Consider the following 56915-nt stretch of genomic DNA (forward strand, 5'->3'; position numbering starts at 1 on the left):
GTCCGCGACTTCGCCGCCGCGGCCCTCGCCGCCGACTGAGGCGCGCTCCCGCTGCGCTGCGCGTCAGCGCGCCGACCCGGGCTCGGGTCGCTCCCGGGCGTCGGCCCCGCCGCAGACGCGCCCACCGACGGGACGGGAGGCGCGGTGCCAGCCCGCACCGCGCCTCCCGTACGCCGCCCCCTGCGCCGTGACCCGCCACCGCGGGCCGCCCCTGTCGCCCGAGTCCGTGACCCACCTGTGCGATCGCACGTCGCGGTCGACTGTCGGTCCCGACCCCGTAGGATCGAGGCATGGCTTCGACGACCGCGCGCGGGCGAGCGAGGCGGACCGGGCGTCCGACGAAGGACGCCGAAGGCCGCATGTCGCTCGGGCAGCACCTCATCGAGCTGCGCAACCGACTGTTCCGCGCCGTGATCGCGATCGTCGTCGCCGCGGTCGGCGGGTGGTTCCTCACCCCGTTCGTGCTCGACGCGCTGCGGTCCCCGGTCTCCCAGCTCGCCAAGGTCGGCGGGCACACGGCCGAACTGAACTTCCCGATGATCACGGGCGCCTTCGACCTGAAGCTGCAGATCGCGATCACCATCGGCATCGTCATCGCGAGCCCGGTGTGGCTGTACCAGATCTGGGCGTTCATCGTCCCGGCGTTGGTCCGCCGCGAGAAGCAGTACGTCTGGGGCTTCCTCGGCACCGCGATCCCGCTGTTCTTCGCCGGCTGCTGGTTCGGGTGGTACATCCTGCCGCACGTGGTCGGCATCCTCGGCAGCTTCGTGTCGAGCCAGGACACCTCGATCGTGGACGCCAAGGCCTACTACGACTTCGTCATCAAGCTCATCGTCGCCGTCGGCATCGCGTTCGTCCTGCCGGTCTTCCTGGTGCTGCTGAACTTCGTCGGCGTACTGTCCGCGGCGTCGATCATGAAGTCGTGGCGCGTCGCGATCCTCTGCATCCTGGTCTTCTGCGCCATCGTGACGCCGAGCGCCGACGTCATCTCGATGTTCCTGCTCGCCGTGCCGATGATCGTGCTGTACGTCGCCGCGTGCGCCGTGGCCTGGGTCCACGACCGCCGGGTGGCCAAGCGCCAGGCGAAGCTCGACGAAGAGTACGGACTGTGAGCACGACGGAACCCAGCGCTGCCGAACGGTTCCGGGCGGCGAAGGTCCGGAACCGGTCCCGCAACCTCGAACTGTTCCGCACCGACCTCCGGTTCGACCTCGACCCGTTCCAGTTCGCCGCGTGCGACGCGCTCGACCAGGGGCGCAGCGTCCTCGTGGCGGCGCCGACCGGTGCCGGCAAGACCGTCGTGGCCGAGTTCGCGATCTGGCTGGCGATGCGGCAGCCCTCGGCGAAGGTCTTCTACACGACGCCGATGAAGGCGCTGAGCAACCAGAAGTACGCCGAGCTCGTGGACGTCTACGGCGAGTCCGAGGTCGGGCTGCTCACCGGCGACACGAACGTCAATCCGCGGGCGCGCGTCGTCGTGATGACGACCGAGGTCCTGCGGAACATGATCTACGCGGACTCCGACCTGCTTGACGACCTCGCGTGGGTCGTCCTCGACGAGGTGCACTACCTCGCCGACCGGTTCCGCGGTGCCGTGTGGGAAGAGGTGATCCTCCACCTCCCGACCGAGGTCCGTCTCGTCTCGCTGAGCGCCACGGTGTCCAACGCCGAGGAGTTCGGCGACTGGTTGCAGACCGTCCGCGGCGACACCGACGTCATCGTCTCCGAGGACCGGCCGGTCCCGCTCGAGCAGCACGTGCTCGTCGGTTCGAAGATGGTCGACCTGTTCGACTCGAGCGGTGCCGCGGCGACGAACCGGGTCAACCCGGAGCTCCTGCGCCTCGTCGGCGGAGCCTCCCGCAGCGAGCGACACGGCGGTGGACACCGCGGTGGCCGCGGGCGTGGCGGCTACCACGACCGTCGCGGGCCCCGTACCGAGAAGCTCCACCGCGAGCGCATCGCGCACATGCTCGACGAGCGGATGCTGCTGCCGGCGATCTTCTTCGTCTTCAGTCGCAACGGGTGCGACCAGGGCGTCCGCAACGTCCTGCGCTCCGGCCTGTCGCTGACGACGGCCCAGGAACGCAACGAGATCCGCGAGACGGCGGAGTACCACTGCCGCACGCTCCTCGACGAGGACCTCGCCGTCCTCGGCTACTGGGAGTGGCTCGAGGGGCTCGAGCGCGGGGTCGCCGCACACCACGCCGGCCTGCTGCCCGCCTTCAAGGAGGTGGTCGAGGACCTCTTCCAGCGCAAGCTCCTCAAGGTCGTCTTCGCGACCGAGACCCTGGCGCTCGGGGTGAACATGCCGGCCCGCACGGTGGTCCTCGAGAAGCTCGAGAAGTTCAACGGCGAGGCCCGTGTGCCGATCACGCCGGGGGAGTACACGCAGCTGACCGGTCGTGCCGGCCGCCGCGGCATCGACGTCGAGGGGCACTCGGTCATCCAGTGGTCGGACGGCCTCGACCCGCAGGGCGTCGCCTCACTCGCCAGTCGGCGGACCTACCCGCTCAACTCCTCGTTCAAGCCGACGTACAACATGGCCGTCAACCTGATCGACCAGTTCGGACGGCAGCGCACGCGCGAGGTCCTCGAGACCTCGTTCGCCCAGTTCCAGGCCGACCGGTCCGTCGTCGACCTGGCCCGCAAGGTGCGGTCGCAGCAGGAGTCGCTCGACGGCTACCAGCAGGCGATGCAGTGCCACCTCGGGGACTTCACCGAGTACGCGGCCCTGCGCAGGGAGCGCTCCGACCTCGAGCGGACGAACGTCCCCGGCGGTCGCGAGGCCTCGCACGGCGCCCGGGCCGAGCGCCAGGCGGCCATCACCGACGTCCGGCGACGGATGCAGCGGCACCCGTGCCACGCGTGCCCCGACCGTGAGGCGCACGCGCGCTGGTCCGAGCGCTGGTACAAGCTCAAGCGCGCCAACGACAAGCTCGTGCAGCAGATCCGGTCCCGCACCGGTGCGGTCGCGACCACCTTCGACCGGGTCACGAACGTGCTGCTCCAGCTCGGCTACCTGGTCGACACCGGCAACGGCGAGGCCACGGTCGCCGCGGGCGGGCGACGCCTGCAGCGGATCTACGGGGAGCGCGACCTGCTCGTCGCCGAGTGCCTCGAAGCCGGTGTCTGGAAGGACCTCACCCCGGCGCAGCTCGCCGCCATGGCCGCCACGATCGTCTACCAGCCCCGCCGCGAGGACGCTCCCGGCACCGAGCACGCCCTGCCCCGCGGTGCGTTCCGGCCCGCGCTCGACGAGACCCTGACGATCTGGTCGCGCCTCGACGACATCGAGCGGGACGCCCGCCTCGCCGGGTCGCAGCCGCCGACCCCGGCCGCCGCGGTCGGCATGTTCCGCTGGGCGTCGGGCTCCGCGCTCGACGACGTGCTCCGCACGCTCGACCTGCCGGCCGGTGACTTCGTGCGCTGGTCGAAGCAGGTCATCGACCTGCTCGACCAGATCCGGAACGCCGGCGACGACGACCTCGCCCAGACCGCGCGGCGGGCGACGGACGCGGTGCGCCGCGGCATCGTCGCCTACGCGGCGGTCTGACAGGAGGCACGGTGCCGGTTCCCGAGTCCGACGTGCGCCCGCAGGGCGACGGGTCCACTGCCCCCGGTGGCACGTCCGGTGGCGCGTCCGCGACCGCCGGTGGCGCGTCCGCCGGGGTCGGTCGCGGCGCTGCAGCGCTCCCTCCGGCGGGCCGTCGGCCGGACTTCGCCGCCCTCCCGCTCGCGCAGGCGTTCCCGCTCGCCGTGATCGGCGGCGTGCTCTTCGCACTCGCGTTCCCCTCGCCGGGCTGGTGGTTCCTCGCCTACCCGGCACTCGCGTGCATGCTGCTCGCCGCGATGGGCCAGCGCGCCCGGCGTGCGGCGTGGCTCGGCTACGTTGCCGGAGCGGCCTTCTGGATCCCCGCGATCTCGTGGGCCGGCCGCTACCTAGGGCCGGTGCCGTGGTTCGCGCTCGCGCTGTTCGAAGCCGCCTTCTTCGCACTCGGCAGCGTCGCGATCGCCCTCGCGTACCGCTGGGTCGCGCGCGTCCTGCCGTCGACCGCCGGACGCGTGTGGGGCCTCCCGGCCGTCGTCGCCGCACTCTGGACCGGACGCGAGTGGTTCTCGGGGAGCTGGCCCTACGGCGGCTTCGCCTGGGGACGCGTCGGCCTCTCGCAGTCGGAGGGCCCGTTCACGCACCTGGCCGCCTACGTCGGCGTCCTCGGCGTGACGTTCGTCGTCGTGTACTGCGTCGCCGTCGTCCTGTCGCTCGCGCTCGTCACGCCCAGGGGCCCGGGTCGCCCGGTCCGCGTCCCGTTCAGGGTGGCGACCGCCGGGCTGCTCGTCGCGGCGGTGCTCGCCGTGCCCGCGTGGACGACCGCGACCGACGGCACGATCCGGATCGAGTCCGTGCAGGGGAACGGTCCGGCCGGGTACTTCGACCGGGCGGCTCCGGGCGCGGTGCTGAGCGCGCAGGTCGCGGCGACCGACGTCGACGCGAAGGGCGTCGACCTGGTGGTGTGGCCCGAGGGCTCCGCCGAGTTCGACCCGCGGCAGCAGCCCGTGATCGCGTCCGCGCTCGACCAGGTCGTCGACGGCGTCGGTGCGCCGATCGTCGCCGGCGCGATCACGCAGACGTCCTCCGGGGTCCTGCACAACACCTCGTTCGTGTGGACGAAGGACGGCTGGCAGTCGTCCTACGACAAGAAGCGTCCGGTGCCCTTCGGTGAGTACGTGCCCGACCGGTGGTTCTTCTCGAAGCTCGCGCCGTCGCTCATCGGGCTGCTGCAGCGTGACTACACCCCGGGGACGAAGCCGAACGTCCTGTCCGTCGCCGGGATCAAGGCCGGGATCGCGATCTGCTTCGACATCGTCGACGACGGTCTCGCCACGGACATGGCGCGCGGGGGAGCGCAGGTCATCCTCGCGCAGACGAACAACGCGGACTTCGACGGCACCGACGAGAACCTGCAGCAGCTCGAGATCGCCCGGATGCGGGCGATCGAGACGGGGCGGTCGCTCGTGAACATCTCGACCGTCGGGGCGTCGCAGGTCATCGACCCGACCGGTCGCACGATCGACCGGGTGCCCGCCTACACCGCGACGTCCATGGTGACGGACGTGCCGCTCGGGACCTCGACGACGCCGGCGACCCTCGCATCGGGGTCGATCGCGCTCGTGCTCTCGCTCGGCGGGCTGCTCGTCCTGCTCGCCTGCGCCCCGTGGAGTCGGCGCCGGGCTACGCGTCGCGCCTGAGCCGACCAGTCGCGGGGGCACGCCGTGGCGGTCCCGACCCGCCGCGGGGGCTCGCCGCGTCTGAGCCGACCAGTCGCGGGGCACGCCGTGGCCGTGGCGAGCTGCAGCAGCGGCTCGCTGGCTGTCCGGTGGGAATCCGGTTGCCGAGCCCCGGCACTGGGAGAGGACTGTGAATGCGCCGGTCCGGGAGTGCAGGCGCGTGGGACAGTGTTGTGCAGGGCAGACGAGCGAGAGGAGCACACACATGGCTGATCGGAGTCTCCGCGGCATGCGGCTCGGGAGTCAGAGTCTCCAGAGCGAAGAGGGCGTCGAGCTCTCGGACCGCAAGCGAGCGGTCTACCAGACGGAATCGGGGGAGACGTTCGACATCGTCTTCTCGGCGGATGCGGACGTGCCCCAGACGTGGTCGGAGCCCCGCTCCGGACGTGAAGGACGACTCCTCGGTGACGACGGCATCCCCGTCGAGGTCGCCGAAGAGGACGTCAAGGCCCCCAGGACCCACTGGGACATGCTGCTCGAACGCCGTTCGCGCGAGGAACTCGAGGAGCTCCTGCAGGAGCGCCTGCAGTTCCTGCGTGCTCGACGCGGCGCCTGACACCGCACTCGGACACGACGACGCCCGCCCCGGTCTGCCGGGGCGGGCGTCGTCGTGTTCGGTGATCGCGTCGTCAGCGGCGGCCGGAGCCGTCGCTCGTGCGGTGTCCGGAGGCGTCCGGACCGGCGTCCGTCGGTGCGGCCTGGTGCTCGTCCGCCGCTGCGTGCGTCGGAGCGGCGTGGTGCTCGTCGGCCGCGGCGTCACGAAGCTCGTCCGCCGCTGCCTCGTCGGAGGCCGCGAGGTGCGCGTCGACGCTGCGGTTCGACTCGGCCAGGCGCTGGTCGAGCTCGGACTCGGGGACGATGTCCGCCGCGGTGGCGTCCGGGCGGGGCACCGACGCCGCAGCCGCGTCGGCTGCGGCGGTGTTCGCGAGGCTCTCGTTGGCGAGCTTCGAGATGCGCGACAGGAAGTCGCCGCCGGCGGCGCCGCCCGCGACGGGTCCGCTGCCGGTGCGGCCGGTCGTGAAGCCCTTGGCGATGCCGGACAGCGCCTCGGTGAACTCGCTCGGGATCATCCAGAGCTTGTTCGCGCTGCCCTCGGCGATCTTCGGCAGCGTCTGCAGGTACTGGTACGACAGGAGCTTGTCGTCCGGGTCGCCGGTGTGGATGGCGTCGAACACCGTGGCGATGGCCTGTGCCTCACCCTCGGCGCGGAGGACCTGGGCCTTCGCGTCACCCTCGGCCGCGAGGATGGCGGCTTGCCGCTGCCCCTCGGCCTCGAGGATCTGGGACTGCTTCGTGCCCTCGGCCTGCAGGATCGCCGCACGACGGCTCCGTTCGGCGCGCAGCTGCTGTTCCATCGCGTCCTGGATCGACACGGGCGGCTCGATGGCCTTGAGCTCGACGCGGCCGACGCGGATGCCCCACTTGCCGGTCGCCTCGTCGAGCACGACGCGGAGCTGGCCGTTGATGTTGTCGCGGCTGGTCAGCGCCTCTTCGAGGTTGAGGCCACCGACGACGTTGCGGAGCGTGGTGGTCGTGAGCTGCTCGACCGCACCGAGGTAGTTCGCGATCTCGTACGTCGCCGCACGGGCGTCGGTGACCTGGAAGTAGACGACCGTGTCGATCGAGACGACCAGGTTGTCCTCGGTGATCACGGGCTGCGGCGGGAACGACACGACCTGCTCACGCATGTCGAGCAGCGGCCGGAGCCGGTCGATGAACGGCACCAGAAGGTTCAACCCAGGGTTGAGGGTCTTGTGGTACTTCCCGAGGCGTTCGACGATGCCCGCGGTCGCCTGCGGCACGATCCGGATCGCGCGGGACAGGACGACGATCACGAAGATGACGACGACCAGGATGAGGACGAGCAGAGCGATCGTCCCGGCTGAGATGGTCACGAGGTGGCCCTTTCTCCGAGGCGGACGACAGCCGTCGACCCCTCGATGGACTCGACGACCACGGGGGTCCCGAGCGGCGGTGTTCGGTCTGTGGAGCCGGCGGCGATGCGGGCGCTCCAGGTCTCGCCGTTGGCGAGGCGGACCTGTCCGGGCGACGACGCGGTGAACGCGACGGCGACGGTGCCGGGCAACCCGATGAGGCCCTCGACGTTGGTGCGGTGCGGGTCGGCGTTCCGGCCGAGCGCGGTCAGCAGGCGCGGGCGCACCAGCAACAGCAGCAGCAGGGCGACGCCGGCAGCGACGATGGCGGACAGCCACCACGGGGCGCCGAGCAGGGCGGCGACGAGGCCCCCGGCGGCGCCGGCCGCGAGCATGATGAAGATGAAGTCGAGCGTGAAGATCTCGACCACACCCAGCAGGAGCACCAGTCCGATCCAGACGACGGTCTGGATCCAATCGATCCCGTTCACGCGATCTCCCTCCCTCGGTCGCGCGCGGCTGCTCGCTGCGTCGCGACGGCCGGTCCAACTCCGTTCAACATATCACCTCAGTGCTGCGGCTGCCCGGTGGTTGGTAGGCTCGTCGGCGGCCGAACCGCCGAACCAGACCTGGAGAACACGACTGTGAGCAACCCCCTCGCCCCCGGATCCCTCGCCGACAAGCGCGCCCTCGTCACGGGGTCGTCCCGCGGCATCGGAGCCGACACCGTCGGGTACCTGGCCGAGGCCGGCGCCAAGGTCGTCGTGAACTACCGGAACAAGGCCAAGCGTGCCGAGCAGATCGCCGAGAAGATCGTCGCGGCAGGCGGATCGGCCCTGGCGGTCGGCGCGGACCTCACCGACCACGACTCCGTCCAGGCCATGGTCGACACGGTCGTGGGGGAGTGGGGCGGCATCGACCTGCTCGTGCTCAACGCCTCGGGCGGCATGGAGTCCGGCCTCGGCGAGGACTACGCCCTCCGACTGAACCGCGACGCACAGGTCGACATGCTGCAGACCGCCGTCCCGCACATGCCCGCCGGCTCACGGGTCGTGTTCGTCACGAGCCACCAGGCGCACTTCGTCGAGACGGCCGAGACGATGGACGAGTACGTCCCGGTCGCCAAGAGCAAGCGTGCCGGCGAGCTCGCCCTGCGCGAGCTCGTGCCGCAGCTCGACGCCGCGGGCATCGAGTTCGTGGTGGTGTCCGGCGACATGATCGAGGGCACGATCACCGCGACCCTCCTCAACCGCCTCAACCCGGGAGCGATCGAGGGGCGCCGTGCCGAGGTCGGCAAGCTCTACAGCGTCTCCGAGTTCGCCGCCGAGATCGCTGCGGCGGCCGTCGAGCCGATCCCCGCCGACCACACCAAGCTCGTCGGCGACGTCAGCGGCTTCGTCGGCTAACGTCGGACGGGTGACTGCGAAGCCCGGCCTGCGCCGCACCTCCCGGATCATCCTGCTCGACCCCGACGGTCGCGTGTTCCTCATGGACACCAACTCACCGTCGTCGGACGGCGCCCACCGCTGGATCACGCCGGGCGGTGGCGTCGACCCGGGCGAGGACCACCGCGACGCGGCGATCCGCGAGCTGCGCGAGGAGACCGGCATCGTCATCGACGAGCCGGGGGAGCCGGTGTGGTCCTGGGACTTCACCGTCGAGTGGGACCTGGCCGACCACGACCGCGGCCACGCGGAGTTCTACGTCGTCCGGACGCCCGGCTTCACGCTCTCGGACGCCGAGTGGACCGACGACGAGCGCGTGGACATCCTGCGCGCCCGGTGGTGGACGGCGGACGAACTCGACGCGACGGACGAGCCGTTCGAGCCGGCGGAGCTCCCCGAGCTGGTCCGTCGCTACACGACGACCTGATCCCCGCTCGTTCCGGACCGGAACCACCCTCTGGAGCGTCCGTTCCGCTCCGGAACCGTCCTGTGGAACGTGACACGTCACCGCTACGCTGTGGTCATGGAACCGAGCGCCGAGCACGCCGCCGACAGCCACGACCGCATCAGAGTCCGGGGTGCGCGTGAGAACACGCTCCGGGACGTCGACGTCGACCTGCCGAAGCGACGACTGACGGTCTTCACCGGCGTCTCCGGTTCGGGCAAGAGCTCCCTGGTCTTCGCGACGATCGCGGCCGAGTCGCAGCGCATGATCAACGAGACGTACAGCGCCTTCGTGCAGGGGTTCATGCCGTCGCTGGCGCGTCCGGACGTCGACGTACTGGACGGGCTCACCACGGCGATCGTCGTCGACCAGGAACGCATCGGTGCCGACCCACGGTCCACCGTCGGCACCGTGACGGACGCGAACGCCATGCTCCGCGTCCTCTTCAGCCGGCTGGGCACGCCGCACGTCGGGGGACCGAACGCCTTCTCGTTCAACCTCGCGACCGTGACCGCGGGTGGCGCGATCACGGTGCAGAAGGGCAAGGACGCCAAGGCCGAGAAGGTCTCGTTCTCGCGCCTCGGCGGCATGTGCGCCGACTGCGAGGGTCGCGGGACGGTGACCGACATCGACCTCACCCAGCTGTTCGACGACACGAAGGCGCTGTCCGACGGTGCGATCACGGTCCCGGGCTACGGCACCGACGGCTGGAACGTCAGGATGTTCGCCGAGTCCGGGTACTTCGACAAGGACACCCCGATCCGGGACTTCACCGACGCCGAGCGAGCGGACTTCCTGTACCGCGAGCCGACGAAGCGGAAGATCGCCGGCATCAACATGACGTACGAGGGACTCGTTCCGCGCGTGCGCCGCTCGCTCCTGCAGAAGGACCGCGAAGCGATGCAGCCCCACATCCGGGCGTTCGTGGACCGCGCAGTCACCTTCACCACCTGTCCGGCGTGCGGGGGCACCCGGCTGAACGACGTCGCCCGCTCGTCGACGATCGCCGGCAAGAGCATCGCGGACGTCTGCGCCATGCAGATCACCGACCTGGCCACCTGGCTGCACGGACTCGACGAGCCGACCGTCGGGCCGTTGCTGGACGGCCTCCGCGACGCCGTCGACTCCTTCGTGGAGATCGGTCTCGGCTACCTCTCGCTCGACCGTCCCACCGGGACGCTGTCCGGGGGAGAGGGGCAGCGCGTCAAGATGGTGAAGCACCTCGGCTCGTCGCTGAGCGACGTCACGTACGTGTTCGACGAGCCGAGCACCGGCCTGCACCCGCACGACATCGAGCGGATGAACGCGCTGCTGCTCCGGCTCCGTGACAAGGGCAACACGGTGCTCGTCGTCGAGCACAAGCCCGAGGTCATCGCGATCGCGGACCACGTCGTCGACCTCGGACCCGGTGCGGGCAAGGACGGTGGCACGCTCTGCTACGAGGGGCCGGTCGACGGCCTGCGCTCGAGCGACACGGTGACCGGTCGGCACCTGGACGACCGGGTGCGCGTGAAGGACGTCGTGCGCGAGCGGACCGGCGTGCTCGCGATCCGCGGTGCCGACGCCCACAACCTGCAGGGGATCGACGTCGACGTCCCGACCGGGGTGCTCACCGTCGTGACGGGTGTCGCGGGCTCCGGCAAGAGCACGCTGATCCACGGATCACTGGCACCCCGCGACGGTGTCGTCGCGGTCGACCAGGGTGCGATCCGGGGGTCGCGTCGGAGCAACCCGGCGACGTACACCGGACTGCTCGAACCCATCCGCAAGGCGTTCGCCAAGGCCAACGGTGTGAAACCCGCCCTGTTCAGCGCCAACTCCGAGGGCGCCTGCCCCGCGTGCAACGGTGCCGGTGTCGTCTACACCGACCTCGGCATGATGGCGGGGATCGCGACCCCGTGCGTCGAGTGCGACGGCAAGCGGTTCGACCAGTCGGTGCTCGAGTACCGGCTCGCCGGCAAGGACATCAGCGAGGTCCTCGCCATGCCCGTGGCCGAGGCGGCGGCGTTCTTCGCAGCAGGGGAGTCGCGGATCCCCGCGGCGCACGCGATCCTCGCCCGACTCGTCGACGTCGGTCTCGGGTACCTCACCATCGGCCAGCCGCTCACGACCCTGTCCGGCGGCGAGCGGCAGCGACTCAAGCTCGCGATGCACCTCGGTGACCCCGGCGGCGTCATCGTGCTCGACGAGCCGACCACCGGGCTGCACCTGGCGGACGTCGAACAGCTGCTCGGGCTGCTGGACCGGATGGTCGAGGCCGGCCGGACCGTCGTCGTCATCGAGCACCACCAGGCCGTGATGGCGCACGCCGACTGGCTCATCGACCTCGGCCCCGGCGCGGGTCACGACGGTGGTCGTGTGGTCTTCGAAGGCACCCCGGCCGCACTCGTCGCGGCGCGGTCGACGATCACGGGGGAGCACCTCGCCGCCTACGTCGGAACCTGAAACGGGGTACGGCGGACCACGAGGAACCTGAGCGCCAGCTGGCCGAGCGGTCTAGCGTCCGGGCTGACGCTCACGTCCTCTGGCCCGCGGCTGCCCGGCCGTCGAGAGCGTCCCTGACCGAAGGAGCTCTTCATGTCCACGAATGGATACCCGCCCGCACGGAACGGTGCTGCGCCGGCCGCGAGCGGTGGCAACGGCATCGCGATCGGTTCACTCGTCCTCGGCATCGTCGGGGTCGTCTTCTCGTTCCTGTTCGTCTGGATCGGTCTCATCGCGGGGATCGTCGGCCTCGTGCTCGGGATCATCGCCCGTCGTCGTGCGGTCGGCAGCCGTGGGATGGTCCTCGCCGGCATCGTCCTGAGCGCCATCGCGATCGTGCTGTCCATCATCCTGATCATCGTCGCGCTGGCGGTCGTCGTGCCAGCGGTCACCAACAACTGACACGACGAGCGCCGGTGACCGACGAGGGGAACGACGACAGCTCCTGACGGGTCACCGACCTCGTGACCGAACGCCCCGACGGCCCGTGCCGGCGGGGCGTTCGGTCGTGCACAGCCAGCGAGAGCACGACTCATGGTCGGCCGGGTGCGCGTTCCGGACCGGCGGATGCCCGCCCAGGCGTGCCCGCGTACGGTCCGACACATGAGCTACAGCCAGCCTGACCCCGCCGAAGAGACCACGCACGCCGAGGAGCCGGAGCAGCCGGACACAGACCGGTCGAACCTCGAGGAACACGGCGAGGAGCACGCCTCGCTTGAGATCGACGCGGACGACGTCCCGACGAGCGGTGACGACCAGTCCTGAGACCCTTCCTGGCTTCTGTGCAGCGCGCCGATAATGCATATTATGTCAACTCGGAGATCGACCGCGCACTGATCGTGCGCTTCCCCACCCGTTGCTCGACCGCACGATCGGCTCCGTGACGACCACCCCCCGGCCGCGCGGCACTGCTCCGATCGAACCCTGGTCTCGCTACGTGTCGGACGAAAACCCGCGCCTCCGCGGAGAGCCACTCGACTCCAGCGGGCCCTCGTTCTCGATCTGACGTGCGGACCGGTGAGTCAGCAGGATGACCACCTCGAGAGATCAGCTCTGCAGGAACCGTCGGAGCCGGGCCGTCCGAGAGAGGTTCCCCGGCCGAGAGAGTCAGAACACCGCGACCGTCATGCCGGCGGACGTCGCCGGCCGGTCCATCGCGAGGATCGCCTCGGGGAGCTCGTCGAACCCGATCGTCCGACCGATCGACTCCGCCGGGCGGAGACGACCCGCGACGACGTCGTCGAGCATCGCGGCGTACTCCCCCACGGAGATGCCGTGACTGCCGAGCAGCTCGAGCTCGTCGCCGATCACGCGGCCCATCGGGATCGCCGGCACGGCCTCGTCGTCGAGCAGCAGCCCGACCTGGACGTGCCGACCGCGCGGCCGGAGTGAGTCCACCGCAGCGACGGAGGTGGCACGGCTGCCGAACGCGTCCACGGAGACGTGCGCACCACCACCGGTGACGGTCCGGACGGCGTCCGGGACCGCGTCGTCCATCGGCACTGCGATCGCGCCGAGGGCTTCCGCACGTGCGAGCGCTGCGGGCGAGACGTCCACCGCGACGACGTGCGCTCCGGCGGCGACCGCGACGATGACGGCCGACAGCCCGACTCCCCCGCAGCCGAAGACGGCCACCCACTCTCCCGCGGCGACCCGTCCCCGGGCGTGCAGGGCGTGGTACGCGGTGCCGAAGCGGCAGCCGAGCCCAGCGGCCTCGGCGAACCCGACGGCCTCCGGCAGCGCGACGAGGTTCACGTCCGCGTGCGGGACCACCACTGCCTCGGCGTACGAGCCCGGGAGCGTGAAGCCCGGCTGCTGCTGCCGGGTGCACACCTGCGTCGCGCCGTCCAGGCACTGCTCGCACTCGCCGCACGCGAAGACGAACGGCGCGGTGACCCGGTCCCCCACGGCGAACCCCCGGACGTCCGGTCCGACCGACGACACCACGCCGGCGAACTCGTGCCCCGGGACGTGCGGCAGGTGTACCGAGTCGTCGTGCCCCTTCCACGCGTGCCAGTCGCTCCGACAGACACCGGTCGCGGCGACCCGGACGACCACGCCGTCGCTGGGGGCGGTCGGGTCCGGGACCTCGACGACCGCGGGGACGGAACCGAACTCGTCGTACTGGACTGCGCGCATCGGGCAATCCTGACAGACGGAGCCCGACGCGCGTACTGTCCACAGATCGCGGATCGGCCGTTGCGGGCGGGACACGGCCGCCGCTTCACTGGCTGCATGAACGGACTGCGCTTCTCCGCCGACCCCGACGACCTCGACGTCGCCCGCGTGCACCGCTGGTTGAGCGAGGAGTCCTACTGGGCCCGCGGCCGTGATCGTGCGACGCAGGACGCGATCATCGCGGGCTCCCGGAACTTCGGGGTGTACGACGACGACTCGGGGCAGCAGCTCGGGTACGCGCGTGTGATCACCGACGGCGTGACGTTCGGCTGGCTCGCCGACGTCTTCGTCGACCCGGGATCGCGGGGCCGCGGGGTCGGCGTCGCCCTCGTGCGGGGTGTCACCGAGGCGATCGAGCCGCTCGGGCTGAAGCGGTTCGCGCTCTTCACCGCCGACGCCCACGGGTTGTACGAGCGGTTCGGGTTCCGCCCGCTCCCCGACGCCGCGGGCTGGATGATGCGTCCCGGCCCCGGGTTCGGTGCCGACGTGCACGACTGAACCGGGCGCTCTGCGACCCGGCCACGGGACGGGGCGAGCTCGCCCCGTCCCACGCGCGCCGTGCCTCCAGGCCGTCCCGCCCGCGGTGGGGACGTACTCGGTGAGCAGAAGGTGTCGGGTCCGTCCGTCGGACCGGACTTCTCCTGCTCACGAAGCGGCCGCGGGGCGCGCGGCGTGCCCCGTGGCGCGCCTCCGCCTCGCTCCTCAGTACGCGATGCGCCCGTCCCGGTCGTGGAACTCCCCCGTCGGCCCGTCCGAGCCGATCGTCGCCAGCGCCACCGTGGCGTCCGTCCCCTCGGTGACGGTCTGGTGCCCGCCGAACCCGTTGAACTCCGTCGCCGTGTACCCGGGGTCGCTCGCGTTCACCCGGAACCCGGGCAGGTTCTTCGCGTACTGCACCGTGAGGGCGATGAGCGCCGCCTTCGACGCCGCGTACGGCACCGCCGGTACCGGGAACTCGTCCCGACCCGGGGTCGTCAGCCACCGCGGGAAGCCCACACCCGAGGCCACGTTGACGATGACCGGGTTCGCCGACTCCCGCAGCAGCGGCAGCGCAGCCTGCGTGACCCGGACGACGCCGGTCACGTTCGTGTCGAGCACCGCCGTGATCGCGTCGGCGTCCAGGTCGTCGACCCCGAACGACGTCCCGAGGATGCCGGCGTTGTTGACGAGCACGTCGAGTCCGGGCAGTTCGCCGACCGCGCGCTCGACCGAGGCCTGGTCGGTGACGTCCAGCTGGACGACGTGCGCGCCGAGGGCCCGCGCTTCGTCCCCGGTGTCGGGGTCGCGCATGCCGGCGTACACGGTGTGCCCGGCCTCGACGAGGCGACGGACGGTCTCGAGCCCCAGGCTGCGGTTGGCTCCGGTGATGAGTGTCGTTGTCATGCCCCCAGCCTCCGCCCCCGTGGCCGGGTCCCCCAGGCACCGCTCGACAGTGGGACCACCAGTACCAGGCAGGCCGGGAGGCGCGGGTCGAGGATGGTGGGCATGAGCGAGTTCGCGAGTGTGCTGCGTTCCTGGCGCGACCGGGTCCGTCCCGAAGCGGTCGGCCTGCCGGCCGGGTCCGGCCGACGGACGCCCGGTCTCCGTCGCGAGGAGCTCGCTGCGCTCGCCGGGGTGAGCGTCGACTACATCGTCCGGTTGGAACAGGGGCGGGCGACGAACCCGTCCCCGCAACTGCTCGGCGCACTCGCCACCGCACTCCGGCTGTCCGATGCGGAGCGTGAGCACCTCCACCGGGTCGCGGGGACCGCGCTGCCGTCCCGCCGGATGGTCCCGCGGCACGTGACGCCGGGCGTGCAGCGGATCATCGACCGCCTCGGCGACGTCCCGCTCGCCGTCTTCACCGCCGCGCACGACATCATCCTGTGGAACGCCCTCTGGGCCGCGATGACCGGTGACCCGTCGCGGTACACGGGCATGGACCGGAACCTCGTGTGGCGGCACTTCATGCACGGGCACGACGAGGTCGAGTTCGACGACGAGCACCAGGAGGAGTTCTCGAGCGATCTCGCGGCCGACCTCCGTGCCGCGGTGGGCCGGTACCCGGCGGATCGCGACCTCGCGGAGCTCGTCGCCCGCCTGCGTCGCGAGTCACCCGAGTTCGAGCGCCGCTGGGACACCGGCCGGGTCGCCGAGCACCGCGCGAGCCGCAAGCGCGTGCACACCTCGGTCGGCCCGATCGAGATCGACTGCGACGTGCTGAGCGTGCCGGGTGGGGACCTCCGCATCGTCGTCTACACCGCCGTGCCGGGCACCGAGGACGCCGCAAAGCTCGACCTCCTGCGCGTCACCGGTCTGCAGGAACTCACGCCGAGCTGAGCACGACCCCACCGAACGCCGCCGGCAACCTCCGCTCCGACGTGTCAGCGCGCCTCGGCGAGCAGCGCGTCGACGGCGGCGAGGACCTCGGCGACCTCGGTGCGGGTCGTGTAGTCGACGTGGACGTCCGCGAAGCGCACGACGCCGCCGGCGTCGATGACGAACACCGACGGGAACGGGATCGCGGCGGTCGCGTCCGCGTTGCTGTCCGCGACGTCGAACCCGAGCGCCGTGTGCGCACCACGCGCCGCGGCACTCGGCTCCGTCACGATGCCGAACCGTCCGGCGAGCTCGTTCTCCGGGTCGGTGAGGACCGGGAAGGCGAGTTCGCCGTTCGCGATGGACTGCTCCGCGGCCTCCGGTGTCTGGGGCGACACGGCCACGAGCCGGGTGCCGCGACCCTCGAGCGCGGGCAACAGCTCATGCTGGTACGTGCGCAGGGTGATGTTGCAGTAGGGGCACCAGGCGCCGCGGTAGAAGACGAGCACGGTCGGCGCATCGCCACGGACGGCGGAGAGCGAGGTCCGTTCTCCGGTCGGCGTCACGAGCGGGGCGTCCGGGGTCGTGTCGCCGACGCCGACGACGTCCCCTGGCACGCCCGCGGCACGGAGGTCCCGCTGCTCACCGTCGAACACCGCGGACAGGTCCGGGCCGATCTGGGCGGTGAAGCCCTCGTTGAATTCGTGCACCTGGCGGGCGATGGTCTGTTCGGTCACGGTCGGGCTCCTCGATGACGGGTTGTGCTGGCCACGGTGCCAGTGGATGGAGCGTAGGCAGGCGCGTCCGCTCCTGGCGCGATCGGCGTCACAGAGCGTCATGCCGCGGTGAACACCAGCGACGCGTTCTGCCCACCGAACCCGAACGAGTTGTTCAGCGCCGTTCGGATCGGCACCTCTCGCGCGGCCCCCGCGACCACGTCGAGCTCGACGGACGGGTCGAGGTGCTCGAGGTTCAGGGTCGCGGGGACGACCCCGGTCTCGATCGCGCGCAGGGCGAGGATCGCCTCGACGGCGCCCGCCGCACCGAACAGGTGGCCGATCGCTCCCTTCGGTGCGGTCACGACGGCGCCCGTGCCGACGGCGCGGGCGATGGCCGCGGCCTCGCCGACGTCGCCGACGGGGGTGCTCGTCGCGTGTGCGTTGACGTGGTCGATGTCGGCGCCGGTCAGCCCGGCCATCCGGATCGCCGCCGTCATCGCGCGCTCCTGCTCGGAGCCGTCGGCGAGCGGCGCGGTGATGTGGAAGGCGTCCGACGTGATGCCCCAGCCGGCGAGGGTCCCGTGGGACGGCCGACGACGGGCTGCGGCGTGGTCGGCCCGCTCGAGCACGACGAACCCGGCGCCCTCCCCGAGCACGAACCCGCGGCGGGATGCGTCGAACGGGCGGGAGAGCGTCGTCGGGTCGTCGTCGCCGGGCTTCGCGAGCGCCTGCGACTGGGCGAACGACGCCATCGTCACGGGCGTCACGGCCGCCTCGGTCCCGCCGGCGATGACCACGTCAGCTTCCCCGGTGACGATGAGTCGCGCGGCCGCCGCGATCGCCTCGGCGCCGGACGCGCAGGCCGACACCGTGGTGTAGGCACCGGCGCGTGCACCGAACGCGATGCTGATCTGCGCGGCGGCGGCGTTCGCCATGAGCATCGGCACCGTGCGCGGCGACACCCGACGTGCCCCTGACGTCCCGAGCACGTCGTGCGCGTCGAGGAGGGTCTCCACTCCCCCGATCCCGGTGCCGACGACGACGGCGAGGCGGTCCCCCGCCACCTCGGGTGCGCCGGCGTCCGCCCATGCCTCCTCCGCGGCGACGAGGGCGAGCTGCTGGCTGCGGTCGAGCCGGTTCGCGCGGACCCGTCCGAGCGCGGCGTCGGCGTCGAGTGCGGCGGCGGCCCCCACCTGGATCGGCACCTGGTCCCAGTGCGCTCCGGTCCAGTCGAGGACGCGCACGCCCGAGCGACCGGCGACGAGGGCGTCCCAGAGCGTGTCGACGCCGTGGCCGAACGGCGAGACCGCCCCGTAGCCGGTGATGGAGATGTGCACGGGTGACTCCTTCTTGTACGTTGAACAAGTTGAGTTGTACCACGTACAATTCCGGCATGGCAACCACAAGCGACGCTCCCGGGACCCCGCGGGGTGCGGCCACGCGGGCACGGATCCTCGCCGCGACCGCCGGGCTGCTGGGCGCCAGCGAGGGCGGTCGGCCCACGCGGCGGTCGATCACCGTCAGCGAGATCGCGCGGGCCGCGGGCGTGTACCCGAACCAGATCACGCACCACTACGGCTCGAAGGACCGCCTGGTGCTCGACGCCGCGTTCGCGCTCTTCCTTCGCGACACCACGCGCCTGCAGGCTGCCGGGCGTCGAGCCGGCAGCGCCGAGGCCTTCCGTCGGGTGCTCGCACGGACCGCCCTCGCGATGCCGTCGACCCCGCTCGTCGTCCGGGCCCTCGCTGCGGCGGGCGACGACGCCGCGCAACGCGACCGCGTCCGGCTGCTCCTGCAGGTGTTGTTCCGCCAGTCGGAACGCTACCTCGAGCGGGTCGTCACCGAGCACGGGTGGACGAGCGGGAGCGGCGTCGGTCGTGACGCACGGACGTTCTGGAGCGCGGTGTTCGGCGCCACGCTCCTCGCCGACGCCGGGGTCACCGGCGGCCCGTCCGACCTCGACCTCGCCGGGACCGTCTCGATCCGCGAGATCCGCGAGATCCGCTAGATCCGGCGCCTCGCTGGAACCCGGACGGGTCCGGTCACTCGCCGAAGCCGGAACGGACGAGCGCCACCAGGGCGTCGACTGCTTCGGCGGCGTCCTGCCCGGTGCCCTCGATCGTGACGGTGGCCCCCTTCGGCAGCGCGAGCGCCATGATCGCGAGCAGGCTCTTGGCGTCCACCCCGTTCACCCGCACGGCGGCCGCGAACTTCGCGGCCGTCTTCACGAACTCCGCGGCGGGCCGGGCGTGCAGCCCGCTCTCGTTCACGAGTTCCACCGTCTCGGACGCGGCCGCCTCGTCGACGGGCGGCGTCCCGGAGACCGGTGCCGCGCCTCCAGGACCGTCGTCGGACGCACTGGAGGCACGGCTCGCGTCCGTCTCGGAGGCTGCGGCAGACGCGGCAGCGGCCAGGACCGCGTCGACGTCGCCGCCGGTCTGCGCGGCGACCGCCGCGGCGACGGTCCCCTCGACCAGCGGAGCCGGCGAGACGTGCACGCGCGCCCGGGCGTCGTCGTCGAGGAAGTCGAGCGCGGTGTCGGTCGTGAGGTAGGCGGACCCGAGGTCGCACAGCACGACCACGGCGTCGGCCGCACCCAGTTCCTCGATACCGGCCGTGATCGCCTCGAACGAGGTCCCGATCCCGCCGTCGTCCGTGCCACCCGCGGCCACCATCGGGACGTCGGCGGCCATCTGCCGGGCGAGCTCGACGGTGCCGGTCGCGATCGACGCGCTGTGCGAGACGACCAGGATGCCGACGCTCACGCGGCGTCCACGGCCGCACGGAGGATGTAGACCGTCGACTGCGCACCCGGGTCACGGTGCCCGATGGCGCGCTCCCCGAGGTAGCTGGCCCGACCCTTGTGGGCGACCAGCGGGTCGGTCGACTCGGCGCCGGTGGCGGCGGCGTCCGCCGCGGCCGCCAGCACCCGCTCCGGTGCGTCGCCGGCTGCTGCGGCGGCGGGCGCGGCGTCGACGGCGGGCGACCAGGCGTCCACCATCGTCTTGTCGCCGACGGCGGCCTTGCCCCGCGACACGATGCCGTCCCGCGCGGCGGTCAGGACCTGGACGAGCGTGTCGGCGTCGAGCTCCGTCTTGTCGCCCGCAGCCTGTGCTGCCTTGAGGTACGCGGTCCCGAAGAGCGGCCCGGCGGCCCCGCCGACCGTCGAGATGAGCTTCGTCGCGACGACCTTGAGCACGGCTCCGGGGGTGTCGAAGGAACCGGCGTCCACGGCCTCGAGCACGGCGCGGAAGCCCCGGTCGAGGTTCTCGCCGTGGTCGCCGTCACCGATCTCGCGGTCGAGCGTGACGAGCTCGGCCCGGTGGTCGTCGATCGTGGCGGCGGTGCGTCGGACCCAGTCGATGGCCCATGCGGTGTCGAGCGCCAATTCGGTGTTCCTTCCTGGAGGGTGGGCGGTGGGTCAACGTCCCCAGCGCAGTGCCGGGGTCTCCACCGGTGCGTCCCAGAGGGCGGTGAGTTCGTCGTCGAGCACCGTGACGGTGAGCGAGAACCCCTGCATCTCGAGGGATGTCACGTAGTCGCCGACCAGGCTACGCGCGACGTCGTGGCCGCGGTCGGTGAGGACCTCGGCGGCGCGTCGGTACACGATGTACAGCTCGGACAGCGGTGTGCCGCCCATGCCGTTCACGAGGAGCAGCAGCTTCGACCCGGCGGGAGCGGCGAGGTCGGTGAGGATCGGTTCGAGCACCCGGTCGACGAGCTCGTCGGCCGCCGCCATCGGGATGCGTTCGCGGCCGGGCTCGCCGTGGATGCCGATGCCGAGTTCGACCTCGTCGTCGGCGAGGGTGAACGACGGCTCGCCGGCGTGCGGGACCGTGCCGGAGGCGAGCGCGAGCCCCATCGAGCGGGTGACGTCGTTGACGTGCCGCGCCACGGCGGCGACGGCGTCGAGGTCGTCGCCGCGCTCGGCTGCGGCGCCGGCGCACTTCTCGACGACGACGGTCCCGGCGACTCCGCGCCGGCCGGCCGTGTAGAGCGAGTCCTGCACGGCGACGTCGTCGTCCACCACGACCGACTCGACCCGGATGTCGTCCATACCGGCGAGTTCGGCTGCGGTCTCGAAGTTGAGGACGTCCCCGGTGTAGTTCTTGACGATGTGGAGCACGCCGGCTCCCCCGTCGACGGCCTTCGTCGCGGCGACGATCGGGTCCGGGGTGGGGCTCGTGAAGACCGGCCCGGGCACCGCGGCGTCGAGCATGCCGTGTCCGACGAACCCGGCGTGGAGGGGCTCGTGCCCGCTGCCGCCGCCGCTGACGATGCCGACCTTGCCCGACACCGGGGCGTCCGCGCGGTGGATGTGGATCGGGTCCTCGACGAGGACGACGTGTCCGGCGTGCGCGCGGGCGAACCCGCGGACGGTTTCGTCGACCACGGCCTGCGGATCGTTGATGAGCTTCTTCATGCTGACCTCCACGGGGTGCGGGCGATCGCGAGGCAGCACCGCCGTCGTCGACCGGAGTGCCCTCAATCTACATCGCCACCCCGGGCGACCGTTCCTGCCGTGTGCACGTTCGTGCACGCCGCCGAGGGGTGCCCACCGACCTGGGATGCGCGAGCGCACACGGTCCGTGCACGTTCGTGCACAATCGCGCACTTCCCTCACCGATGCGTCGCGATCCGCCGATGCCCGTCAGTATGCTCGGCCCCAATCACTCAACGGGGAGTGCCGGCGCTGTACCACCGGACCCCCACCCTCACGCACTGGAGGTCACCGATGGACGGCATCGGCGTCAATTTCCTGTCCGAGCTCGTCGGCACGGCGATGCTCATCATCCTGGGTGGCGGCGTCGTCGCCGCCGTCTCGCTGACGAAGTCCAAGGGCTTCGGAGCCGGCTTCCTCATGGTCACGATCGGCTGGGGCTTCGCGGTCTTCGCCGGTGTCACCGTGTCCTACAGCTCCGGCGGCCAGCTCAACCCCGCGGTCAGCCTCGCGCTCGCCATCCTCGGCAAGATCACCGTCGGGGAGATGTTCCTGTACTGGATCGCCCAGCTCATCGGCGCGATCATCGGTGCGGTCATCGTCTGGCTTGCCTACAAGCAGCACTTCGACGAGGAGCCCGACGCGGCCGCCAAGCTCGGCGTGTTCTCGACCGGCCCGGCCATCCGCTCGTACGGGTGGAACGTCGTCACCGAGATCATCGGCACCTTCGTGCTCGTCTTCGTCGTGCTCGCCTTCACCAACGGCAAGACCCCGGCCGAGCTCGGCGCCGTCCCAGTCGCCTTCCTCGTGATCGCGATCGGTGTCAGCCTCGGTGGCCCGACCGGCTACGCCATCAACCCGGCACGTGACCTCGGTCCGCGCATCGCCCACGCCTTCCTGCCGATCAAGGGCAAGGGCTCGAGCGACTGGGCGTACGCCTGGGTCCCGGTCGTCGGACCGCTCGTCGGCGGCGCCCTCGCGGCCGGCCTCTCGACCTTCCTGCTGCCGATCGCTTCCTGATCGTCTTCACCCCACCAACCCGAGCACCAGCGTAAGGAGCACCAATGGCCGACTACATCGTCGCCATCGACCAGGGCACCACCTCCACCCGAGCCATCGTCTTCGACCACTCCGGCTCGATCGTCTCCGTCGGACAGAAGGAGCACGAGCAGATCTTCCCGCGTGCCGGGTGGGTCGAGCACGACCCGTCGGAGATCTGGGACAACACCCGTGAGGTCATCGGCCAGGCACTGTCCCGCGCCGACATCACCCGCCACGACGTCGCGGCGGTCGGCATCACGAACCAGCGCGAGACCGCGGTGGTCTGGGACAAGAACACCGGCAAGCCGGTCTACAACGCCATCGTCTGGCAGGACACCCGCACGCAGTCGATCGTCGACAAGCTCGCCGACGGCGACACCGACCGCTACAAGTCGGTCGTCGGCCTGCCCCTGGCGACGTACTTCGCCGGGACGAAGATCGTCTGGATCCTCGAGAACGTCGAGGGTGCACGCGAGAAGGCCGAGGCGGGCGACCTGCTCTTCGGCACCACCGACACCTGGGTCCTCTGGAACCTGACCGGTGGCGTGGACGGCGGCGTCCACAAGACCGACGTCACGAACGCGTCCCGCACGCTGTTCATGGACCTCGAGACGCTCCAGTGGCGCGACGACATCCTCGCCGACTTCGGCGTGCCGAAGTCGATGCTCCCCGAGATCGTCAGCTCCTCCGAGGTCTACGGCCACGTCGAGTCGTCGAACCTCCTCCGCGAGGTCCCGATCGCCGGCATCCTCGGCGACCAGCAGGCCGCGACGTTCGGCCAGGCCGCGTTCGACCAGGGCGAGTCGAAGAACACCTACGGCACGGGCAACTTCCTCATCTTCAACACGGGCACGGAGATCGTCCGCTCGGAGAACGGGCTGCTCACCACCGTCGGCTACAAGCTCGGCGACCAGGAGACCCACTACGCGCTCGAAGGGTCGATCGCCGTCACCGGTTCGCTCATCCAGTGGCTCCGCGACAACCTCGGCCTGATCGGCAGCGCGCCCGAGGTCGAGGCCCTCGCCAAGACCGTCGAGGACAACGGCGGCGTGTACTTCGTCCCGGCGTTCTCGGGCCTGTTCGCGCCGTACTGGCGTCCGGACGCCCGCGGCGCGATCGTCGGCCTCACCCGCTACGTCAACAAGGGGCACATCGCCCGTGCCGCCCTCGAGGCGACGGCGCTGCAGACCCGCGAGGTCCTCGACGCCGTCAACGCGGACTCGGGCGTGGACCTGACGGAGCTCAAGGTCGACGGCGGCATGACCGCCAACGACGCGCTCATGCAGTTCCAGGCGGACATCCTCAACGTGCCGGTGGTCCGTCCGGTGGTCGCCGAGACCACGGCGCTCGGTGCGGCCTACGCGGCCGGCCTGGCCGTCGGGTTCTGGGCGAACCTCGACGAGCTCCGTGCCAACTGGCAGGAGGACAAGCGTTGGGTGCCCCAGCTCGACGAGGCCGAGCGCGAGCGCACGCTGCGCCTCTGGAAGAAGGCCGTCACGAAGACGTTCGACTGGGTGGACGAGGACGTCCAGTAGTCCGCTTCTGCGGTGACCGCCAGGAGGCGCGGTGCGGGTCCGACGGACCAGCACCGCGCCTCCTGGCGTTGCGCGGGCGCGCGGGGGCGCGGGGGCGCGGGGTGGGCGCGGTGGGGTGTGGGGTGCGCTCGGTCGGGTGTGGGGTGCGCTGGGGTCGGGCGCGGCGCGGCGCGGGTGCGGTGAGGCGCGGGCGCTCGCGCACGGTGCGGCGTCCGTGGTTCGGTGCGAGGTTGCCCGCACGGTGCGGCGCGCGGCGGCAGCGGGTGCCGCAGCCAACGACCTCGCACGGTGCAGGTCAGGCGGTAGGGGCACCGGATGAAGCGGCGCGCACGGTGCGGCGTCCGTGGCCCGGTGCGGGATTGATGGCACGGTGCGCGCCTGCAGCGCCGCACCATGCGCGTAACCGCGCACCAGGTGACGAGGTACGCACGGTGCGGTGCGCGGCGGCAGCGGGTGCCGCAGCCAACGACCTCGCACGGTGCAGGTCAGGCGGTAGGGGCACCGGATGACGCGGCGCGCACGGTGCGGCGTCCGTGGTTCGGTGCGAGGTTGCCCGCGGGGTGCGCGCTTGCAGCGCCGCACCACGCGCGTAACCGCGCACCAGGTGACGAAGTACGCACGGTGCGGCGCGCGGCGGCAGCGGGTGCCGCAGCCAACGACCTCGCACGGTACAGGTCAGGCGGTAGGGGCAGCGGGTGCAGCGGTCAGCAACCTCGCACGGTGCAGGTCAGGCGGCGGGGGCGACGCCGATCCAATCAGCCAGTTTGCGCGCTGCGGCGCCGGAGTCGATCGCGTCCGCGGCGACCACCAGCTGCTCGCGGAACCGCTGCAGGATCGGCCGGTCGACCTCGGTCGGGTCCTCGGCGAGTCGGAACGACACGAGACCGGCCGCGGCGTTGAGCAGCACGATGTCGCGCACCGAACCGGTCTCCCCCGCGAGGACGCGGTGCACCACGGCGGCGTTGTGCCCCGGGTCGCCCCCGAGGAGGTCCTCGATGCGCGCACGGGCGATGCCGAGGTCACGCGGGTCGAGGTCGTGCTCGGTGACGCGCCCGCCCGTGACCTCCCAGATGTGGCTGTGGCCGGTCGTCGTCAGCTCGTCGAGGCCGTCGTCGCCGCGGAACACGAGCGCCGTGGCCCCGCGGGTCTGGAACACGCCGGTGATGATCGGCACGAGTTCGAGCTGCGCCACGCCCACGGCGTTCGCTTCGCACCGTGCGGGGTTGACCAGCGGCCCGAGGAAGTTGAACACGGTCGGCACGCCGATCTCCCGCCGCACCGGGCCTGCGTGCGCGAAACCGGGGTGGAACGCGCTCGCGAACGCGAAGGTCAGACCGACACGCCGGAAGGTGTCGGCGACACGCGCGGCGTCCATCGTGAGGTCGAGTCCGAGTGCGGCGAGCACGTCGCTCGACCCGGACTTCGACGAGCTCGCCTTGTTGCCGTGCTTGACGACCGGCACGCCCGCTGCCGCGATGACGATCGCGCTCATCGTCGAGACGTTCACGGTCCCGACGACGTCACCACCGGTCCCGACGATGTCGAGCGCCATCGGGTCGACGTCGAGCGGAACGGCGGCGTCGAGGATCGCGTCGCGGAAACCGACGACCTCGTCGACCGTCTCCCCCTTGGCGCGCAGGGCCACGACGAAGGCCGCGATCTGTGCCGGCGTGGCGCGGCCTGCCACGATCTCCTGCATGGCCCATGTGGACTGGCTGATCGTCAGGTCTTCGCGCGCCATGAGCGCACTGATCACGGCAGGCCAGGTGAGAGCGTCGAGCATGCTCCGATCGTAGTGAATTCGAGCAACCCGCCAGTTGGCTAGGAAAACACTGTCCGTGGTTTCGGCCATAATGGAGTCTGTGACTAGCACCCCTCTCTCCAGATCCGCCAGCGGTCCGGTCCTGAACAGGCCGAACGCCGTTGCCGTGGGGACGATCGTGTGGCTGGGCAGCGAGGTCATGTTCTTCGCCGGCCTGTTCGCGATCTACTTCACGTTGCGCAGCACCTCGCCCGAACTCTGGGCGACCGAGACCGCCAAGCTCGAGGTGCCCTTCGCCTCGGTGAACACGATCATCCTGGTGCTGTCCAGCTTCGCCTGCCAGTTCGCGGTCTTCGCCGCCGAGCGCTTCCAGGTGCACCGGACGAGCTGGAACCCCAAGGACTGGGGCATGACGGAGTGGTTCTTCGTCACGTACTGCATGGGCGCGATCTTCGTCTGCGGTCAGATCTTCGAGTACGCGAACCTCTGGCACGAGGGCGTGACGCTCTCCTCCAGCGCGTACGGTTCGGCCTTCTACATGACCACCGGGTTCCACGGTCTGCACGTCACGGGCGGCCTCATCGCCTTCCTGCTGACGCTCGGCCGCGGGTTCGCCGCCAAGAACTTCGGTCACAAGGAAGCGACCACCGCGATCGTCGTGTCGTACTACTGGCACTTCGTCGACGTCGTCTGGATCGGCCTCTTCGCCGTCATCTACCTTCTCAAGTAGGAACTGGATAGCCCCCACCGCATGTTCAACAGAAGCAAGTCCAAGAAGGGCCGCCGTTCACCGATGGCGACCGTGTCGCTCATCGTCGTCGGTCTCATGACCACCGGCGGTGCGTACGCGCTGTTCAGCTCCACGGCGAACGCCGACGACAGCACGACCACCGTGGCGGCGTCGAGCCAGTCGAAGGTGAACGAGGGCCAGAAGCTCTTCGCCTCGAACTGCGCCACCTGCCACGGCCTCTCCGCGCAGGGCACCAGCGAGGGTCCGTCCCTCATCGGTGTCGGTGCCGCGTCGGTCGACTTCCAGGTCGGCACCGGCCGCATGCCGATGGCCGCCCAGGGACCGCAGGCGGAAGAGAAGCCCGCGCAGTTCACGGACGAGCAGATCGACGCCCTCGCCGAGTACGTCGCGTCGCTCGGCCCCGGCCCGGCCGTCCCCTCCGAGAGCCTGACCAACGGCTCCGACGGCGACGCCGCCGAAGGTGCGGAGCTCTTCCGCATCAACTGCGCCATGTGCCACAACGTGGCCGGCGCCGGTGGTGCGCTGACCGAGGGCAAGTACGCGCCGAACCTGCAGTCGGTGTCCGGCAAGCACATCTACGAGGCCATGGTCACGGGCCCGCAGAACATGCCGGTGTTCAACGACCTGAACCTCACCCCCGAGCAGAAGGCCGACATCATCACGTACCTCAAGTACGTGCAGGACAACAAGTCGCCCGGCGGGTTCGCACTCGGCTCCCTCGGCCCGGTGGCAGAGGGTCTGTTCATCTGGATCTTCGGACTCGGCGCGGTCGTCGCGATGACCGTCTGGCTGACCGCGAAGTCCAACTGATCGTCCGTGTCGAACGACACTGAAGGGAACACCATGGCAGAGCACGACGACGAGGCACTGAACTCGTCCTCGGCTGTCGAGAAGCACGGCACGACCACCACGTCGCCCGGGACCGCGGTCCTGCCGACGGACCCGTTCGAGAACCCGGGCGAGCCGCCGCACCGCGCACGACGCACCGACGTCGACCCGAAGAAGCAGCGCCTCGCCGAGCGTCAGGTCGCCACGTTCTTCTACCTGTCGATCGTCGGCAGTGTCCTCGCGATCGCGGCCTACGTCGCGTTCCCGATCGACTCCGACAACTTCGGCACGGTCCGGACCGCCAACCTCTGGCTCGGTCTGTCGATCGCCCTCGCCCTCCTCGCGCTCGGCCTGGGCGCGGTGTACTGGTCGAAGTCGCTCGTGGTGGACCGTGAGATCACCGAGCTCCGCCACAGCACGCGCGGCACCGACGCGACCCGTGCCAAAGCGGTCGAGGCGTTCCAGCTCGCCGACAAGGAGTCCGGCTTCAGCCGTCGCAAGCTGATCCGCAACTCGATGATCGGCGCCCTGGCGGCCTTCCCCCTCCCGGGCATCGTCCTCGTGCGCGACCTCGCGCCGGCGGCCGACCCCAACGAACTCCTCCGCCACACCATGTGGGCGAAGGGCACGCGCCTGACGAAGGACCCGACGGGTCTCCCGATCAAGGCGTCCGACGTGACCATCGGTTCGGTGTTCCACGTCATCCCGGACGGCATGCTCGACAAGGAGGACATGCTCGAGGAGAAGGCCAAGGCCTCCGTCCTCCTCATGCGCCTCGACCCCAAGGACCTCAACCCCTCCAAGGGCCACGAGAACTGGGGTTACGACGGCATCGTCGCGTACTCGAAGATCTGCACCCACGTCGGATGCCCGGTCGCCCTGTACGAACAGCAGACGCACCACCTGCTCTGCCCGTGCCACCAGTCCACCTTCGATGTCTCGAACAACTGCGAGGTCATCTTCGGACCGGCTGCACGCCCCCTCCCCCAACTTCCGATCGCGATCGACGACGACGGCTACCTGGTTGCGCAGAGCGACTTCCACGAGCCCGTCGGACCGTCCTTCTGGGAGCGTGAACGCTGATGAGCAGCACGACCACCAACGCACCCGCGTCGTCGACCACCAAGCCGGCACCGGAGCGCGGATCCCGCATCATCGGCGGGGTCGCCAACTACATCGACGAGCGCACGAGCATCTCGGGCCTCGTGAAGGAGGTCGGGCGCAAGATCTTCCCCGACCACTGGAGCTTCATGCTGGGCGAGGTGGCGCTGTACAGCTTCGTCGTCGTCCTGCTCTCCGGTACCTTCCTCACGTTCTTCTTCCAGGCGTCCATGGCCGAGGTGGTCTACCACGGCTCGTACGTCCCGCTGAAGGGCATCGAGATGTCGACCGCGCTGCAGTCGACGCTCAACATCTCGTTCGACATCCGCGGCGGGCTCTTCGTCCGGCAGATCCACCACTGGGCGGCCCTGCTGTTCGTGGCCTCGATCATGCTGCACATGGCCCGCGTGTTCTTCACCGGCGCGTTCCGCAAGCCGCGTGAGCTCAACTGGGTGTTCGGCTTCGTGCTCTGGGTCCTGGCCATGGCCGAGGGCTTCACGGGCTACTCGCTCCCCGACGACCTGCTCTCCGGCAACGGTCTGCGCATCATCGTCGGCATGATCGAGGGTGTGCCGGTCATCGGCGTCTGGATCGCCTACCTGCTCTTCGGCGGGGAGTTCCCGGGCACCGACATCGTCGGCCGTCTCTATACGCTGCACATCCTGCTGCTGCCCGCGATCCTCGTGGCCGTGCTCGGTGTCCACCTCGTGCTGGTCGTCATCAACAAGCACACGCAGTTCGCCGGGCCCGGCAAGACGAACGAGAACGTCGTCGGTGTGCCGATCCTCCCCGCGTTCGCCGCGAAGGCCGGTGGGTTCTTCTTCATCGTCGCGGGCATCCTCGCCCTCATCGCGTCAATGTTCACGATCAACCCGATCTGGAACTACGGCCCGTACGACCCGTCCCCGGTGTCCGCCGGTACCCAGCCCGACTGGTACATCGGCTTCGCCGACGGCGCGCTCCGTCTGGTGCCGCCGCACTGGGAGGTCGTGTGGTTCGGCTACACGGTGTCGTTCAACATCCTCGTGCCGATCGCGGTCCTGGTGCTGCTCATCCTCGCCATCTTCATCTACCCCTTCATCGAGGCGTGGGTCACGGGCGACAAGCGTGAGCACCACATCCTCGACCGTCCGCGCAACGCCCCGACCCGTACGGCGTTCGGTGCCGCCGGCATCACGCTCTACGCGAGCCTCTGGGCCGCCGCGTCGTCGGACATCATCGCGACCCACTTCTACGTGTCGATCGACCACGTCATCCACGTGATCCAGGCCACGACGGTCCTCGGCCCGTTCGTCGCCTTCTGGATCACGAAGCGCGTGTGCCTCGCCCTGCAGAAGAAGGACCGCGAGATCGTCCTGCACGGCTACGAGTCCGGACGCATCGTGCGACTCCCCCACGGGGAGTACATCGAGGTGCACGAGCAGCTCGACGAGTACGAGCGGTGGAAGCTCCTGCAGTTCAACGAGTACAAGCCGCTGATGATCCGTCCGAACGCCCGAGGCAAGATCTCCGGGCTGCAGAAGGCGCGCGCCGGCCTGTCGCGCTTCTTCTTCGAGGACCGGATCACCCCGGTGTCGAAGGCCGAGCTCGAGGCTGCGCACGCCGCGCACCACGGCCCGGACCTCGAGGCCGGTCACGCCGCCCCCGCGGTCGAGGCCAAGCACTAGGCAGTCAGCTGATCCGAGCGATCGGATCCCGGAACCCCCGTCACGTCGTGGCGGGGGTTTCGTCGTGCGTGCGGGAACACGCCGGGCCGCGTTCACGTTGGGTTCACCGACTCGTGCTGGACTCGTCCAGGACGGTGTGGCACTGTGTTGCACCACGCACCCGACCAACGGAATGAGACCCCGATGGACAGCCGGACGGCCGAACACCCCAGGCCGAACCACTTCCTGCTCCACCTCAGCGACACCCACCTCGTGGCGGGTGACCGCGAACTCTACGGTGACGTCGACTCGGCAGCCCGCCTCGCGGCGATCATCGCCGACATCGAGGCGTCGGGTACCCGACCCGAGGCCATCGTCGTCACCGGCGACGTGGCCGACAAGGGCGAACCGGGCGCGTACGCCCGAATCCGCGACATCGTGGAGCCGGCCGCCGAGCGCATCGGTGCGACCGTGATCTGGGCGATGGGCAACCACGACGAGCGCGGTGCGTTCCGGCAGGAGCTGTTCGGGCTCCAGCCGACCGACCGCCCGGTCGACTTCGTGTACGACGTGAACGGGCTGCGCGTGATCACCCTCGACACGAGCGTGCCCGGCGCTCACCACGGCGAGGTCTCCCCCGAACAGCTCGACTGGTTGGCCGAGGTGCTGTCCGAGCAGGCGCCACACGGCACGATCCTGGCGATGCACCACCCGCCGGTGCCGAGCGTCCAGGACCTCGCGGTGCTCGTCGAGCTCCGTGACCAGGACGCCCTCGCCGAGGTCGTCGAGGGCAGCGACGTCATCGCGATCATCGCCGGTCACCTGCACTACTCGACGAGTGCGGTCTTCGCGGGCATCCCGGTGTCGGTGGCGAGTGCCACGTGCTACACGCAGGACCTCACCGAGTACCAGGGTGGGACCCGCGGGCAGGACGGTGCCCAGTCGTTCAACCTCGTCCACGTCTACGGCCACAACGTGGTGCACTCGGTCGTGCCGATCGGGCACTACTCGACGGTCGGCGAGCCGGTGTCAGCGGTGGAGACCGAGGCGCGGCTCGCAGCGGCCGGCGTCACGATCCCGGCGGCGGCCGAGCCGGCGCCGGTGACGTCGAGCATCCCGGTGTTCACGCTCGACTCGGTACCGGTCTCCCCCGTCCACCGCTGAGGGCGGGGCGCCCGACGCGCCCCGTTCGGGGCCAGGAGGCGCGGGTCGGCTCGATCGTGCGAGCGCGGCCCGCGGGTGGTTGCGTGTGCATGATTCGACATCGCGGTCGTCGCTCGACGAGCGTCGTGTCGGAACCTGCACACGCATCACTCCGTGCGCCCGTCACTCCGTGCGCGCAACGGACGACACACCCGTCGTCGGACGACAGCGGACCGGTCGCCGAGCCGACCGTCAGCCGGCGTCGCGCTCCCACGGCGCCGGGAACGGGAAGTACTTCTCGAGGAAGTCCGTCACGCGCTCGGTCCGCTCCTCGTCGCTGACCTCCGGGAAGCTGCCGTCGTTCAGGCAGAAGAAGTCCGCGTTCCGCTTCTTGAGCAGGTCGCCGAGTGCCCGCAGCCCGGACTGCATCGTCGTGTCGATGTACCGCACCTCGGCGGTCTCCTGCACGATCGCCCGCCCGGTGAGCAGCGAGTAGTAGTGGTAGAGCGAGTTCGTCACCGAGATGTTGTCGGCCGCACGGAACCGTGACGCCGCGGTGGCCGCGAACTCGTCGGCGAACTCGTGCTCCATCTCGGTCATGATCGACGAGCGCAGCGGGGTCGGCGCGTGCTCGAGGTGCCGGGTGGTGACCGCCCCGAACCGCTGCTGCAGGAGCCGGCGGTTGACGCGGGCGGAGTTCTCGAACCCGCTGCGTGCGGGGTTGTTCGAGCCGAGCCCGATCCGGGTCGTCGCGAGGATGAACTTCGTCACGGAACCCGGGCTGAAGAACACCGACGGGTCCACCAGGCGGCCGAAGAACATGTCGTCGTTCGAGTAGATGAAGTGCTCGCTGATGCCCGGGATGTGGTGCAGCTGCGACTCGACGGCCTGCGAGTTGTGCGTCGGCAGGACCGACGGGTCGGCGAAGAACTCCTCGGAACGGACGATCCGCACCTTCGGGTGGTCGGCGAGCCACGCGGGCGCCGGGGAGTCGGTGGCGATGTAGATCTGTCGGATCCACGGCGCGAAGGTGTGCACCGAGCGGAGCGCGTACTTCAGCTCGTCGATCTGCCGGAAGCGTGCGGGGGCGTCGTCGCCCTCGCCGAGGACGGCCCCGGACTGCGCCGCCTGGCGCGCCCGCTGGTACTCGATGGCGTTGCCGTCGACCCACGAGAACACGATGTCGATCGGGAACCGGATGTCGGAGACGTGGTCGTCGAACATGTGCTCGACGGTGCGCCAGGTGCGGCCGTACCGCTCGATGTCGACGAGCACGAACTCGTCGACCGGCAGGCTGCGTCGCATGAGGGCGTTCTCGACGGGCGCGAGGACCTCGGTGTCGGTGACCCGCCAGAACTCGAGCTGCACGCTCGTCTCGGCGCCGTAGCGCAGGCGTCCGAGCGGCTCGAGGCGCGGCCGGAACACGCGCAGGACGGGCTCGTCGACCGAGCCGAGTCCGTCGTCGATGACGAGCACGGCGGGCTTGCCCGGCGGCTTCGCGTAGAACGGCTCGTTGGCGGCGGCGGCCATCACGGCGCTCTCCGCCCGCTGCCGGTCGCGTTCGTCGAGCGCGATCACCGGGCGCTGGTCGTTGCCGCGGATGAGCAGGTGGTCGACGTCGCCCGCGGTGAGGGCGTCGTCGAGGAACAGGAGGTCCTCGATCATCGACTGCTGGGGTGTGAGGTGTCCGTTGACGAGCGTCAGACGGCCCTTCCGCACGACGACGTCGGGACGTTCGAGACCGCCGGAGGACGGTCGAGGGTTCAGCAGAGGACTCTCGGTCACCGGCTCGGTCTCGTTGCTCATCCATGCCCTTCGCATCAGTGCGCGGGCCTTCGGTGCCCGGCCCCTCATCCTACCGTCCGCGCGGACTGCAGTCCGCTCGGGGACGCACGGTCCGGGCCGGGCGTGTGCGGCGGCGCGTCAGGGTCGGGAGGCGCGGGTCGGCTCCGTCTCGCGCGGCACCGTGACGACGATGCCGACGACGACGAACAGAGCGGCCGCGACGAGCTGCAGGGCCGCCCACACCTCGCCGGGGATCGGGACGACCGCGATCGGGTTCCAGCAGACGGCGACGGCCGCCATGAGCACCGCCGCCCACCAGGTGCGACCCCGGACGGCGAACACCAGGACGATGAGCGCGAGGACCGAGACACCCCACCGGGCGAACACGAAGGCGGACGAGTCGATCACGGCGAGGCAGGCGAGCAGGAGCATCGCCGCGATGAGCGACGGCGCCAGCGCGGGCCGGGTGAACCCCGGCAGCTCGCGCCCGGACTTGCCGGCAGTGGTGCTGGTCGACCGAGCCGGCGTGCCGGTCGGGACACCCTGCAGGGACGAACCCGCCGGTGGCCGACCCTTCCGCGCTGCCATCAGGCGGTGGCCCCGTCGAGGTCGATCGCCTGGATGGACCGGGACATCGGCGGGAGGTCGCGGACCCGTTCGAGGGCCGGGAGGAGTTCGGCGACGTACGCGCGGTAGCCGTCCTCGGTGAGGTGCAGCCCGTCGTCGGTGAAGCGGTCGTCGAGGTGGTCGCCGTCGGCGAGGGCCGGCCAGGCGTCGAGGTACTGGGCGTGGCAGGTCGCGACGAACTGGCGGAGGTGGCGGTTGGCCTCCTCGATCTTGGCGGTGTACTCGGCCTGACGCGGCAGGATCGACACGAGCAGCAGGCGGACGCCGGGCAGCTCGCGGCGCAGCGTCACGAGCACCGACTCGACGCCGCGCACGACGTGCTCGACGCTCTTGCGGTGGTTCCCGAAGTCGTTCGTGCCGATGAGCAGGACGATCACCTCCGGCTGCTCGGCCACGACGGCGTCGAGCCGCTGCAGGACCCCGTCGGTCGTGTCACCGCCGATGCCCTGGTTGACGGTCCGCTCGTCGGGCAGCCAGGCGTCCCACGACCCCTGCTCGGTGATGCTGTCGCCCAGGAACAGGACGCTCGTGCGTTCCTCGGTCATGCTGCCTCCTCGTGTACGGGTTCCGGGGTCCCATTCTGCTGGGTCCAGTTCCGCCCCGTCGACTCGGTGTGCTCGGACTCCCGCTCGGCGGCCGCCGTGATGCGCTCGACCATGCCGGGGAAGATCACGCCGTGGAAGGGCAGGATCGAGTACCAGTACAGGCGACCGGCGAGTCCCTGCGGGAAGTAGATCGCCCGCTGCCGGTAGTCGCTGCCGCCGTCGTCCGCCGGGGTCACGGTCATCTCGAGCCACGCGCGCCCGGGTGACTTGAACTCGGCGCGCAGCCGCAGGTACCGGCCGCGCTCGAGGCGCTCGACCCGCCACCAGTCGAGCGCGTCGCCCTGCTCGAGGCGCTTCTGGTCCCGCCGGCCACGGTTGAGTCCGACTCCCCCGGCGAGCTTGTCCATCCACCCACGGGCGACCCAGGCGAGCGGGAACGAGTACCACCCGTTGTCGCCGCCGATCGACTCGACGACGCGCCAGACGTCTTCGGCCGACGCCGCGGAGTGCCGCTTGCGGTCGTCGACGTACACGGTGTGCCCGGCCCAGTCCGGGTCGCTCGGCAGGGGGTCGGCCGGCGTGGCGGCGAGCGTCGCGTTCCGCCAGCTCGTCTCGACCTCGCCGGTGCGCATGCGGGTGAGCGCGAGCCGGACGGCCCGGCGGTACCCGGTGAGGCCGCCCTCCGGTCGCGGGACCACCTCGTCGATGTCGTGCTCGCGCTGGACGCACTCGAACTGGAGCGACTCGATGATCGGCGTCGCGAGCTTGCGCGGGACGGGGGTGACCAGGTTGAACCAGTGCGCGGCGAGTCCGGGCGTCAGCACCGGCAGGACCGAGATCGCCCGCTGCGGGAGCTTCGCCTCGACCGCGTAGCCGTTGAGCATCTGCCCGTACCGGAGGACGTCCGGCCCGCCGATGTCGAAGGTGCGGTTCACGTCGGCGGGGATGTCGAGTGCCTTGACGAGGTAGTAGAGCACGTCGCGGACGGCGATCGGCTGGATGAAGTTGCGGACCCAGCGGGGCGTCGGCATCCACGGCAGGACGTCGGTGACGTGCCGGATCATCTCGAACGAGGTGCTGCCGGACCCGATCACCACACCGGCCTGGTAGGCGATCGTCGGGACGCCCGAGCCGAGCAGGACGTCGCCGACCTCCTTGCGGCTCCGGAGGTGCTTCGAGAGCTCGCCGTCCGGGTGCAGCCCACCGAGGTAGACGAACCGTCGGACCCCCGCCGCCTTCGCCTCGTGCGCCATGGTCTCGACGGCGTCGCGCTCCGCGCGTTCGAAGTCGCCGTCGGCACCCATCGCGTGTGCGAGGTAGTAGACGGCCTCGATGTCCTGCACCGCGGTGCGGACGGCGTCGGCGTCCTGCAGGTCACCGGAGGTGATCTCGACGTCGTCGTGCCAGGGGACGTCCTGCAGCTTGCGGGGGGTGCGGACGAAGACCCGGACGGTGTGACCGGCTTCGAGGAGACGTGGGACGAGGCGACCGCCGATGTAGCCGGTGGCCCCGGTGACGAGGACGCGCATGCGGGGCACGGTACGCGGCTCGGCTCCGGGTAGGCTTGCCGGGTGGACAAAGCAGCGTTCTCCGTCACCGCCGATGCCGTCCGTGGTCTCATCGACCACGCGATCCTCAAGCCCGAGCTGACACGCTCGGACGTCGACGCCCAGCTGGACGAGGCCGCCGAGTACCGCGTCTTCAGCGTGTGCGTCCGCCCGAGCGACGTCGCGCACGCCGTCGAGCGCCTGACGGGCACCGGCGTCGGGGTCGGGACGGTCATCGGCTTCCCGCACGGCACCACGTCGACGGGTGCCAAGGTCGCCGAGTCGCTGCAGGCCCTCGCCGACGGCGCCTTCGAGCTGGACATGGTGCAGAACATCGGCGCCGCGAAGTCCGGCGACTGGGAGCGGGTCGAGGCCGACGTCCGCGCCGTGGTCGACGCCGCGGGCAGCACGGTCGTCAAGGTCATCCTCGAGACCGCGTTCCTCACCGATGACGAGATCGTCGCGGCATCGCGCGCCGCGCAGTCGGCCGGTGCCGCGTTCGTGAAGACCTCCACCGGGTTCGCCGGCGGCGGCGCCACCGCGGAGCACATCGCGCTCATGCGCGCCACCGTCGGCCCGGACACCGGGGTGAAGGCCTCCGGCGGCGTCCGCGGGCTCGACACCCTCGTCGAGATGGTCGAGGCCGGCGCGGACCGCATCGGCACGAGTGCCTCGGCCCGCATCCTCGACGAGGTCGCGCACCGTGCCGAGACCGGCACCGCGTCCTCCGTCGGCGACGACACCACGTCCTACTGACCTGCCGGGGCGCGAGCCCCGGACCGCCAGAGCACCACCCGACCCCACCGGGGCCGGCGCCCGCCGGACGCGACGACGCGTCCGGTACCGGCACCGCGCCTCCCGACCGCCGCATCGGAGCGCGCATGTCCACCACCCAGCCCACCGCCCTCGCACTCGCCGTCGACCTCGGCGGCACCAAGGTCGAGGCGGCCCTCGTCACCGACGCCGGCGTCGTCCTGCCGGCCACCCGGTTCCGCAGCCCGACCGGCCCGGGCCGGACGTCCGACGAACTGCAGGCCGCGGTCGACGAGGTCGTGACGGCGGCCCTCGCCGCGCTGCCGACCGACGCCGCGCTCGTCGGGGTCGGCATCGGCTCGGCCGGTCCGGTCGACGAGGAGCACGGCCTCGTCTCGCCCCTCAACATGCCGGTCTGGCGCGGGTACCCGCTGCGGGACCGCGTCGCGGCGCACGTCCCCGCCGGCACGCCCGTGACGCTCCGGATGGACGGCCTCGCGATCACCCTCGCCGAGCACTGGGTCGGCGCTGCGCAGGGCTCCGACCACGTCATGGGCATGATCGTCTCGACCGGGGTCGGCGGTGGCCTGATCCTGCACGGCCGGACGGTGTCGGGCCCGACGGGCAACGCCGGGCACATCGGCCACGTCGAGTGCGGCGGCTTCGACGACCACTGCGCCTGCGGTGGCACCGGGTGCCTCGAGGCGATCGCCAGCGGGCCGAAGACCGTCGCCTGGGCGCAGCGGCAGGGCTTCGCGGGCAACACCGGCGAGGAGCTCTCGGCTGCGTACGCGGCCGGCGACGAGATCGCGGTGGCGGCGGTCAAGCGCAGCGGCCGTGCGCTCGGGCAGGCCATCGCGGCCGCCACGAGCCTCGTCGACCTCGAGGTCGTGGCCATCGGCGGCGGGTTCTCGCACGTCACCCCCGACCTGTTCGAGTACGCGCGCGAGGCGGTGGCGGAGCGCGTCGAGTTCGGCTTCGTGACCAAGGTGCGCATCGTCCCGACCGGGCTCTCGCAGGACGGCCCGCTCATCGGCGCCGCGGCGCTGGTGCACCGCGCGGACGTCCTGCGCTGACCCGACGTCGCCGGATGGCGACTGCGGTGCTCGCGACGTCGGTGCTGACGGACGGGAGGCGCGGCGCGGGGCCGACCCGCGCCTCCCGTCCGACAGACGGTCGCGTCGTCGACGGGTCCGGCAGCCTCTCCACAGGCGGCGCCGGTGCGCAGCGCGCGTCGGGCAGGATGTCCGGGTGCCCCGAACCCGACTGCTGACGACCGACGACTGGCCGGAGGCCGAGTTGCGGGCGGCCGTCCTCGCCGGTGAGCTCGTGGCGGTCGGCGCCTGCTGGGCCTCCCCCACCGAGCCGCAGACGCCGTCGCTCCGGGCGGCTGCGGCCGCGTGGTCGCTCGGCGACGCACGGTTCATCGCCGGCACCCGGACGGCCGCCTGGATCTGGGGCGCCGTCTCCCGCGCGCCGACGCCGGTCGAGGGCTGTGTGCCGCTCCGCGTCCGCGTGCACTCCGACGGCGCCGTCCACGTCCGCGAGGTCGTGATCGCCGACGAGGACACGGTCGTCCTCGGTGGACTCCGCGTGACCACACCGCTCCGCACCGTCGTCGACCTGCTGCGCAGCCCCGGGGACCGTCCGGGCGGCTTCGATCCGGCGGACGCCCGAGCCGTGGCCGGTCTCCTCGCGATCGAGGCCGTCTCGGTCGACGAGGTAACCGGACACCTCGCGGCGCTCGGGACGATCCCGATGGTCCGTCAGGCGGAGCGGCGACTGGCGGCGGTGCAGCGGCTCGGCGGCTGCAGCGACCCGGTCAGCCCGCGCTGACCCGGTACACGTCGTAGACCGCGTCGATCCGGCGCACGGCGTTCAGCACGCGGTCGAGGTGCGTCGTGTCGCCCATCTCGAACACGAAGCGACTGAGCGCCAGCCGGTCCGAGGACGTCGAGACCGTCGCGGACAGGATGTTCACGTGGTGGTCGGTGAGGACACGGGTCACGTCGCTGAGCAGACCCGACCGATCGAGCGCCTCGATCTGGATCTGGACGAGGAACACCGACTTCGACGACGGCGCCCACTCGACCTCGATCATGCGGTCGGGCTCGTTCATGAGCGACTTCACGTTCGTGCACGAGGCCTGGTGCACCGAGACGCCCTGACCGCGGGTGATGAACCCGACGATCTGGTCGCCGGGGACGGGGGTGCAGCACTTCGCGAGCTTGACGAGGATGTCGGGCGCCCCGCGCACCAGCACGCCGCTGTCGCTGTTGCGCAGCTGCCGGCTCGTGACCTGGCGCGGGAAGCTGAGCTCCGGCTCTTCCGTCTCGGTCTCGGTCTGGACGTTGCCGAGGACCTTCTCGATCACCGACTGCGTGGAGACGTGCCCCTCGCCGACGGCCGCGTACAGCGCGGAGATGTCGTCGTAGCGCATCGAGGACGCGACCTCGGAGATCGAGTCCTGGCTCATGATGCGCTGCAGCGGCAGGTTCTGCTTGCGCATGGCCCGTGCGATCGCGTCGCGGCCCTGCTCGATCGCCTCTTCGCGGCGCTCCTTGGTGAACCACTGCTTGATCTTGTTCCGGGCACGGGGGCTCCGGACGAAGGTCAGCCAGTCCTGGCTCGGACCAGAGTCGGGGTTCTTCGACGTGAAGATCTCGACGACGTCGCCGCTCGACAGCGCGCTCTCGAGCGGGACGAGGCGGCCGTTGACCTTGGCGCCCATCGTGCGGTGCCCGATCTCGGTGTGCACGGCGTACGCGAAGTCCACCGGGGTCGCGCCGGACGGCAGCCCGATGACCTTGCCCTGCGGCGTGAAGACGTAGGTCTCCTTCGCGCCGATCTCGTAGCGCAGCGAGTCGAGGAACTCCCCCGGGTCGCTGGTCTCGGCCTGCCAGTCGGTGATGTGCGCGAGCCACGCCATGTCCTGGTCGGTCGCCGAGGACGAGTCGACGTCACGGCCGGCGGCGCGCTGCTTGTACTTCCAGTGCGCGGCGACACCGAACTCGGCGCGCTGGTGCATCTCGTGCGTGCGGATCTGGATCTCGACCGCGCGGCCCTGGGGTCCGAGGACGGTGGTGTGCAGCGACTGGTACAGGTTGAACTTCGGCGTCGCGATGTAGTCCTTGAAGCGACCCGGGAGCGGCGTCCACCGCGCGTGCACCGAGCCGAGCATGGCGTAGCAGTCGCGCACGGTCGGCACGAGGACACGGATGCCGACCAGGTCGTAGATCTCGTCGAACTCGCGCCCGCGCACGATCATCTTCTGGTAGATCGAGTAGTACTGCTTCGGACGACCCATCACCTCGCCGCGCACCTTGGCGGCCTTGAGGTCCTTCTTGAGCGTGCCGATCACGTTCTGGACGAACTGCTCGCGCTTCGGCTGGCGTTCCTTGACGAGGCTGTCGATCTCGACGTAGAGCTTCGGGTGGAGCACCGCGAACGACAGGTCCTCGAGCTCCAGCTTGATCATCTGGATGCCGAGCCGGTGCGCGAGCGGCGCGTAGATCTCGAGGGTCTCCTTCGCCTTGCGTGTGGCGGAGGTGGACTCGACGAAGCCCCAGGTGCGCGCGTTGTGCAGGCGGTCGGCGAGCTTGATCACCAGGACCCGGATGTCCTTCGACATCGCGATGACCATCTTTCGGACGGTCTCGGCCTGGGCGCTGTCGCCGTACTTGACCTTGTCGAGCTTCGTGACGCCGTCGACGAGCATCGCGATCTCGTCGCCGAAGTCCTCGCGTAGCTGGTCGAGCTGGTAGTCGGTGTCCTCGACGGTGTCGTGCAGGAGCGCGGCGGCGATCGTGATCGGCCCGATCCCCAGGTCGGCGAGGATCTGCGCGACCGCGACGGGGTGCGTGATGTAGGGCTCGCCGGACTTGCGCTTCTGCCCGTCGTGCGCGCGCTCCGCCACCGAGTAGGCCCGCTCGATGAGCGTGACGTCGGCCTTGGGGTGGTGCGACCGGACGGTGCGGATCAGGGTGTCGACGGCCCCCGCGGGCTGAGCGCGGGAGAACAGCCGGGGCAGCAGCGAACGGAGCGAGCCGAGGTTGCCGGTCGTGTTCGGACCGAGGGGACTCGTCGGACGCTGCGGCGAACCGGGCCGGCTGGCGGACCCGGTGTCCTGGCCGGCTCGCGGCGCAGGGGCGTCCTGGGGCGTGGACTCACGTGTGTCCGTCATGCTGCGCCTCCCGGGGTGCCCGTCCGAGCTCGATCCGACAAGACTACGCGTGTCCGGTCAGTGCTCGTGACGCGGTTCGCCCTGGGCGTCGCGCACCACGGGGGCGCCCGACTGCTCCCACGCGACCATGCCGCCGACGAGGTTCACCGCGGGGACACCGGACTGCTCGAGCGCGGCGACGACCCGGGCGGAGCGTCCGCCGGAGTGGCAGACGATGATCGCCGGCTGGTCTCCGCCGTCGATCTCCTTCCAGCGGGCGACGAGCTCGGACATCGGCACCAGGGTCGCCGCTTCGGCGTGGACCGCGTCCCACTCGCCCTGCTCGCGCACGTCGAACAGGCGCGCCCCGGCCTCGATCCGGCGACGGGCCTCTGCGACGTCGACGTCGACGATCTCCGCCGGCATCAGACGCCCGCCGTCGCGTCGACCTCGCGCTGGCGCTTGGCGGCAGCGGCCTGCTTCTTGGCGTCGGCCTGCTTGATCTTCGGCTCGTTCTCACGCAGGTGCGCGTACATCGGCGACGCGATGAAGATCGTCGAGTACGTCCCGACGATGATGCCGATGAACAGGGCGAGCGAGATGTCGCGGAGCGTGCCGGCGCCGAGGACGTACGACCCGATGAAGAGGATCGCCGCCACGGGCAGGAGCGCCACCACGGACGTGTTGATCGAGCGCACGAGCGTCTGGTTCACCGCGAGGTTGACCGACTGCACGAAGGTGCGGTGCGACTCCTGCGACGTGTTCTCGCGCACCTTGTCGAAGACCACGACGGTGTCGTACAGCGAGTAGCCGAGGATCGTCAGGAAGCCGATCACCGCAGCGGGCGTGACCTCGAGCCCGACGATGCCGTACACGCCCGCCGTGATGAGGAGGTCGTGGAGGAGCGCCACCATCGCGGAGACCGACATCTTCCACGTGCGGAAGTACAGCGCCATGAACACCGCCGCGAGGGCGAGGAAGATCACGAGGCCGCGGATCGCCTGGTTGAGGACGTCGGCGCCCCAGGTCGCACCGATGAAGGTCGCGGCGACCTGGCTGTCCGGCACGTCGTACGCCTTGGCGAGGGCGTCCTGGACCTCGGAGGTCTCACGGTCGGTCAGCTGACCGGTCTGCACGCGGATGCCGTGCGTGCCGAGCTGGGAGACTCGCGGGACGCCGTCGGGGACGATCGACTCGACGGTGTCGGTGGCGAGGTTCTGGTCGAGGTTCTTCACGTCGGAGAGCGTGAACTCGGACCCGCCGGTGAACTCGATGCCGAGCTGGTACCCACCGCGGAGCCACGGCACCGCGAGCGACACCACGATCGCGACGACCGCGATGATGTACCAGGTCTTGCGCCGGCCGACGATGTCGTACGAGCGCTTCCCCGTGTAGAGGTCGCTGCCGAACTGGCTGAAGCTGGCCATCAGTCGTCCTTCCCGTCCGGCGCCTGGCCGTTCTCGCCGGAGGCCTGCGCGGCCTTCCGCTCTGCGATCGTCTGTCGACGCTGTGCCTCGCCCGCGCTGCGCTGCCGCTTGCCGTCGACCACGGGAGCGCGGAACTGCGCGCGACCGCGGTAGACCGCACCCAGGGCCGATGGGTCGAGGCCGCTGAACCGGTGGCCCTCGCCGAAGAACCGGCTGCGGGAGATGAGCTGCATCATCGGGTGCGTGAACATCACGACCACGACGACGTCGATGAGGGTGGTGAGCAGCAGCGTGAACGCGAAGCCCTTCACGTCGCTGACGGCGAGGATGTAGAGCACCACGGCCGCGAGGAAGTTGATCGAGTCGGACGCCAGGATGGTGCGGAGTGCGCGCTTCCAGCCGGCCTCGACCGCGCTCTCGAGGCCACGGCCGTCCCGGAGCTCGTCACGGATGCGTTCGAAGTACACGATGAACGAGTCCGCAGTGATGCCGATCGCGACGATCAGACCCGCCACACCCGCCAACGACAGGCGGTAGTCGACGCGCCACGACATGATCGCGATCACGAGGTAGGTCAGCGCCGCGGCCACACCGAGCGACAGGACCGTGACGAACGCCAGGGCCCGGTACTGGATGACCGAGTAGATGATGACCAGGATCAGGCCGATCAGGCCCGCGACGAGGCCGCCGACGAGCTGGGCGGTGCCGAGCGTCGCGGAGATGTTCTCGTTCGACTGCACCTGGAAGTTGATCGGCAGCGCGCCGTACTTCAACTGGTCCGCGAGGGTCTTCGCGGACTCCGCCGTGAACGACCCGGTGATCTGCGCCTTGCCGTTCGTGATCGCGGCGTTCGACGCCGGCGCCGTGATGACGGAGCCGTCGAGCACGATCGCGAACTGGTTCTGCGGCGCCTGCAGCTTCACGAGCCGGCTCGTGACCTCGCGGAAGTCGTCCGAGCTCTTGCCCTTGAACGTCAGGTTGACGGCCCACTGGCCGGTCGAGGTGCCCTGCGAGTCGGTCGCGAGGCCCGACGTGGCGTTGCTGATGCCCGAGCCGGACACCTCGACGGGGCCGAGGATGTACTTCGCGGCGCCGTCCTGGTCGCAGGTGACGAGGGGCTCGTCGTCCGGCGCTGCCGTGACGTCGTCGGGCGCGTTGCAGTTGTAGTTCGTGTACAGCGCCTGCAGGGCCGGGGTGACCTGCGAGAGGTCGCTGCCGTTCGTCGGCTTCGTGCTCGGCGTGGACTGCAGCGACGCGGGCGGCGAGTACGGCGTCGGCGAGGCAGTGGAGCCGTCGCTGCCGCCGACCGCGGTGTTCGTCGCGGCCTCGGTGTAGAGGACCGGGCGGAACGTGAGCTTCGCGGCCGCTTCGATGCGGTCGATCGTCGCCTTGTCCGGCTTGCCCGGGATGGAGACGACGATGTTGTTCGTCCCCTGGGTGTTGATCTGGGACTCCGAGACACCGGTCGCGTTGATGCGCTGACGGATGATGTTGACGGCCTGGTTGAGCTGCTGGCTCGTCACCGAGCCGCCCTCGGTGTTCTGGGCCGCGAGCGTCAGCTGCGTCCCACCCTGGAGGTCGAGCGCGAGCTCCGGGACCCAGCTGGCCCCTTCGAACCACTTGCCGGTGTCGTCCTTGGTGTTCCCGGCGAGGACCGACGCGGCGGTGTTCAACCCCGCGAGGACCGCCATGAGGATCACCAACCAGGTCAGCGAGCGGATCGCCTTCTTGACGGGTGTCGATCGTGCCACCGGTCGTCTCGTCTTTCTGTCAGGACCGACGGCGGGAGACCGGCGGCAGGTGTCGCCGCCGGGTCGGTGGACCCGGCGGCCGAGGGAGTCAGTCTTCGGTCTTGCGCTTCGCAGCGTCGGCGTCGGCGTCCGTGGAGTCGACACGCTCGCCGTAGATCGGCTCCCCGTTCAGCTCGGCGACGGGCTTCGGCGCAGCGGGCTCGTCCTCGGGCGTGGCCGTGGTGGTGATGTCCGACGCGGTGTCGTCCACGACACGCGACAGGGTCTGGCGGTGCACGGTGACGACCGTTCCCGGAGCGATCTCGACGTCGGCCGTGACCTTCTCGTCGTCGACCGACAGGAGCGTGCCGTACAGGCCGAAGGACAGCATGACCTTCGCTCCGGGCACCATCTTGGTGGCGAGCTCGGACTGCTGCTTCTTGCGCTTCCGGCTGTTGTAGAACATGAAGGCCGCGAACGCCACGACGATGACGATGAGGATGACTTCTTGACCCATGATGCGTTGCCTTCTCTGGTTGCTCGGTTTCGGGCCGTAGCAGTCTAGGGCACACGTCTGTGCGTGGCATGTCACCGGGACTGCGGGCGGGGGCGTCAGTCGGCGTCGTCGTCGAACAGCCCGGGTTGCGCGAGACCGTTCTGCCCCGGGGTCATGTCGAAGTGGCGCCAGGCGTGCGGCGTGGCGATCCGGCCGCGGGGGCTGCGGGTGACGAGCCCGACGCGCACGAGGAACGGTTCGACCACCGACTCGATCGTCTCGGATTCCTCGCCCACGGACACCGCGAGGGTGTTGAGGCCGACGGGTCCACCGTCGAAGCGCGTCAGCATGGTCTCGACGACGGCGCGGTCGAGCCGGTCGAGACCGAGCTCGTCGACGTCGTAGAGGTCGAGGGCTCCCTGCACGGCGGTCATGCCGTCGGTCGTGCGGTGCACCAGGGCGTAGTCGCGGACACGGCGGAGCAGCCGGTTCGCGATGCGCGGGGTGCCCCGCGAGCGTCCGGCGATCTCGCGCAGGGCGGACCGGTCGATGTCGAGCTCGAGCAGGTGGGCCGCGCGGATCAGGACCTGTTCGAGCTCGTCCTTCTCGTAGAACTCGAGGTGCGCGGTGAACCCGAAGCGGTCGCGCAGCGGGTTCGGCAGGAGGCCGGCTCGGGTGGTGGCACCGACGAGGGTGAACGGCGCCAGGTCGAGCGGGATGCTCGTCGCTCCGGCACCCTTGCCCACCATCACGTCGATGCGGAAGTCCTCCATCGCGAGGTAGAGCATCTCCTCTGCGGAGCGCGCCATCCTGTGGATCTCGTCGATGAACAGGACCTCGCCGGGGACGAGCGACGACAGCACCGCGGCGAGGTCGCCCGCGTGCTGGATCGCCGGTCCGCTCGACATCCGCAGGGGGCGGCCGGACTCGTGCGCGACGATCATCGCGAGGGTCGTCTTGCCGAGCCCGGGCGGGCCGGCCATCAGGATGTGGTCCGGGGTGCGGTCCTGCATCGCGGCCGCCTTGAGGAGCAGGTCGAGCTGCCCCCGGACCTTCCGCTGCCCGACGAACTCGTCGAGGGACTTCGGCCGCAGGGCGCCCTCGAACGCGAGCTCCTCCTGCGACTCGGCGCCGGCGGACGTGATCCCGCTCACCGGCCGGCACCGGCGGGACGGAGGGCACCGAGCGCGGCGCGGAGCAGGGCCTGCGTGCCCATCGAGGCGACTCCCGGCTCGGACGCGATGGTGTCGTCGACCGCACGCTGCGCCGCGTCCTCGCGCCAGCCGAGGCCGACGAGGGCGGCGACGACGTCGGTCGCGGCCGGGTGCGCGGCGCCGCCGCTGGAGGCCACGACAGGGGCCTGTTCGAACGCGGCGAGCTTGCCGGAGAGCGCGACGATGATGAGCTTCGCGGTCTTCGGGCCGATGCCGGACACCTTGCGGAAGGCGCCGTCGTCGTCGTTCGCGACGGCGTTCGCGACCTGGGCGGGCTCCATGTGGGCGAGGACACCCATTGCCGACTTCGGCCCGACACCGGACACGCTGCGGAGCAGGTCGAACACCTGGAGCGCGTCGGTGGAGGCGAAGCCGAACAGCTGGTGCTCGTCCTCGCGCACGATCATGGCGGTGCGGACGAAGACCTCGGACCCGTGCCGCATCGTGAGCGCGTGCGCCGGGGTGACCGTGACCGCGTAGCCCACTCCCCCGACCTCGATCACCACGCCGGAGCCGGCGATGTCGATGCAGGTGCCCCGGAGACTCGCGATCATGCTCCGAGCCTACGGCCGGCCGCCGACGATGCCGACGAGCCACGCTGCGAGCGGCTGGCGGCCGCGGCGGCGGCCCGGGCGAGCGGCGAGTCGGTGGTCCCGCCCTGCGCGTCCCGCCAGGCACGCTGCGCCGGGGTGAGGTTCGTGGCACGCGTGCCGACCGCGTCGGGCGACCCGAGCCTCCAGGCGTGGCACACGGCCAACGCGAGCGCGTCCGCGGCGTCCGCCGGTTTCGGGGCCTCGTCGAGGCCGAGCACGCGGGCGATCATCGTCTGCACCTGGCGCTTGTCCGCGTTGCCGTACCCGGTGACCGCGGCCTTGACCTCGGACGGGGTGTGCAGCCCGACGGGCAGGCCCCGCGCCGCCGCGGCGTGCAGGGCGAGCCCGGCGGCCTGCGCGGTGCCCATCACGGTGCGGACGTTGGCCTGCGCGAACACCCGCTCCACCGCGACGGCGTCCGGGCGGTGCTCGTCGATCTCGGCGGCGATGCCGTCGGCGATCCGGAGTAGCCGTTGCTCGAGTGCCATGTCCGCCGGAGTACGCACGACCGTCACGTGGACGAGCCGGGCGCGTCGGTTGGATGCGACCTCGACGATGCCGACGCCGCACCGCGTGAGCCCGGGGTCGACCCCGAGCACGCGCAGCATCGGGCTAGTCCTCGTCCTCGTCGAGCTCGGCCTGGACGTCCGCGGGGATGTCGAAGTTCGAGTAGACGTTCTGGACGTCGTCGCTGTCCTCGAGCGCGTCGATGAGGCGGAACACCTTGCGGGCGGTGTCGGCGTCGACGGGCACCTTGAGGCCCGGCACGAACTCGGCGTCGGCCGAGTCGTAGTCGATCCCGGCGTCCTGCAGCGCGGTGCGGGCCGCGACGAGGTCGCTCGCCTCGGTGATGACCTCGAAGCCGCCACCCTGGTCGATGACGTCCTCGACGCCGGCGTCCAGCACGGCCGTCATGACCGTGTCCTCGTCGAGGCCGTCGGTCTTCGTGACCGAGATGACGCCCTTGCGCGAGAAGTTGTAGGCGACGCTGCCCGGGTCGGCCATGGTGCCGCCGTTCCGCGACATCGCGGTGCGGACCTCGGCAGCGGCACGGTTCTTGTTGTCCGTGAGGCACTCGATGAGCATGGCGACGCCGTTCGGGCCGTAGCCCTCGTACATGATCGTCGTGTACTCGATCGACTCACCGGTCAGGCCGGCGCCGCGCTTGATGGCGCGGTCGATGTTGTCGTTGGGGACCGAGGTCTTCTTGGCCTTCTGCACGGCGTCGACGAGCGTCGGGTTGCCCGACATGTCGGCGCCGCCCATCTTGGCGGCGACCTCGATGTTCTTGATGAGCTTCGCGAACGACTTGGCACGTCGCTGGTCGATGACGGCCTTCTTGTGCTTGGTCGTTGCCCACTTGGAATGCCCGGACACGGTGCTCCTTGCGTCTTGCGGAAAGTCCGGTCCAGCTTACCGGGCCGGGAGGGACGGTGCGGCCCCGCCTCGCGGGTCCGGTGCTTCCCCGCTCGCGATCAGGCGCTGCGGACGAGGGCGAGGAAGCGGCGGTGGAAGCGGTCCTCGCCGGCGACCTCGGGGTGGAACGCACTCGCGATGACGTTCTCCTGCTGCACCGCGACGACCTGGCCGTCCGGCAGGGCGCCGAGGACCTCGACCCCCGGGCCGTGCTGCTCCACCACGGGTGCGCGGATGAACACCGCGTGCACCGGGGGCTCGCCGAGCGCGGGCATCGGGACGTCGATCTCGAACGAGTCGTTCTGGCTGCCGAAGGCGTTCCGCCGGACGGTCGTGTCGAGCACGTCGAGCGTCTGCTGTCCGGGGATGCCGGCGGCGATGCGCGAGGAGAGCATGATCATGCCCGCGCAGGTGCCGTAGGTCGGCAGGCCGCCGCGGATCGCCTCGGACAGGGGCTCGGCCACGCCGAACGCCCGCGAGAGCTTGTCCATGACGCTCGACTCACCGCCGGGGATCACGACGCCGTCGAGGGCGCCGATCTCCTCGGCGCGACGGAGCGGCACCACGTCGGCGCCGAGTTCCGTCAGCGACGCGATGTGCTCACGGAAGTCGCCCTGCAGCGCGAGGACCCCGATGCGGGGCCGGGCGCTCACCAGCCGCGCTCGGCGAGGCGGTGCGGTGCGGGGACGTCGGCGACGTTGATGCCGACCATCGCCTCGCCCAGCCCACGGGAGACCTCGGCGATGACCTTGGGGTCGTCGTGGAAGGTCGTGGCCTTGACGATCGCGGCGGCACGCTTGGCGGGGTCGCCCGACTTGAAGATGCCCGAGCCGACGAACACGCCGTCCGCGCCGAGCTGCATCATCATCGCGGCGTCGGCCGGGGTCGCGACACCACCGGCGGTGAAGAGCACCACCGGGAGCTTGCCGGTCTGCGCGACCTCCTTCACGATGTCGAACGGGGCCTGCAGGTCCTTCGCGGCGACGTAGAGCTCGTCTTCCTTGAGGTGGCGCAGCGCCGCGATCTCCTTGTTGATCGTGCGGATGTGCTTGGTGGCCTCGGACACGTCACCCGTGCCGGCCTCGCCCTTGGAGCGGATCATGGCCGCGCCCTCGGTGATGCGACGGAGCGCCTCGCCCAGGTTCGTCGCACCGCAGACGAAGGGCGTGGTGAAGTTCCACTTGTCGATGTGGTTGACGTAGTCGGCCGGGGACAGCACCTCGGACTCGTCGATGTAGTCGACGCCGAGCTCCTGCAGCACCTGCGCCTCGACGAAGTGGCCGATGCGGGCCTTCGCCATGACGGGGATCGACACCGCGGCGATGATCTCCTCGATCATCGACGGGTCGGACATGCGGGCGACGCCACCCTGCGCACGGATGTCGGCGGGGACGCGCTCGAGGGCCATGACGGCGGTCGCGCCGGCCTCTTCCGCGATGCGGGCCTGCTCGGCGTCGACGACGTCCATGATCACGCCGCCCTTGAGCATCTCGGCGAGGCCGCGCTTGACGCGGTCCGAGCCGGTGATCGAGGTGCCGGGGGTGCTCGTGGTGCTGCTGCTGTCGCTCATGATGCCGACAGTCTAGTGCTCCGACGGCCACCCGTCGGCGACGAGTCGGCGGGTCTCGCCGAGCAGCTGGGACATCGACTTCGTCCGCGCGATGATCGGGAAGAAGTTCGCGTCGGACTGCCACCGCGGGACGATGTGCTGGTGCAGGTGGCCGGCCACCCCGGCCCCCGCGACCTCTCCCTGGTTCATCCCGATGTTGAAGCCGTCGCAGTGCGACACGGCACGCAGGACCCGCATCGCCGTCTGGGTGAGCTCGCCGATCTCGCGGAGTTCGTCCGGCGTCGCCTCGTCGTAGAGCGGGACGTGGCGGTACGGGCAGACGAGCAGGTGCCCGTTGTTGTACGGGAAGAGGTTGAGGAGGACGTAGGCGTGCTCGCCACGGGCGACGATGAGGCCGTCCTCGTCGGACTTGTGCGGGGCCTCGCAGAACGGGCAGTCGTCGTCGTGTCCGCGGTTCTTCCCCTCGCGGCCGGCGTCGATGTACGCCATCCGGTGCGGGTTCCAGAGGCGCTGGAACGCGTCCGGCACCGCGGCGCCGGTCGCGGCGTCGCGGATGACGAGCGGGTCGTCGGCCGACCCGGTCGCGGTGGGCACGGATGTGGGACCGGCCACGTCGTCGACGTGACCGGTCCCCCGGGCGGGATCCGTGCCTCCTGGCCGGGTCATCAGACCTGCGCGCGCTCGCGGATGGCGGTGAGGATGCGCTCGACCGCCTCGTCCACCGGCACGCCGTTGTCCTGACGGCCGTCGCGGAAGCGGAACGACACCGCGCCGGCGTCGCGGTCGTCGCCGCCCGCGATGAGCTGGAACGGCACCTTCTGCTTCGTGTGCGTGCGGATCTTCTTCTGCATGCGGTCATCCGAGTGGTCGACCTCGGCGCGGACGCCGTGCGCACGGAGCTTCGCGACGACCTCGTCGAGGTAGTCGCCGTACTCGGCCGCGACCGGGATCGCGACGACCTGGACCGGCGCGAGCCACGCCGGGAAGGCGCCGGCGTAGTGCTCGGTGAGGACGCCGAAGAACCGCTCGATCGAACCGAAGAGCGCGCGGTGGATCATCACCGGACGCTGACGCGTGCCGTCCGCCGCCGCGTACTCGAGGTCGAAGCGCTCCGGCAGGTTGAAGTCGAGCTGCACGGTCGACATCTGCCACGTCCGGCCGATCGCGTCGCGGGCCTGCACCGAGATCTTCGGGCCGTAGAAGGCCGCACCGGCGGGGTCCGGGACGAGTTCGAGCCCGGACTCCTCGGCGACCTCGCGCAGGGTGTCGGTCGCGACGTCCCAGACGTCGTCGTCGCCGACGTACTTCTCGGGGTCCTTCGTCGACAGCTCGAGGTAGAAGTCGTTCAGCCCGTAGTCGCGGAGCAGCGACAGGACGAACTGGAGGGTCGTGGTGAGCTCCTCCTTCATCTTCTCCTGCGTGGTGAAGATGTGGGCGTCGTCCTGCGTGAGGCCGCGCACGCGGGTGAGGCCGTGGATCACGCCGGACTTCTCGTTGCGGTACACGGTGCCGAACTCGAACATCCGCAGCGGCAGGTCGCGGTAGGACCGGGCCTGCGAGCGGTACGCGAGGATGTGCATCGGGCAGTTCATCGGCTTGAGGTAGTAGTCGGCGCCCTGGCGGGTGACGTTGCCGTCCTCGTCGCGTGCCTCGTCCATGTGCATGGGCGGGAACATGCCGTCCCGGTACCAGCCGAGGTGCCCGGACTGTTCGAAGAGGTCGCCCTTGGTGATGTGGGGCGTGTAGACGAACGAGTAGCCCTCCTGCTCGTGCCGACGGCGCGAGTAGTCCTCCATCTCGCGGCGGATGATGCCGCCCTTCGGGTGGAAGATCGCGAGGCCGGAGCCGATCTCGTCGGGGAAGGAGAACAGGTCGAGCTCGGCACCGAGCTTGCGGTGGTCGCGCTTGGCAGCCTCCTCCAGGCGGACGAGGTACGCCTTGAGCTGGTCCTTGTCCGGCCAGGCGGTGCCGTAGATGCGCTGGAGCTGCGGGTTCTTCTCGGAGCCGCGCCAGTACGCCGCGGCGACGCGCATGAGCTTCGAAGCGTTGCCGATGATCCGGGTGTGCGGCAGGTGCGGGCCGCGGCAGAGGTCCTGCCAGAGCACCTCGCCCGTCTTCGGGTCGACGTTCTCGTAGACCGTCAGCTCGCCGGCGCCGACCTCGACGCTCTCGCCGGAGTCGCCGGCCTCGGCAGCGCCCTTGAGGCCGATGAGCTCCTGCTTGTAGGGCTCCCCCGCCATGCGCTCGCGGGCCTCGTCGTCGGTGACGACCACGCGACGGAAGCGCTGGGCCTGGCGGATGATGCGGTCCATGTTCTTCTCGATCGCCTTGAGGTCCTCCGGGGTGAAGGGCTCGGCGACGTCGAAGTCGTAGTAGTAGCCGTCGGTGACGGGCGGGCCGATGCCGAGCTTGGCGTCGGGGTTGATCTGCTGCACGGCCTGCGCGAGCACGTGCGCGGCCGAGTGGCGCAGGATGTCGAGGCCGTCCTGCTCGTCGAGGGTGACCGGCTCGACGACGTCGCCGTCGTGCACCTCGGCCGCGAGGTCCTTGAGCACGCCGGCGACCCGGATCGCCACGACGCCGCGGACGCCGTCGAACAGCTCGGTGCCCGTCGTGGTCGTCGTCGCGGTGCGGGGCTCGGGTGCCTGGGGAAGGTCTGCGGGCTCGGGTGCGACTGACTCGGTCACGATGATGGGACTCCTCGGTTGGATGGGGTGGATCAAGACTAGTGCGCGGGCGGTCCGCCGGCGGGTCAGGCCGGTCCGTCCGCTGGATGGTCAGGCCGGTCCGTTTGCTGGCGGACCAGTTCGGTTCGTCCGCTGGCGGGTCAGGCCGGCCTGTCCGCTGGACGGTCAGGCCGGTCCGTCTGCTGGCGGACCAGTTCGGTTCGTCTGCTGGCGGGTCAGGCCGGTCCGTTCGCTGGCCGGTCAGGCCGGGACGGCGCCGAGGGTCTGCACGGGCAGGCGCGGCTCGAGGCGTTCGCGGCCGGCCAGTCCGTCCAGCTCGAGCAGGGCGGCGAAGCCGATCGCCTCGTACCCGGCGCGCTCGAGCAGGGTCACGGTCGCGGCGGCCGTCCCACCGGTCGCGAGGACGTCGTCGACCACGAGCACCCGCGTCCCCGCCGGCAGCTGCCCCGGTCGCAGCTCGAGCTCGGCCTCGCCGTACTCGAGCGCGTACTGCTCGCTGAGGACCTCGCCCGGCAGCTTGCCCGCCTTGCGCACGGTCAGGACGCCGACCTGGTGCTGTGCGGCGATCCCGCCCGCGAGGGCGAAGCCCCGGGCCTCGATGCCGGCGACCGCCGCGAAGCCGTCGCCGATCGCGAACGGCGCCGCGAGTGCTTCGCACACCCGGCCGAACGCGACGGCGTCCGAGAACACCGGCGTGACGTCGCGGAACAGGATCCCGGGCGAGGGGAAGTCCGGCACGACGGCGGTGAGGCGTTCGACGAGGGCAGCTGCGGTTTCGGTCACCCGACAACGGTACGGGAGGCGCGGGGCGCCTCCGTCACGCGCGGCCCGTCGCGAGGTGGCCGGGCGCGCGTGCGCGCTCGCCGCACGGTGCGAGCTTGACGCGCTGGTGCTGGGGGCCGTGCTGGTGCGGGTGCGGGATTGCCCGGTCGTGCGGGCCGCGGTCGCGGCCGCGCCGCACGGTGCGGCGGTCGCTGACTGGTGCGGGCGCGGTCGCTCGGTGCGGGGTTACAACCTCGCACCGAGCGTGCAGCGCCGCACTGGATGACGCGGGCCGCACGGTGACGCCGGTGCGTCCGGCGGGTCGTACCGGGTGCGGCCGGTTGCGGCCACGGCCGCACGGTGCGGCGGACGCCGGCCGGTGCGAGCGCGACCGTTCGGTGCGGGGTTACAACCTCGCACCGAGCGGGCAGTGCCGCACCGGGTGACGCAGGGCGCACGTTGCGTCGGGCGGGTCGTCCCGGGTGCGGCAGGTCGCGGCCGGGCCGCACGGTGCGGCGGACGCCGGCTGGTGCGGGCGCGACCGCTCGGTGCGGGGTTACAACCTCGCACCGAGCGGGCAGTGCCGCACCGGGTGACGCAGGGCGCACGGTGCGGCGGAGCCGCCGCACGGCAGCGGGAGCCGCCGCGCTGCACCGGGTCACGCGCCCCGCACCGTGCGGAGAGCAACCGCGCAGCGCTCAGCGCCAGCGGTTCTGCAGGCCGACCTGCAGGAGCCAGGCGGCCTCGCGGGCAGCCCGCTCCTGCTCGAGACGCCGGCGCGTCTCGAGGTCGACGGAATGCCGGACGTGGTGCGTCCGGCGGCTCCAGATGATCAGGGACAGCCCGACGCGGAGCGCGATGCGGTCGGACAGTGAGACCCGACGGCGCACCGCGCGGGTATCGGGAGGGCGGATGACGGTCTTCGTTGACAAGGTGGTGCCTTTCCGGCGTGATGACGACTGCCAGGGCATGGCAGTGCTGCCCGGATCGCGGGCAGAGAGATGAATGCGCGAGAATGCATTCCGCACGCCGTCGAAGAATGCACGACGAGTGCGGTCAGGAATGACTACCGATGGTGGGAGCGTCGCACCGACCACCGACGTCCACGACGACCATCCGGCGCGCTCGGACCGAGGCACCACGAGGGTGTCGGACGAGCGCACAGGACGGCTGGATCGGCACCGTGCGGCGAGGAGGCCTCAGCGCGGACGGGCCCGTCGGAGATGCGGCTGGTGTGGGACGCTCCGTGTCAGCGGACCCGGATCGGGGTGCCGCCGGACGTACGGATTCCACGGAACGGAGTCGTTGCGGTGAACATCATGGTCAGGCCCCCTCTCGGTCTCGTGCTGACGCGGTGATTGCTGCTCGTGAACACTATCCACACCGCTATTCCCCGCGCAACCCTTTTCCGGGAATCCGTCCGGAATTGCATTCCCGAACCGTTCGGACGCACCGGCACCACGGACATCCGGACACGAAGGACGCCCCGGCACCACGAGGGGTGCCGGGGCGTCCCGGCCCAGACCGGACCAGACCGGACTAGACCGCCGCGGGGACCGCGACCGAGGCCTCGAGCGCCCCGTCGACCACGTCGATCCGGACGGTGTCGCCGCCCGTCACGGCCTCGTCCACCACGAGGCTCGCGATGCGGTCGTCGACCTCGCGCTGGATCAGGCGCCGGAGCGGACGGGCGCCGTACTCCGGCTCGTAGCCGTGCTCGGCGAGCCACGCCACCGCGGCGTCCGTCACCGTCAGGGTCATGCCCTGCGCGACGAGCCGGAGCGCCGTGTCCTCGAGCAGCAGTGACACGATCGACTCGATCTGCGAGCGGTCGAGCTTCCGGAACAGCACGATCTCGTCGATGCGGTTGATGAACTCCGGCCGCATCGCCTCGCGCAGCTTGCCCATGACCCGGGCGCGCAGGTCGTCCTCGGCGTAGCCGTCCGCGGACCCGACCGGCGCGAAGCCGAGCGCACCGGAGCGCGATGCGAGGAACTCGGAGCCGATGTTCGACGTCATGACTACGACCGTGTTCCGGAAGTCCACCGTGCGACCCTGGCCGTCGGTGAGACGACCGTCGTCGAGGACCTGCAGCAGCAGGTTGAACACGTCCGGGTGCGCCTTCTCGACCTCGTCGAGCAGCACGACCGAGTACGGGTTCCGACGGACGCGCTCGGTGAGCTGCCCGGCCTCGTCGTAGCCGACGTACCCGGGAGGGGCGCCGACCAGTCGCGAGACGGTGTGCCGCTCGCCGAACTCGCTCATGTCGAACCGCAGCATCGCCGACTCGTCGCCGAACAGCGACCCGGCCAACGCCTTCGCGAGTTCGGTCTTGCCGACACCCGTCGGACCGAGGAACAGGAAGCTGCCCACCGGACGACGGGGGTCGCCCATGCCGGTCCGGCTGCGCCGCACCGCGGTGGCGATCGCCCGCACGGCGTCGTCCTGGCCGACGACGCGCTCGTGGAGTTCGTCCTCGAGCGCGGCGAGCCGGGAGCGGTCGCCCTGCGTCAGGCGGGTCGCCGGGATCCCGGTGGCACGCGACACGACGGCTGCGATGTCCTCCTCCGTGATCGAGGTGCCCACGGTCTCCGGACCGGAGGCGCGACCAGCGTCGGCCTGACCGGCGGCGGTGATCCGCGCCTCCAGTCCGTCGATCTCGTCGCGCAGGCGCGACGCCTCCTCGTAGTGCTCCTCGGCGACCGCAGCGTCCTTCGACGCCACGAGCGTGGCGACCTCGGCGCGCAGTGCCTCGACGTCGACGTCCCCGGACAGGGCGAGCCGACGGCGCGCACCGGCCTGGTCGACGAGGTCGATGGCCTTGTCCGGCAGGTGCCGGTCGGTGACGTAGCGGTGGGACAGCTCGACCGCGGCGCGGAGGGCGTCGGGCGTGTAGGTGACGCCGTGGTGCTCCTCGTAGCGCGGTGCGAGGCCGGTGAGGATCGCGACGGCGTCCTCGACGCTCGGCTCCCCCACCGTGACCGGCTGGAAGCGACGCTCGAGTGCGGCGTCCTTCTCGATCCGGCGGTACTCGTTCAGCGTGGTCGCGCCGACCAGGTGCAGGTCGCCGCGGGCCAGCCGGGGCTTGAGGATGTTGCCGGCGTCCATCGAACCGCCCTCGCCGCCACCGCCGGCGCCGACCACGGTGTGCAGCTCGTCGACGAACACGATGAGCTCGTCGGCGTGCGCCGCGATCTCGTCCATCGCCGTCGTGAGGCGCTCCTCGAAGTCGCCGCGGTAGCGGGTGCCGGAGAGCATGCCGGCGAGGTCGAGCGCGACGACCCGCTTGCCCTGGAGCAGCACGGGCACGTCGCCGTCGGCGATGCGCTGCGCGAGTCCCTCGACGATGGCGGTCTTGCCGACGCCGGGCTCGCCGATCAGGACGGGGTTGTTCTTGGTGCGACGGAGCAGGATCTCGACGGTCTGCTCGATCTCGTCCGCGCGTCCGATCACCGGGTCGATGCGGCCGTCGCGGGCTCGCTCTGTGAGGTCGGTGCCGAACTGGTCGAGCGTCGGGGTGTCGCTCGCGGTGTCGGTGGTCTGGTCCGTGCTCGTGGGCATCGTGCGCCCCTCCCTGGCGGCGGCTGCGGCCTCCGCCGCGTACTCCTGCATGACCTGCGGGGTGACGCCGGCGCTCGCGAGCAGCTGCCCGGTGACGGTGTCCTGGTCCATGACGAGCGCGAAGAAGACGTGCTCGGGGTCGGTGTACGTGCTGCCGAACCCGCGGGCGGCCTGGGTGGCCTCGAGCAGGATGCGCTGGGCGGTGCCGGTCAGGGCCGGGCGAGGGTCGGGCTGCTCCTGGGGCTCGCGGGCCATCGGCAGGCGCTGCTCGACCTCGTCGGCGAAGCGCTCGGGGTCGACGCCGGCGTGCCGGAGCACGGCGGTGAACGGGTCGGTGCGCACGAGCACGTGCAGGACGTGCAGGGCGTCGATCTCGCGCTGGCCCTGCGCGGCCGCGTACTCGGCGGTGCGCTGGAGCAGCTCGTGGGTACGACGGCTGAGCAGTCGCGTGATGTCGACCGGGCGTCCCAGCGGGACGGATCGCTGGGCGCCGGTCTCCTGTGCCGCGAGCAGACGGGCGAGGAACTCGTCGAACGAGTCGTTGCCGCCGGTCGGGCCGAACGTTGCTGGCAAAGGGACCTCCTGGGAACTTGAGTGCCTTCGACTCAATGCAACGCAGGAGGGACCGGCTCATTCCCGGTCGGCGGAGAAACTTGCGGTGACCCGGCTCAGGTCCGTGCGATCGGCGCCACGGTGGCGTCCGTGACCCGCACGAGGTCGGCCGGGGCCACCTCGATGTCGAAGCCCCGCCGGCCGCCCGACACGAAGATGCTCGCGTAGGAGAGCGCGGACTCGTCCACCACGGTCGGCAGCTTCGTCTTCTGACCGACCGGGCTGATGCCGCCGACGACGTAGCCCGTGCGCCGCTCGGCGAGTGCCGGCTCCGCGAGGGTCGCCTTCTTCCCACCGACGGCCGCCGCGATGGCCTTGAGGTCCAGTCGGTTCGCCACCGGGACGATCGCCACCGCGAGGGCACCGTCGACCGACACCACCAGGGTCTTGAACACCTGCTCCTCGCGGAGTCCGAGCGCGGCAGCCGCCTCCTCGCCGAAGTTGGTGGCGG

At 70.9% G+C, this 56915-nt stretch carries 53 protein-coding genes (1 of these 53 running past the window's edge); 22 read left to right on the top strand and 31 right to left on the bottom strand.

What is annotated here, in order from left to right:
* The first annotated feature begins 359 nt into the window (after positions 1–359).
* The 4 genes from tatC to ACNQOV_RS11175 all read left to right on the top strand — a co-directional run bounded on the left by tatC (position 360) and on the right by ACNQOV_RS11175 (position 5842).
* Positions 360–1112 carry a twin-arginine translocase subunit TatC gene (gene tatC / locus ACNQOV_RS11160; RefSeq protein ID WP_402263809.1) on the top strand — a complete coding sequence of 251 codons (753 nt, stop codon included), beginning with the start codon at positions 360–362 and terminating at the stop codon, positions 1110–1112.
* A complete protein-coding gene (locus tag ACNQOV_RS11165; RefSeq protein WP_416394543.1) occupies positions 1109–3553 on the top strand; it encodes a DEAD/DEAH box helicase in 2445 nt (814 codons plus the stop codon). Before tatC ends, ACNQOV_RS11165 begins: the two co-directional genes overlap by 4 nt.
* Positions 3554–3564: 11 nt before the next feature.
* Positions 3565–5247 (top strand): apolipoprotein N-acyltransferase, encoded by a 1683-nt coding sequence (gene lnt, locus ACNQOV_RS11170; protein ID WP_416394544.1) that lies wholly within the window; start codon positions 3565–3567, stop codon positions 5245–5247.
* A gap of 244 nt (positions 5248–5491) precedes the next feature.
* Positions 5492–5842: an RNA polymerase-binding protein RbpA gene (locus tag ACNQOV_RS11175; protein ID WP_070419007.1), complete on the top strand. Its 351-nt coding sequence runs from the start codon at positions 5492–5494 to the stop codon at positions 5840–5842.
* A gap of 73 nt (positions 5843–5915) precedes the next feature.
* On the opposite strand, the gene ACNQOV_RS11180 is transcribed toward ACNQOV_RS11175, so the two are convergent.
* On the bottom strand, positions 5916–7181 hold the full coding sequence (locus ACNQOV_RS11180; protein WP_042723840.1) for an SPFH domain-containing protein: 1266 nt from the start codon (positions 7179–7181) through the stop codon (positions 5916–5918).
* Positions 7178–7651: an NfeD family protein gene (locus tag ACNQOV_RS11185; protein WP_042723839.1), complete on the bottom strand. Its 474-nt coding sequence runs from the start codon at positions 7649–7651 to the stop codon at positions 7178–7180. The genes ACNQOV_RS11180 and ACNQOV_RS11185 overlap by 4 nt, the downstream gene beginning before the upstream one ends.
* A gap of 153 nt (positions 7652–7804) precedes the next feature.
* On the opposite strand from ACNQOV_RS11185, the gene ACNQOV_RS11190 reads away from it, so the two are divergent.
* From ACNQOV_RS11190 to ACNQOV_RS11210, 5 genes are all read left to right on the top strand, one after another.
* Complete coding sequence (locus ACNQOV_RS11190; protein ID WP_022907286.1) at positions 7805–8566, top strand: SDR family oxidoreductase; 762 nt, start codon at positions 7805–7807, stop codon at positions 8564–8566.
* Positions 8567–8576: 10 nt separating this feature from the next.
* Complete coding sequence (locus ACNQOV_RS11195) at positions 8577–9032, top strand: NUDIX hydrolase (RefSeq protein ID WP_022907285.1); 456 nt, start codon at positions 8577–8579, stop codon at positions 9030–9032.
* Between the two features lie 96 nt (positions 9033–9128).
* A complete protein-coding gene (locus ACNQOV_RS11200; RefSeq protein ID WP_416394545.1) occupies positions 9129–11495 on the top strand; it encodes an ATP-binding cassette domain-containing protein in 2367 nt (788 codons plus the stop codon).
* A 132-nt stretch (positions 11496–11627) separates the two neighbouring features.
* A complete protein-coding gene (locus ACNQOV_RS11205; RefSeq protein ID WP_402262965.1) occupies positions 11628–11936 on the top strand; it encodes a hypothetical protein in 309 nt (102 codons plus the stop codon).
* Positions 11937–12137: 201 nt separating this feature from the next.
* On the top strand, positions 12138–12299 hold the full coding sequence (locus ACNQOV_RS11210; protein ID WP_022907282.1) for a hypothetical protein: 162 nt from the start codon (positions 12138–12140) through the stop codon (positions 12297–12299).
* A 342-nt stretch (positions 12300–12641) separates the two neighbouring features.
* Here ACNQOV_RS11210 and ACNQOV_RS11215 read toward each other — a convergent pair whose 3' ends face one another.
* Positions 12642–13673 carry an alcohol dehydrogenase catalytic domain-containing protein gene (locus tag ACNQOV_RS11215; protein WP_416394546.1) on the bottom strand — a complete coding sequence of 344 codons (1032 nt, stop codon included), beginning with the start codon at positions 13671–13673 and terminating at the stop codon, positions 12642–12644.
* Positions 13674–13769: 96 nt separating this feature from the next.
* On the opposite strand from ACNQOV_RS11215, the gene ACNQOV_RS11220 reads away from it, so the two are divergent.
* A complete protein-coding gene (locus ACNQOV_RS11220; protein WP_022907280.1) occupies positions 13770–14210 on the top strand; it encodes a GNAT family N-acetyltransferase in 441 nt (146 codons plus the stop codon).
* 204 nt (positions 14211–14414) lie between these two features.
* Here ACNQOV_RS11220 and ACNQOV_RS11225 read toward each other — a convergent pair whose 3' ends face one another.
* A complete protein-coding gene (locus ACNQOV_RS11225) occupies positions 14415–15095 on the bottom strand; it encodes an SDR family NAD(P)-dependent oxidoreductase (RefSeq protein ID WP_416394547.1) in 681 nt (226 codons plus the stop codon).
* A gap of 102 nt (positions 15096–15197) precedes the next feature.
* Between ACNQOV_RS11225 and ACNQOV_RS11230 the strand changes: the two genes are divergently transcribed.
* Positions 15198–16031 (top strand): helix-turn-helix transcriptional regulator, encoded by an 834-nt coding sequence (locus tag ACNQOV_RS11230; RefSeq protein WP_402262953.1) that lies wholly within the window; start codon positions 15198–15200, stop codon positions 16029–16031.
* Between the two features lie 44 nt (positions 16032–16075).
* Here the strand turns inward: ACNQOV_RS11230 and ACNQOV_RS11235 are convergent, their stop codons facing one another.
* Positions 16076–16747 carry a peroxiredoxin-like family protein gene (locus tag ACNQOV_RS11235; protein WP_416394548.1) on the bottom strand — a complete coding sequence of 224 codons (672 nt, stop codon included), beginning with the start codon at positions 16745–16747 and terminating at the stop codon, positions 16076–16078.
* Positions 16748–16845: 98 nt separating this feature from the next.
* Positions 16846–18066: a beta-ketoacyl-[acyl-carrier-protein] synthase family protein gene (locus tag ACNQOV_RS11240; RefSeq protein ID WP_416394549.1), complete on the bottom strand. Its 1221-nt coding sequence runs from the start codon at positions 18064–18066 to the stop codon at positions 16846–16848.
* 56 nt (positions 18067–18122) lie between these two features.
* Here ACNQOV_RS11240 and ACNQOV_RS11245 point away from each other — a divergent pair, with 56 nt between their 5' ends.
* Positions 18123–18737, top strand: a complete 615-nt coding sequence (locus ACNQOV_RS11245; protein WP_416394550.1) for a TetR/AcrR family transcriptional regulator C-terminal domain-containing protein — start codon at positions 18123–18125, stop codon at positions 18735–18737.
* A 34-nt stretch (positions 18738–18771) separates the two neighbouring features.
* Here the strand turns inward: ACNQOV_RS11245 and dhaM are convergent, their stop codons facing one another.
* From dhaM to dhaK, 3 genes are read right to left on the bottom strand one after another with little or no spacing between them, the layout of a single operon-like run.
* The gene (dhaM, locus tag ACNQOV_RS11250; RefSeq protein WP_416394551.1) at positions 18772–19494 is read right to left on the bottom strand and encodes a dihydroxyacetone kinase phosphoryl donor subunit DhaM; all 723 of its coding nucleotides are present in this window, start codon (positions 19492–19494) and stop codon (positions 18772–18774) included.
* Positions 19491–20117: a dihydroxyacetone kinase subunit DhaL gene (gene dhaL, locus ACNQOV_RS11255; RefSeq protein WP_416394552.1), complete on the bottom strand. Its 627-nt coding sequence runs from the start codon at positions 20115–20117 to the stop codon at positions 19491–19493. The genes dhaM and dhaL overlap by 4 nt, the downstream gene beginning before the upstream one ends.
* A gap of 33 nt (positions 20118–20150) precedes the next feature.
* Complete coding sequence (gene dhaK / locus ACNQOV_RS11260) at positions 20151–21152, bottom strand: dihydroxyacetone kinase subunit DhaK (protein WP_416394553.1); 1002 nt, start codon at positions 21150–21152, stop codon at positions 20151–20153.
* Between the two features lie 312 nt (positions 21153–21464).
* On the opposite strand from dhaK, the gene ACNQOV_RS11265 reads away from it, so the two are divergent.
* Complete coding sequence (locus tag ACNQOV_RS11265) at positions 21465–22190, top strand: MIP/aquaporin family protein (protein WP_022907269.1); 726 nt, start codon at positions 21465–21467, stop codon at positions 22188–22190.
* 44 nt (positions 22191–22234) lie between these two features.
* Positions 22235–23746 carry a glycerol kinase GlpK gene (gene glpK / locus ACNQOV_RS11270; RefSeq protein WP_402262935.1) on the top strand — a complete coding sequence of 504 codons (1512 nt, stop codon included), beginning with the start codon at positions 22235–22237 and terminating at the stop codon, positions 23744–23746.
* A gap of 727 nt (positions 23747–24473) precedes the next feature.
* On the opposite strand, the gene trpD is transcribed toward glpK, so the two are convergent.
* The gene (gene trpD / locus ACNQOV_RS11275) at positions 24474–25529 is read right to left on the bottom strand and encodes an anthranilate phosphoribosyltransferase (RefSeq protein ID WP_416394554.1); all 1056 of its coding nucleotides are present in this window, start codon (positions 25527–25529) and stop codon (positions 24474–24476) included.
* 70 nt (positions 25530–25599) lie between these two features.
* Here trpD and ACNQOV_RS11280 point away from each other — a divergent pair, with 70 nt between their 5' ends.
* The 5 genes from ACNQOV_RS11280 to ACNQOV_RS11300 all read left to right on the top strand — a co-directional run bounded on the left by ACNQOV_RS11280 (position 25600) and on the right by ACNQOV_RS11300 (position 30998).
* Positions 25600–26238 (top strand): cytochrome c oxidase subunit 3, encoded by a 639-nt coding sequence (locus ACNQOV_RS11280; RefSeq protein WP_031260857.1) that lies wholly within the window; start codon positions 25600–25602, stop codon positions 26236–26238.
* 21 nt (positions 26239–26259) lie between these two features.
* The gene (locus tag ACNQOV_RS11285) at positions 26260–27069 is read left to right on the top strand and encodes a cytochrome c (protein ID WP_402262928.1); all 810 of its coding nucleotides are present in this window, start codon (positions 26260–26262) and stop codon (positions 27067–27069) included.
* Between the two features lie 33 nt (positions 27070–27102).
* Positions 27103–28170: a ubiquinol-cytochrome c reductase iron-sulfur subunit gene (locus tag ACNQOV_RS11290; RefSeq protein ID WP_022905301.1), complete on the top strand. Its 1068-nt coding sequence runs from the start codon at positions 27103–27105 to the stop codon at positions 28168–28170.
* Positions 28170–29855, top strand: coding sequence for a cytochrome b (locus tag ACNQOV_RS11295; RefSeq protein WP_416394555.1), 1686 nt, complete (start codon positions 28170–28172; stop codon positions 29853–29855). Before ACNQOV_RS11290 ends, ACNQOV_RS11295 begins: the two co-directional genes overlap by 1 nt.
* 183 nt (positions 29856–30038) lie before the next feature.
* Positions 30039–30998, top strand: a complete 960-nt coding sequence (locus tag ACNQOV_RS11300) for a phosphodiesterase (RefSeq protein ID WP_416394556.1) — start codon at positions 30039–30041, stop codon at positions 30996–30998.
* Positions 30999–31229: 231 nt separating this feature from the next.
* Here ACNQOV_RS11300 and ACNQOV_RS11305 read toward each other — a convergent pair whose 3' ends face one another.
* The 4 genes from ACNQOV_RS11305 to ACNQOV_RS11320 form a co-directional block, all read right to left on the bottom strand.
* Positions 31230–32783, bottom strand: coding sequence for a stealth conserved region 3 domain-containing protein (locus tag ACNQOV_RS11305; RefSeq protein ID WP_416394557.1), 1554 nt, complete (start codon positions 32781–32783; stop codon positions 31230–31232).
* A gap of 117 nt (positions 32784–32900) precedes the next feature.
* Positions 32901–33350: a DUF6804 family protein gene (locus ACNQOV_RS11310; protein ID WP_416394558.1), complete on the bottom strand. Its 450-nt coding sequence runs from the start codon at positions 33348–33350 to the stop codon at positions 32901–32903.
* Positions 33350–33934, bottom strand: a complete 585-nt coding sequence (locus tag ACNQOV_RS11315; protein WP_031260853.1) for a GDSL-type esterase/lipase family protein — start codon at positions 33932–33934, stop codon at positions 33350–33352. The genes ACNQOV_RS11310 and ACNQOV_RS11315 overlap by 1 nt, the downstream gene beginning before the upstream one ends.
* Positions 33931–35463, bottom strand: a complete 1533-nt coding sequence (locus ACNQOV_RS11320; RefSeq protein ID WP_022905295.1) for an SDR family oxidoreductase — start codon at positions 35461–35463, stop codon at positions 33931–33933. Before ACNQOV_RS11320 ends, ACNQOV_RS11315 begins: the two co-directional genes overlap by 4 nt.
* A gap of 42 nt (positions 35464–35505) precedes the next feature.
* On the opposite strand from ACNQOV_RS11320, the gene deoC reads away from it, so the two are divergent.
* The 3 genes from deoC (at position 35506) to ACNQOV_RS11335 (ending at position 38070) form a co-directional block, all read left to right on the top strand.
* Positions 35506–36237 carry a deoxyribose-phosphate aldolase gene (gene deoC, locus ACNQOV_RS11325; RefSeq protein WP_022905294.1) on the top strand — a complete coding sequence of 244 codons (732 nt, stop codon included), beginning with the start codon at positions 35506–35508 and terminating at the stop codon, positions 36235–36237.
* A gap of 125 nt (positions 36238–36362) precedes the next feature.
* Positions 36363–37310, top strand: a complete 948-nt coding sequence (locus ACNQOV_RS11330) for an ROK family protein (RefSeq protein WP_416394559.1) — start codon at positions 36363–36365, stop codon at positions 37308–37310.
* Between the two features lie 175 nt (positions 37311–37485).
* On the top strand, positions 37486–38070 hold the full coding sequence (locus ACNQOV_RS11335) for a type IV toxin-antitoxin system AbiEi family antitoxin (protein WP_416394560.1): 585 nt from the start codon (positions 37486–37488) through the stop codon (positions 38068–38070).
* On the opposite strand, the gene ACNQOV_RS11340 is transcribed toward ACNQOV_RS11335, so the two are convergent.
* The 17 genes from ACNQOV_RS11340 to ybaK all read right to left on the bottom strand — a co-directional run.
* Complete coding sequence (locus tag ACNQOV_RS11340) at positions 38057–40417, bottom strand: RelA/SpoT family protein (RefSeq protein WP_022905291.1); 2361 nt, start codon at positions 40415–40417, stop codon at positions 38057–38059. The genes ACNQOV_RS11335 and ACNQOV_RS11340 overlap by 14 nt on opposite strands.
* Positions 40418–40474: 57 nt before the next feature.
* On the bottom strand, positions 40475–40822 hold the full coding sequence (locus tag ACNQOV_RS11345) for a rhodanese-like domain-containing protein (RefSeq protein WP_416394561.1): 348 nt from the start codon (positions 40820–40822) through the stop codon (positions 40475–40477).
* A complete protein-coding gene (gene secF / locus ACNQOV_RS11350; protein WP_416394562.1) occupies positions 40822–41823 on the bottom strand; it encodes a protein translocase subunit SecF in 1002 nt (333 codons plus the stop codon). The genes ACNQOV_RS11345 and secF overlap by 1 nt, the downstream gene beginning before the upstream one ends.
* Positions 41823–43574: a protein translocase subunit SecD gene (gene secD / locus ACNQOV_RS11355; protein ID WP_402262904.1), complete on the bottom strand. Its 1752-nt coding sequence runs from the start codon at positions 43572–43574 to the stop codon at positions 41823–41825. The genes secF and secD overlap by 1 nt, the downstream gene beginning before the upstream one ends.
* Before the next feature lie 88 nt (positions 43575–43662).
* A complete protein-coding gene (locus ACNQOV_RS11360) occupies positions 43663–44070 on the bottom strand; it encodes a preprotein translocase subunit YajC (RefSeq protein WP_022905288.1) in 408 nt (135 codons plus the stop codon).
* A 95-nt stretch (positions 44071–44165) separates the two neighbouring features.
* Positions 44166–45203, bottom strand: a complete 1038-nt coding sequence (ruvB, locus tag ACNQOV_RS11365; protein ID WP_416394563.1) for a Holliday junction branch migration DNA helicase RuvB — start codon at positions 45201–45203, stop codon at positions 44166–44168.
* Entirely contained in the window at positions 45200–45817 is a 618-nt protein-coding gene (gene ruvA, locus ACNQOV_RS11370) for a Holliday junction branch migration protein RuvA (RefSeq protein WP_416394564.1), read from the bottom strand. The genes ruvB and ruvA overlap by 4 nt, the downstream gene beginning before the upstream one ends.
* A complete protein-coding gene (gene ruvC, locus ACNQOV_RS11375; protein WP_416394570.1) occupies positions 45814–46461 on the bottom strand; it encodes a crossover junction endodeoxyribonuclease RuvC in 648 nt (215 codons plus the stop codon). The genes ruvA and ruvC overlap by 4 nt, the downstream gene beginning before the upstream one ends.
* Positions 46462–46468: 7 nt before the next feature.
* Positions 46469–47233, bottom strand: a complete 765-nt coding sequence (locus ACNQOV_RS11380; RefSeq protein WP_022905284.1) for a YebC/PmpR family DNA-binding transcriptional regulator — start codon at positions 47231–47233, stop codon at positions 46469–46471.
* A gap of 98 nt (positions 47234–47331) precedes the next feature.
* Positions 47332–47928 carry a pyridoxal 5'-phosphate synthase glutaminase subunit PdxT gene (gene pdxT, locus ACNQOV_RS11385; protein ID WP_416394571.1) on the bottom strand — a complete coding sequence of 199 codons (597 nt, stop codon included), beginning with the start codon at positions 47926–47928 and terminating at the stop codon, positions 47332–47334.
* Entirely contained in the window at positions 47922–48842 is a 921-nt protein-coding gene (pdxS, locus tag ACNQOV_RS11390; RefSeq protein ID WP_402262897.1) for a pyridoxal 5'-phosphate synthase lyase subunit PdxS, read from the bottom strand. Before pdxS ends, pdxT begins: the two co-directional genes overlap by 7 nt.
* Before the next feature lie 12 nt (positions 48843–48854).
* A complete protein-coding gene (locus ACNQOV_RS11395) occupies positions 48855–49508 on the bottom strand; it encodes an HIT family protein (protein ID WP_416394565.1) in 654 nt (217 codons plus the stop codon).
* Positions 49508–51442, bottom strand: a complete 1935-nt coding sequence (gene thrS, locus ACNQOV_RS11400; RefSeq protein WP_416394572.1) for a threonine--tRNA ligase — start codon at positions 51440–51442, stop codon at positions 49508–49510. Before thrS ends, ACNQOV_RS11395 begins: the two co-directional genes overlap by 1 nt.
* 327 nt (positions 51443–51769) lie before the next feature.
* Positions 51770–52312, bottom strand: a complete 543-nt coding sequence (locus ACNQOV_RS11405; protein WP_022907327.1) for an adenine phosphoribosyltransferase — start codon at positions 52310–52312, stop codon at positions 51770–51772.
* A 677-nt stretch (positions 52313–52989) separates the two neighbouring features.
* Positions 52990–53223 carry a hypothetical protein gene (locus tag ACNQOV_RS11410; RefSeq protein ID WP_402262892.1) on the bottom strand — a complete coding sequence of 78 codons (234 nt, stop codon included), beginning with the start codon at positions 53221–53223 and terminating at the stop codon, positions 52990–52992.
* A 607-nt stretch (positions 53224–53830) separates the two neighbouring features.
* Positions 53831–56425, bottom strand: coding sequence for an ATP-dependent Clp protease ATP-binding subunit (locus tag ACNQOV_RS11415; protein WP_416394566.1), 2595 nt, complete (start codon positions 56423–56425; stop codon positions 53831–53833).
* 95 nt (positions 56426–56520) lie between these two features.
* Positions 56521–56915: the 3' portion of a Cys-tRNA(Pro) deacylase gene (ybaK, locus tag ACNQOV_RS11420; RefSeq protein WP_416394567.1), read on the bottom strand. It continues 91 nt past the right edge of the window; only the last 395 of its 486 coding nucleotides appear in the window; its start codon lies beyond the right edge, outside the window; it ends in the stop codon at positions 56521–56523.

Origin of the sequence: Curtobacterium sp. LFS084 (assembly GCF_047977705.1) — a bacterium.
Classification (GTDB): domain Bacteria; phylum Actinomycetota; class Actinomycetes; order Actinomycetales; family Microbacteriaceae; genus Curtobacterium.

What these genes read in the sequence shown, in the direction of transcription:
- tatC (WP_402263809.1), top strand. Translation starts at nt 360, where the DNA reads ATGTCGCTCGGGCAGCACCTCATCGAGCTGCGCAACCGACTGTTCCGC.
- pdxS (WP_402262897.1), bottom strand. Translation starts at nt 48,842, where the DNA reads ATGAGCGACAGCAGCAGCACCACGAGCACCCCCGGCACCTCGATCACC.
- ACNQOV_RS11280 (WP_031260857.1), top strand. Translation starts at nt 25,600, where the DNA reads ATGGAGTCTGTGACTAGCACCCCTCTCTCCAGATCCGCCAGCGGTCCG.
- ACNQOV_RS11345 (WP_416394561.1), bottom strand. Translation starts at nt 40,822, where the DNA reads ATGCCGGCGGAGATCGTCGACGTCGACGTCGCAGAGGCCCGTCGCCGG.
- ACNQOV_RS11300 (WP_416394556.1), top strand. Translation starts at nt 30,039, where the DNA reads ATGGACAGCCGGACGGCCGAACACCCCAGGCCGAACCACTTCCTGCTC.
- ACNQOV_RS11225 (WP_416394547.1), bottom strand. Translation starts at nt 15,095, where the DNA reads ATGACAACGACACTCATCACCGGAGCCAACCGCAGCCTGGGGCTCGAG.
- ACNQOV_RS11320 (WP_022905295.1), bottom strand. Translation starts at nt 35,463, where the DNA reads ATGCGCGTCCTCGTCACCGGGGCCACCGGCTACATCGGCGGTCGCCTC.
- ACNQOV_RS11215 (WP_416394546.1), bottom strand. Translation starts at nt 13,673, where the DNA reads ATGCGCGCAGTCCAGTACGACGAGTTCGGTTCCGTCCCCGCGGTCGTC.
- ACNQOV_RS11330 (WP_416394559.1), top strand. Translation starts at nt 36,363, where the DNA reads ATGTCCACCACCCAGCCCACCGCCCTCGCACTCGCCGTCGACCTCGGC.
- ACNQOV_RS11205 (WP_402262965.1), top strand. Translation starts at nt 11,628, where the DNA reads ATGTCCACGAATGGATACCCGCCCGCACGGAACGGTGCTGCGCCGGCC.
- ACNQOV_RS11200 (WP_416394545.1), top strand. Translation starts at nt 9,129, where the DNA reads ATGGAACCGAGCGCCGAGCACGCCGCCGACAGCCACGACCGCATCAGA.
- ACNQOV_RS11265 (WP_022907269.1), top strand. Translation starts at nt 21,465, where the DNA reads ATGGACGGCATCGGCGTCAATTTCCTGTCCGAGCTCGTCGGCACGGCG.
- ACNQOV_RS11230 (WP_402262953.1), top strand. Translation starts at nt 15,198, where the DNA reads ATGAGCGAGTTCGCGAGTGTGCTGCGTTCCTGGCGCGACCGGGTCCGT.
- ACNQOV_RS11210 (WP_022907282.1), top strand. Translation starts at nt 12,138, where the DNA reads ATGAGCTACAGCCAGCCTGACCCCGCCGAAGAGACCACGCACGCCGAG.
- ruvA (WP_416394564.1), bottom strand. Translation starts at nt 45,817, where the DNA reads ATGATCGCGAGTCTCCGGGGCACCTGCATCGACATCGCCGGCTCCGGC.
- ACNQOV_RS11310 (WP_416394558.1), bottom strand. Translation starts at nt 33,350, where the DNA reads ATGGCAGCGCGGAAGGGTCGGCCACCGGCGGGTTCGTCCCTGCAGGGT.
- ACNQOV_RS11315 (WP_031260853.1), bottom strand. Translation starts at nt 33,934, where the DNA reads ATGACCGAGGAACGCACGAGCGTCCTGTTCCTGGGCGACAGCATCACC.
- ACNQOV_RS11395 (WP_416394565.1), bottom strand. Translation starts at nt 49,508, where the DNA reads ATGACCCGGCCAGGAGGCACGGATCCCGCCCGGGGGACCGGTCACGTC.
- ACNQOV_RS11305 (WP_416394557.1), bottom strand. Translation starts at nt 32,783, where the DNA reads ATGAGCAACGAGACCGAGCCGGTGACCGAGAGTCCTCTGCTGAACCCT.
- trpD (WP_416394554.1), bottom strand. Translation starts at nt 25,529, where the DNA reads ATGCTCGACGCTCTCACCTGGCCTGCCGTGATCAGTGCGCTCATGGCG.
- ACNQOV_RS11295 (WP_416394555.1), top strand. Translation starts at nt 28,170, where the DNA reads ATGAGCAGCACGACCACCAACGCACCCGCGTCGTCGACCACCAAGCCG.
- ACNQOV_RS11290 (WP_022905301.1), top strand. Translation starts at nt 27,103, where the DNA reads ATGGCAGAGCACGACGACGAGGCACTGAACTCGTCCTCGGCTGTCGAG.
- ACNQOV_RS11340 (WP_022905291.1), bottom strand. Translation starts at nt 40,417, where the DNA reads ATGACGGACACACGTGAGTCCACGCCCCAGGACGCCCCTGCGCCGCGA.
- glpK (WP_402262935.1), top strand. Translation starts at nt 22,235, where the DNA reads ATGGCCGACTACATCGTCGCCATCGACCAGGGCACCACCTCCACCCGA.
- secF (WP_416394562.1), bottom strand. Translation starts at nt 41,823, where the DNA reads ATGGCCAGCTTCAGCCAGTTCGGCAGCGACCTCTACACGGGGAAGCGC.
- ACNQOV_RS11175 (WP_070419007.1), top strand. Translation starts at nt 5,492, where the DNA reads ATGGCTGATCGGAGTCTCCGCGGCATGCGGCTCGGGAGTCAGAGTCTC.
- dhaK (WP_416394553.1), bottom strand. Translation starts at nt 21,152, where the DNA reads ATGAAGAAGCTCATCAACGATCCGCAGGCCGTGGTCGACGAAACCGTC.
- ACNQOV_RS11285 (WP_402262928.1), top strand. Translation starts at nt 26,260, where the DNA reads ATGTTCAACAGAAGCAAGTCCAAGAAGGGCCGCCGTTCACCGATGGCG.
- ACNQOV_RS11360 (WP_022905288.1), bottom strand. Translation starts at nt 44,070, where the DNA reads ATGGGTCAAGAAGTCATCCTCATCGTCATCGTCGTGGCGTTCGCGGCC.
- ACNQOV_RS11245 (WP_416394550.1), top strand. Translation starts at nt 18,123, where the DNA reads ATGGCAACCACAAGCGACGCTCCCGGGACCCCGCGGGGTGCGGCCACG.
- ACNQOV_RS11220 (WP_022907280.1), top strand. Translation starts at nt 13,770, where the DNA reads ATGAACGGACTGCGCTTCTCCGCCGACCCCGACGACCTCGACGTCGCC.